The sequence below is a fragment of the Halorubrum rarum genome, assembly GCF_048380895.1.
In the GTDB taxonomy this organism is placed as follows: domain Archaea; phylum Halobacteriota; class Halobacteria; order Halobacteriales; family Haloferacaceae; genus Halorubrum.
In genome coordinates this window covers 1-56,357 of the sequence record NZ_JBLWMN010000001.1, presented here as the reverse complement: position 1 = coordinate 56,357, position 56,357 = coordinate 1, and the positions used below count along the sequence as shown (strand labels likewise).

Genomic DNA, 56,357 nt, shown 5'->3' with positions numbered 1-56,357 from the left:
GTCCCGGAGGTCCTTTTTATCGTACTTCCGCGTCGTCGTCTTCGGGATCTCCGCGACGAACTGGAATCGGTCGGGGAGCCACCACTTTGGGAACGTCGCGTGCAAGTGCTCGCGGAGGGACGCCTCGTCGGCGACCGAATCGTCGCGGACGACGAACGCGACCGGTCGCTCACGCCACGTCTCGTGAGGAACGCTCACGACCGCGGCCTCCAGCACGCCGTCGGCCTCGATCAGCGTGTTCTCGAGTTCGACGGAGGAGATCCATTCGCCGCCGCTTTTGATAGCGTCGTCGAGGCGGTCGACGACGTCGAGGTAGCCGTACTCGTCGATCGTGCCGATGTCACCGGTCTTGAACCAGCCGTCGTCGGTGAACGACTCCTCGTTGGCCTCGGGGCGCTTGAAGTAGCCGTCGGTGAGCCACGGGGACCGAGCGTGTATCTCCCCGGGGGATTCACCGTCGTGCGGCACCGGGTCGCCCGACTCGTCACGCAGGCGGATCCGGACGCCCGGCGCGGGGATCCCGGCCTTTCGCTTGAGTTCGTACTGCGTCTCCTCGGGGAGGTCACGCATCTCCGCCGTCTCGAACGTGTTCGCGAGGTGTGGCGACGCCTCCGTCATCCCGTACCCCTGATAGATCGGTGCCTCGTACTCGTTCTCGAACTTCCGCATCAGTGACGCCGGCGGCGCGCTCCCCCCGGTGAGCACTCGGTCCATGCTGTCGAGCGGCGCTCCGTCGCACGTTTCGAGGTAGTCGTCCATCTCGATCCACACGGTCGGCACCGCCGCAGCCACCGTGACGTCCTCGGCGTCGATCAGGTCCGCGACCGCGTTGGGGTCCGTGTGCTGACCCGGGAGCACGAGCTTCGATCCGAAGAACGTCGCCGAGTACGGGAACCCCCACCCGTTGACGTGGAACATCGGCACGACCGGCATCACGGTGTCGCCCTCGCTGACGCCGAACACGTCCGCCGAGCCGTGGACCAGCGTGTGCAGAAACATCCGCCGGTGTCGGTACTGAACCCCCTTCGGAAGCCCCGTCGTTCCGGAGGTGTAACACAGCGCGAACTCGGTCTCCTCGTCGATATCGGGCCAGTCGTACGTCGAGTCGTAGCCGTCGATGAACGACTCGTAATCGACGACGGGGTCGAGTTCCGTCTCCGGGACCGCGTCGTCGAGGATCACGTACTGCTCGACCGTTTCGAGTCCCTCGGCGACCGCCTCCACGGTGTCGAGGAACGCGGGGTCGACGAACAGGAGCCTGTCTTCGGCCTCGTTGATGATCTCCGTGAGGTGGTGTTCGGGCAGCCGATGGTTCGTCGTGTGGATACTTCGACCGCTACAGGAGGGACCGAAGTACAGCTCGTAGTGCCGGTAGTGATTGACCGCCATCACCGAGACGCGGTCGCCGCGATCGAGTCCGTAGTCGTCCAACGCGTTCGCGAGCCGGCAGATCCGGTCGTACGCGTCGGCGTACGTGTATCTGTGCGTCGATCCGTCGGGGCGTTTGGTGACTATCTCCTTGTGGCCGAACGACTCCACCGCGCGCTGTAAGAACGTCGTTATCGTCAGTTCGTAGTCTCTCATTCGAGGTCACCCCGCTTCGATCCGCCGGTGTCGCTCACGCCCGCCACGTTCTTCGTCCCGTTGGGGTCGCGGGACGGGTCGTCCGCCCGTGGCCGGAACCGGTAGAACACCCTGTCGTGATCGACCGGTCCGTCGATCTCGACGACTTCGAGTTCGACCGGGTCGCCGATCGACAGGTCCTCGTACTCCGCGCCGTCGATCCGCGTCGAGAGGCGGACATCGCCCAGATCGACGATTCCGGTGACGAACGGCACCGCTTGCTCCATTCCGATCGGTGCGCCCGCACGCACCGTCGAGAACGCGAACAGTTCCCCCTCGTGCGGGAGGGCAACGTACTCGAGATCGTCGCTCTGACAGGCCGGACAGACGATCCGGGGCGGGAACTGCAGATCGCCGCAGTCCCCACACTTGGTCGTCGTCAATCGTCCGTTACGGAGGTTCTCGTAGAACTCGTGGATGCCCGTGTGTTCCTCCGTCTGTAGCTCGTAGAAGTCGAGCAGTCGGGGGAGTTCAACGGAGTCCGGGAGCTCGACGGTTCGCCTGTTCGCCGTCCCCCCCTCGGCGTCGCTCTGGCCGTTCGCCGTCTCCTCGTCGTCGGGTCCGCTCATGGTCGCCCCCGCGAGAGCGTCATCACGCTATGGACCGACGCGCTCCCGCTCAGGTTGTGTATCAGTCCGGTCTCCGGGTCGGGGACCCGACGAGCGTCCGGGACGCGGCCGTGGAACTGGTCGTATATCTCGAGCGCCTGCGAGACGCCGGTCGCGCCCAACGGATGGCCGCACCCGAGCAGCCCCCCTCGCGGGTTCACCCCGATATCGCCGTCGAGGGCGCTCCGACCGTCCGCGACGAACTGTCCGCCCGCTCCCTTCTCGACCCAGCCGAGGTCCTCGTACTCGAGGATCTCGCTGATCGAGAAACAGTCGTGGATCTCGGCGACGTCGAGCTCCGCGAGCGGGTCGTCGATGCCGGCGTCGTCGTAGGCGGACTCGGCCGCCCGCGTCGCCTGCGGCCACGCCGACATCGACGGGAGGTTGTTGACGGAGTTTCCTCCGAAGCAGGACTGCCCGCTCCCGGTGATCCACGCGATCTCGTCGGTGGTTTCGCGGGCCTTCTCCTCGCTCATCAACACGAGTCCCGCCGCGCCGTCGGTGACGCCGCTGCAGTCGTACAGACACAGCGGCGGCGACAGCTCGAAGGAGTCGACGACGTCGTCGACGGACACCTCCTCTTGGAAGTGTGCGAACTCGTTGTGTGCGGCGTGGCTCTTGTTCTTCGCGCTGACCTGTGCGAGCTGCTCGCGGGTCGTGCCGTACTCGTGCATGTGTCGCTGGGCGACCATCGCGAAGTACGGCGGCGCGTTCAGCCCGTTGACGCCGTCGAACTCCCGGTCCATCACGTTCGTCATGCTGGCCTGCGTCTCTCCCATCCGCTCGCGCGGGAGGTTCATCTTCTCGACCCCGAGCACGAGCGCCGTGTCGATCTCGCCGGCTGCGATAGCGAGCCAGGCGTACCGAAGCGCCGCCTGTCCGCTCGCGCAGGCGAGTTCGGTCCGGGCGATCATGCCGTCCACGTCGACGCCGAGCAGTTCGGAGACCATCGGCGCGACGTGCGTCTGGAACGCGAACCGTTCGGGCTGGACGGAGCCGACGAACAGGCCCTCCACGTCGTCGGGGGTCACGTTCGGGACGTCCTCGAACGTCGCCTTCCCGGCCTCCTGTATCAGGTCCTTGTAGCTCGCCTCGCGAACGCCCCACCGCGAGTGGCCGCCCCCGACGATCCCGACGTTTCGCGTCGCGTCAGTCATCGCCGAACTCCGGCTCGCGGTCCGCGTTGAACGCCGCGACGCCTTCGAGCATGTCGTCCGTGGTCGTCAGGAGACCGAAGCCCTGACTCTCCAACGCGAGGCCGGTGTCGAGACTCGCGTCTCGCCCGTCGGAGATGACCCGCTTTGCGACCTTCAGTGCGGTTTGGGGCCCGTCAGCGAGGTCGCCGATCGCGTCGTCGACGGCGTCCGCGAACTCCGCTTCGGGCACCGCCCGGTTGAGTATCCCCCACTCCGCGGCTCGCTCCGCGGACACGTGGAGTCCGCGATAGACGAGCTCCTTCGTTCGCGGCTCCCCGATGAGCCGAACGAGCCGCTGGGTCCCGCCGCCACCGGGGATCAGCCCGAGTTCGATCTCGGGGCTGCCGAGCGTCGAACCCTCGGTGGCGTACCGGAGGTCACACGCGAGCGCGATCTCCAGTCCGGCACCCAGACAGAAGCCGTCGATCTTCGCGACGGTGGGACGAGGGAACTCCGCGATGGCCTGGATGGACTCGTCGACGTCCATCAGATCGGTCGGATCGGCCGTGGTGAATCCAGTGATATCGGCACCGGCGCTGAACGCCCGATCGCCCGCACCCTCGAAGACGACGCAGGAGACCGCCTCGTCGTCGACGGTCTCGAGGAGGCGCTGGACCTCGGCGAACATGTCCGTCGAGAAGGCGTTGAGGCGTTCCTCCCGGTCGAACGTCACCTCCAGCACCCCGTCGTCGGTCAGGTCGTGGCTCACGTAGTGGTACGGGCCGCCGTCGCGGTAGTCGTAAAATCCCCGTCCGGCGTCCTCACCGGTGTGTCCGGCCTCGACCAGTTCGACGAGGTAGTCGGCCGGCTCGTACCGTTCGGCACCGGTCTCGGCATGGAGCTCACGGAGCTTCGCCGCCACCGCATCGAGACCGAGTTTGTCTCCGGTCCGGCAGGTCCCTTCGGGGAGACCGCCGCCGAGCCGCATCGCGAGGTCGATGTCCGCCGGCTCGGCGACGTCCTCGCCCACGAGGCGCGCCGCCTCGTTTATCATCCGCGCTTCGATACGCAGGGTGTCAACGCCCCCGCCCTGGGTCGGTTCGTATTCGACGCCGTCTCCGCCGTCGTACTCGTAGAACCCCGCGCCGGTCTTTCGGCCGAGGTCCTCCGCGTCGACGCGCGACCGGATCGATTCGGGGACGGGGTCGTCCCACTGATCGCGAGTGTGTGCGAAGACGTCGATCCCGCCGAAGTCGTTGAGCTCGAACGGTCCCATCGGATACCCTCGTCGGAACACCATGGCCGCGTCGACTGCAGGAACGTTCACGTCGCCCTCGTCGAGCATCCACGCCGCCTCGCCCATGTACGGTGTCAACACGTTGTTGACGATGAACTGCGGGACGTCCTTTCGGACGAGCACGGGCGTCTTGTCGATCGACTCGACGAACTCGGTCGCGGCGTCGATCGTCGATTCGGCGGTCCCCTCGCCGGAGACGACCTCGACGAGGTCCATCTTCACCGGCGGGTTGAAGAAGTGGAGCCCACAGCAGTCCTCCGGTCGCTCCGTCGCGGTCGCGATGTCCCCGACGCGAAGGCTCGACGTGTTCGTCGCGATGATCGTTCCGTCGGCGGTCGCGTCGTCGACGTCGGCGAATATCTCTCGCTTGAGTTCGAGGATCTCCGGTGCCGCCTCGATCACGAGGTCAGCGTCGGCGACGGCGGCGGCCAGATCGACCGCCGTGTCGATCCGATCGAGCACGTCGTCGGGATCCTCCTCGATCCGCCCCTTCTCGGCGAGCTTGCCGAGGCTCCACTCGATGCGTTCGTAGCCGTCCTCGACGAGGTCCTCCTCGATGTCGCGCATCACGACGTCGTAGCCGGCGATGGCAGCCACCTCGGTGATGCCGTGGCCCATGCTTCCGGCTCCGAGAACTGCGAGGCTCTCAATGTCGGTCTCCATCGATTCGATCTTGGAACACGGGCACATATATCTACCGCCGTCCCGCTGGTCGGCGTCACGACGAACCCGGCACTCGTTGGCACCGCCGATCGACGACCGTGGGTCGACGGGACGGTTTTAAGCCCCTGTCGCGTTGGTCGTCGTATGGACGGCAACTCCGAACTATCGACGGTCGAACGGGCGCTGGAGGTCCTCGAACTCCTCTGGGACCTGAACGGTGCCGGCCCGACGGAGGTCGCGGAGCGACTCGACGTCCCGAAGGGGACCGTCCACGGATACCTTCGGACCCTGACGAACGCGGGCTACACGGTCAACGAGGGCGGGACGTACCGCGTGAGCTACCGGTTTCTGACCATGGGTGGGCGTCTCAAACACCGGAGCCGCCTGTTCCACGTCGCGAAACCCGAGGTCGAGCGTCTCGCGGACGAGACGGGAGAGATCGTCGACGTGAGCATCGAGGAGAACGGTCACTCGGTGACGCTCCATCACGCGATGGGCGATCAGTCCCTCCGACTCGGGCTGTATCCGGGGATGACGACGCCGATCCACGCGCATGCAGCCGGGAAGGCCGTCCTCGCGTACCTGCCGGCCGACCGCCGCGACGAGATACTCGCCGGCGACCTCGAAGCGATGACCGAGCGAACGATCACCGACCCCGAGGACCTGCGTGAAGAACTGGCGACGGTCCGGGACCGGACGTACGCGTACGATTGGGACCAACAGGTCACGGGGATGGGCGTCGTCGCCGCGCCGATCCTCGTCGACGACGAGGTGCTCGGCAGCATCGCGATCATCGCGCCGACCGATCGACTCCAGAATCACTCGTACAGGGAGGAACTGATCCGATACGTCCGCGAGGCCTCGAACACCGTCGAGGTCAGCTACCAGTACAGCAACTGAGCGCTCCGCGCTCACGGGAGCGCGGTCCCCTCTCACGAGACGCACTCCGCTTTACAGCCCACGAGACGCACCCTGCCTCACAGGTCGTAGTCGTTCGGATCGAACCCGTCCAGCGGCTCCGAGACGAACGCCTCCTCCAGGTGGAACTCGCCGTCGGCATGGTGGTCCGGCGCGCCGGTCTCGAAGGAGCTGAGAACCTGCCGTTTCCCCTGTAGTTCGCCCCACTCCGTGTACTGTACCGGCTCGGCGAACAACGACTCCAGTTCCGCCCCGCGGATCGCCTCGGAGACGGCGACGGGGTCGGCCTCGCCCGCGTCCTCGATGGCCGTGGCGATCAGCTCGGCTGCGACGTACCCGAGGGAAGCGAGGATCCCGAAGTAATCGCCCGTCTCCTCGGAGAACTCCTCGGCGACCGTTCGGTACTCCGAGGAGTACGGATACGGCTGGTGAACGCTGAGCCAGCCCTCCGTGACGTCCTCGCCGAGAACGTTCCAGACCGGGTTCGCCTCGGAGTTTCCGAGCACGTACTCCGGGTCGACGTCGAGCTCCCGCTGCTGTCGGAAGATGCTCATCGCCCCCGCGGGGTGTGACGTCGCGATCAACACGTCGAGGTCGTCGGGCATGTCGCGCAGATACGGGACGAAGTCGTCCTCCCCGAACGGAGCGACGACCGTGTCCATGTCGATGTCGTCCGGGAACTCCGATTCGATCGCCGTCTCGAACGCTCGCCCGTACGCGTAATCCGCGATGATCGCTCGGACGGTGTCGAACTCGTTCGCCTCGATGAACTGCGCCTGTGCGGCGGCAGTCGTCGGGGCCGGTAACAGTCCCAGCCGGTACGAGAACCGTGACTCACGGTCTATCGCGGCGTGACTTCCGACCTGATTGAACACGACCGGAACCTCCTGTTCCTCGGCGAGGTTGGCGATCTGGATCCCGACGTCGCTGGAGATCGGACCCGTTAGCGCGACGGCACCGTCGCGTTCGATCATCTGTGTCCCGATGGACACCGCCTCCCCCGAACTCGTTTCGGTATCGACCCCGTCGAACACCAACTCCCGCCCGAGAACGCCCCCGTCCGCGTTGATCCCCGAGAGCGCGAACTCGAACCCGTTCTCGAACTCCTGGGCGACCTCGGAGAACGGCCCCGTGTACGGCTGGAGTCCGCCAACGAGTATCTCGTCTTCCTCGTCATCGCCGCCGAGACAACCGGCGAGCGCCGCCGCACCGACGCTTCCGCCGGTCAGCTCGAGGAATCGACGACGGTCCACTGTCGGGACAGCACTATTGGTATGCGTCCGCATGGTAGATGCGATAGCGGACGTACTACTTATAACTTTTGCTGGTTCGCGCTGTGAGTCGGACGTCGCGCGGCCACGGACCGATGAGAGACGCCGTTCGCTTCGACGTTTATCGATGAGAGGTTCCGTTCGCTTCGGACGTTTCCGGTCGGATATATCGAACGCGGCCGTATAATACATGATCGTTCATCGTAGAACGGGCAATCTTCTCACATCCGTAATAGTGTAATGCTACTCCAGCGAGCCACTCGATGTTCGAGATATCCGACCGGGCTCGTGCGTTCACGGGTCCCGATCCCCGCTTCGGTGCGAGAATCGTTTCCACTACGCGAACGCATCTCGCGTTCGATCGATTCGATCCGACGGCTGTCGACGCCGGGTCGGGATCCATGGATCGCCGATAGCGGTCTCTCACCCGCTCCGATCAGCCGGTATGTCCCGGTATCTCCGGATCCGTTTACACGTGTACCGTCGTAACACGCGAGCGAATACGTCACGATCGATCAGTATCTGTTCTCCATCGAGAAACACGAGGGCGCGATCGAGCGACCGCCGTCGCCGGCCCTCATCGGCCCTCGTCGAATCCGCACCGGGCCCATACCGTGTCCGGTACGACGCCACACGGCGGGCCGTCAGTGATCGTCCGCGAACCGACGTCCGAGCTCCACGTAGTGTTCCCTCACACGGTCGATCTCGGCGATCTGATCGTCGGTCAGCGGTCGGGTCTCCGCGGGAGTCCCGTACGCCAAGTGTCCCTCGGGGATCGTCTGTTCTCCCAGTACGACGGCGTTGGCGGCGACGATACAGCCGGATTCGACGGTCGCACCCCGGAGGACCGATGACTGCATGCCGATCAGACAGTCGTCCTCGACGGTCGCGAAATCGACGACGGCCCCGTGGCCGACGGACACGCGATCGCCGAGCGAGGCTCCGTGGACGGTCGTGAACTCCTGGACGTTCGTTTCTTCGCCGATGGATACCGGTCCGTGGTCGCCGCGGAGACACACGAACGGCCAGACGCTCGCACCGCGCTCGACGCTCACGTCCCCTGCGAGATAGGTCAGATCGGCAACGTACGCTTCCGCCGAGACGTCCGGGGTGTTCCCATCGAACGACTTGAACATGACTCGCACGTCGCATTCGCCATGTAAAGCGTTACCTCCTATCGCGTCCGCAGCGGACGAACTCACCTACTTATACGTCAGGTTCAGCTCGAGGTCGTTGACCGCCGTGAGCAGGCGATCCGCGTACTCGTCGTGACAGCGCTGCTCGGTCAGACGGGTCGCCGCGCCCGCTATCGACAGCGCGCCCTGCACCTCGTTCCGGTGGACGATCGGTGCGCCGATCGCGTGGATCCCCTTCAGGTCCTCCTCCAGATTGAGCGCGTATCCGCGTTCACGAGTCCGCTCCAGTTCCGCGAGCAGGTCGTCGACGTCGGTGATCGTCTCGGAAGTTCGCTTCGGGAGTCCGTAGTCGTCCACGATCGCTCGGACGCGTTCCTCCGGAAGCTCCGAGAGGATCGCCTTGCCGCCGGAGTTGAGATGGAGGTGCGTCCACGTGCCGACCAACGAGTCGACGTTGATGTCGAGCGAGCCGCCATCCCCGAACAGGTACATCGCCATCCCGTTCTCCTCGACTATCAGCCACACCATCTCGCCGGTCTCCTCGGCGAGTTCGCGCACGCGCGGTTTCGCCTTGTGAAACACGTCGTACTGGTCTCGGACGTACGAGCCGTACTGGAACAGCTCCAGCCCGAGCCGGTACTCGCCATCGTCTTTCACGACGCACCGCTGGTTGACCAGCGTCGCGAGGTGCTTGTGGACCGAGCTCTTCGAGAGCCCGAGCTCCGTCGCGATCTCCGTTACACCCGCGCCATCGCGCCGCTGTAGAACGTCGATGACCGCGAACGTCGTTTCGACCGCCTGTACCGTTTGGGGGTCCGATTCGTTCATGCGCGAGTACTGGATAGCGACGATTAAAAAATCTCGTGTTCGCTGTTCGTGAACACGATCCACGGATCGGTTCCGGATCGGAGCGCGGATCCCCGCTCAGAACGGATACTCGCGCGGCTCGTGTTGGATCGAGATCCACTTCGTCTCGGTCACTTCACGCAGGAACTCGTCGGTGTTGTAGCCGCCGACGCCGGACGCACCGGTACCGCTGAACGGGACGTGCGCCTCGTCGTTGATGGGCTGGTCGCCGATGTGGACCATGCCCGTCTCCATCCGATCGGCGATCGACTTCGCGGTCCCGAGATCGCCCGCGTGAACGGACCCGGAGAGACCGAACTCGGTGTCGTTCGCGATCGCGACCGCCTCGTCGACGTCCGCGAACGGAATGACCGGCGCGATCGGACCGAAGTGCTCGTTGCAGGCGGCCGCCATCTCGTTGGTGACTCCGGAGAGCACGGTCGGTTCGACGACCAGTGAATCGTCGACGCCGTCGAGGTCGACGATCCCGCCGCCGGTTTCGAGCGTCGCGCCGGCCGCGACGGTCTCCTCGACGTATCCGAGCATCTGATCGCGTTGGGACTCGTCGATGATCGGTCCGAGGTGCACCTCGTCGTGTGCGCTGCCGGCGACGAGCGACTCCGCGCGGTCGACGAGCCGCGAAACGTACTCGTCGTACACGTCCTCGTGGACGACGTGGCGGTTGATCGAGATGCACACCTGGCCCTGGTGGATGAACGATCCGAACACCGCGCCGTCGATCGCGCGGTCGAGATCCGCATCGGCGGTGACGATGTGGGCGTTGTTGCCGCCGAGTTCCATCGCGGGCGTCGCGAGGTTGCGCCCCGCGGCGGCGGCCACGTCCCGACCGACCTCTGTCGAGCCGGTGAACGCGACCACGTCGCTTTTGGGATGGCTCGCGACGCGGTCACCGATCTCCGAGCCGCGTCCGGTGACGACGTTCAACACGCCCGGCGGGAGGTCGGTCTCCTCGAACAGCTTCGCGAAGAGGAGGCCGCCCGTGATCGGCGTGTTCGTCGCGGGTTTGAGCACGACGGAGTTCCCGGCGGCGATCGCCGGCAGGACCGCTCGTGCGGAGAGGTTCAGCGGGAAGTTCCACGGCGAGATGACGGTGACGACGCCCTTCGGCTCCCGCTGGACGACGTGCTCTTTCCCGGGGATGTTCGACGTCGCGTGTTCGCCCTTCATCCGTCGCGGGAGGGTCGCGGCCTCCGCCGCCTGATCGGAGGCGAGGTGGTGAGCCGTATGTCCGTAGCCGGCGGTGCCGCCGGCCTCGTGGCTCATGACCTCGATCAGTTCCGCCTCGTGTTCGGCGAGCGCGTGCTGGAACTGCTCGACGACCTCCTGTCGCGCGGCGGGCGGTGCGGCTCCCCACTCCTCGCTCGCGGCGGCGGCCGCCTCGTAGGCCGCGTCGACGTCCGACTCGGTTCCCGCGGGGACCGACGCGAACACCTCCCGCGTCGAGGGGTCCTCGACGTCGATTGCGCTCCCGTTCGACGTGGGGACCCATTCGCCGTCGATGTACATCGATTCCCAGTTCGCCGTCGGTGAGATTGATTCCGGCATACCGTCTGAATGATGTCGTTTCTCGCATATAGTAGTGTGGTAACGACTGTGTCACCAGCGGATCCGTCAACTGGCTCCGACCGACGGTCGGAACCGACATGGGATGGATTTACATGGGTTCGGATCGCACGGCGTTGTATGGTGTTGCAGACGGACCTCGAAGACGCGGCGGAGTCGCACGACGAACTCCCGAGCGCGGAGGACGTGTACGACGAGTCGGAATCGATCCCGCTCGCGGACGTGTTCGACGACGCGTTCGTGAGCGAGCACACGGCGTTCGCGACGTTCGACGAGCTGGTGGCCGCGAGCCCCTCGGACGCCGCCGACGGTGACGAGTTAGGGTACGTGGGCCACGGCGACTGGGACGAGTTCGTCGCCGAATCGACCGACTTCGACGACGAGGAGGCGTTCGTGATGGCCGGCCGGGACCACTGGGTCGCCAAGCGGCTCGACCTCGCGTAACCGCCGCGCCGGATACGGCGACGTGCGAACGAGGTCGGACGAGGCACCGATCCGGGACGACGGGAGCGGATCGCTCACGAACGCGCGATGAGGAGTTTATAAGCACTCAGTCGTTCGCGCATGACTGGCTGATCAGTGAATCGCTCCCGCGTCGCGGGTATCGACCGCCTGCAGAGCCCCTCCCCACCGCACGGCACTGGAGCCTCGCGCCTCCCCAGCCTCGTCAGGGGCGGCCGCCGGAACCGCTCGGCGGCCGCCCCTGACTCCCTCGCGCGCGAGGAACGCGCGCGCGCCACCGCACACGAACCGGTCTGCAGACACGGCCGGGGTCACGGTGTATATCGCGGTCGATTTATAAGCGATCGTCACCCGGTTCCCGTGGCCGTTCCGCGTTCGGGATCGGAGCGGACGGTCACGGAGCGATCCCGTACGTGGGACCGTCGTTCAGTAGTTGCCGGTCGAGACGATCGGCGGCGCGTCGTGGGGACCGTACGGCGCGTCGTCGAGGTACTCGCCGGCGACCTCGAAGTTGTCCGCGAGCTCGGCGGCGACTTCCTTGCGAAGGACGGTGACCGGATCGTCACCCTGCAGGTACTCGAGCGCTTGCCCGGCCGCATTCAGGTTGTACTCCGCGGCCGTCTCCCGGCGTGCCGCGAACAGTTCGATCTCGTCGCGGGCGACGGCCTCGTGTTTCGCGTCGAGCGCGACCGCGATCGCGGAGGCGGCCTCGTCCGCGTCGGCGACCCCGGAGTTCATCCCGCGCGCACCGAACGGCGCGAGCAGGTGGGCGGACTCCCCGGCGAGCAGTACCCGCCGGTCGTCGTCGACGAACGTGTCCGCCATCACTTGGAGGAACTGGTACGTCGAGACCCATTTCACGCGGTCCGCGTAGCGGTCGCCCATCACGTCCGCGGCGATCTCGCTCATCCGCTCGTCGGAGGCGAGCTCCTCGACGTCGTCGTCCTCGAAACACTGAATGTCGAGCCGCCACCCGCCAGTGAACGGAACGAGCATGACGTTGCGGCCGTCCACCTCGGGCGCGTCGTAGTGGAACAGTCGCTCACAGGGGAGGGGGTCGTCGTCGTCGGCCTCGACGTCGGCAATGATGAAGTGGTTCTTCGACTGTGACCCCTCGAACTCCGCGCCGATCTCCTTGCGGACCGTCGACCCGCCGCCGTCGGCTCCCACGAGGTACTCCGCCTCCCACTCCCGACCGTCCGCGGTCTCGACGTACACGCCGTCGGCGTCGCTCTCGACGTGCTCGACGCCCGTCTCCCAGTGGATATCGATACCTACCTCGTCGAGCGCGTCGTGCATGTACTCCTCGGTCCACTCCTGTGGAACGCTGGTGAAATGCGGGATGTCGCCGGTGCCGCCGAGCGATTCGTACGTCCGACGGAACACCTGCTTCCCGCGCCAGCGCGTGTGCCGCGTCGGCCACACGAGCCCGTTGTCGACCATCCGCGTTCCGAGCCCCGGATGGACCCGTTCGAGCGTCCGAAGCGTCGATCCGTGTATGTAGATCGCCCGGCTCCCGGACCGGTCCCTGTCCTCCGGGTCGCGTTCCAGGATCGTCGATTCCACCCCGCGGGCGTGCAGTGCAAGCGCCGTCGTCATCCCCACCGGACCGGCACCGGCGATAAGCACCGGTGCGTCCGTACTGTTGTCGCTCATGACGTCTGGGTTCGCATTGTCATACCATACCCAAAGCGTTTGCGGTCGGGCGGCCCGTACCGACCCTCGCGGTCGTCGGCGAGCACGGCTCAGTACAGCAGCGTGAACCACGCGAGCTGAAGCGGCAACAGGACGAGGACCGTCGCGAGCGAGCAGGCGGCGGTCGTCCGTATCAGCTCGCCGGTCTCGACGTCGCCCTCCGCGAGCATCGCGATCAGCACGGCCGACTGATACGGGAAGAAGTACGTACTGAGTCCGAGCGCCTCGATCATCAACACCGGAGTGAGCGGCAGTCCGGCGGTCTCCGCGTACGTGATCACGACGGGCGTGAGCACGCTCGCGACGGCCAGTCCCTCCATCGAGAACGCCAACAGGACGGTCGTCGCGAACACCAAGAGGAGCGAGACGGCGAGGGGTACGTCCGCGGGGACCGTCCCGAGCAGCCCGGTCGCGGCGCGTTCCGAGAGCCCGGTCGCGGCGAGTCCGTCGCCGAGCGCCAGGACGGCCGCGATGAAGAACAGCACGGAGACGTCGAGCTCGCGTCCGACGACGTCGAACTCGACGACACCGACCCCCGGAAGGAACGCGAGGGCGACGACGACGACCGCGCCGACGACCGGGTCGAGCCCGTGGAGGAAGTCCGTCACCCAGATCCCCCCGCCGACGAGCAGGAACGCGAGCATTCGACGCGCGGATCCGTCGTCTCCGCTTCCGTCGACGTCGCACCCGGTGTCGGTCCCGATCGCGACGCCATCGATCGCCACGCTCGTGTTCGGCTCCGGCCGGAACAGCGCGTACACGACGGCGACGACGAGCAGCACTCTCGTGAGCCCCATCACCGGGTACATATGAACGAGCCACTCGGTCCACGAGATCGGGTGGTCGGCGACGGACGCGCCGAGTCCCGAGATGATGATGTTCGGGAGGTCCGCGGTCAACACCCCGGCCGAACCGTAAAACGTCGCGAACAGCGGGCCGAGATACAGACCGATGCGCGCGCGCCGCGACTCGAACCGCGCTCCGATCTCGACGAGGACCGGAGCCAGCAGCAGCACGCGAACGAGCGACGACGGCACGAGCAACGCGAGCGCGTGAGCGGCGAGTGCCAGCGCGAGCAGCAGTCGACGGTAGACGCGGCGCGTGTCGTCGCTCGCGGACCGGGGAACGCTTCGAGCGGTGATGCGGCGTCCGGCGAGCTCCGCGAGGCCGCTCATCCGCGTCGCGATCCCCATGAGCAGTCCGAACCCGACGAGCCACGTCGCCGACGACTGGAACCCCGACAGCGCGAGCGTCGGCGAGAACACGGCCGCGAGCGCACCGATCGCAAGGATTCCCGTGTAGGCGGGCGGAACCGGAGTGAGCACCCAGAGCAGGATACACGCCGCGGTGATCCCCGCCATCGCGCCGGCGTCGCCTCCGAGGAGTGCGACCGTCGCGATGGCGGTCGCGATCGCAAGCGGAAACGCTACCCACGGTCGGCTCACACCGTCGGAGAGGGTTTCGAACACGTCGGATCGGGCCCCACCGAGTTATCTCCCGCGGTGTGATCGCCGCGCCGACACGGTCATTCGGTCAACGCCTCCCGGAGGGGGTCCGGAACCGGCGTCGGGTCGCCCCCGTCGACGTCGACGCAGACCCGGCGCTCGTGGCCGGTGAAGTGGACCGCGCCGTCGACGCGTCCCGTGTACTCAAACCGAACGCTCGTCGTCCCCACCGACGTCGACAGCTCGAACCCGACGACGTCGCCGCTTTCGAGGGGGCGCTCGAACGTCGCGGTCACCTCGCCGACGGGAAGTCCGACGCCGAACTCGGTCTGGATCCCCCAGAACGGATGCCCCGTCGACTCCATGTACATGTCCGCGGTCTCCTGGAACGCGTCGACGATCCGCGGATAGTGGGCGATCCCGAACGAGTCCGTATCGGAGAAGCGAACGGTCCACTCGCGCGTGTACATCACGCACCCCCCTCGCCCGCCGGCGCGTCGGTTCCGCCCACGACAGCGTCGTCCAACACGACGAGGCCGTCGAGCGCTATGGCCCCGTCCGGCGAAACCAACACCGGATTGACGTCGATCTCGGTGATCGCGGGACGCTCGACGAGGAGGTCACCGACCGCACGGACCGCGTCGACGAGCGCGTCCACGTCGCCTTCCGGTCGTCCCCGATATCCCGACAGCAGGGGGGCCGCCGTGAGTGAGTCGACCGCCGCGCGCGCCTCGCGCTCGGAGACGGGGGCGACGCGATGGGCGACGTCCTCGTACACCTCCGCGAACACGCCGCCGAGGCCGACGAGCGTCACGGGACCGAAGGAGGGATCGTTCGTCCCGCCGACGATGACCTCCGTCCCGTCGTCGAGGTCGACCGCGGGCTCGATCAGCACCTCGGCGTCGATCCCCCGTGTCGCTGCCGCATCGAGCATCGCCGTCGCCGCGTCGGCGACGGCCTCCGGTCCCTCGAGTCCGAGTGCGACGCCCGCCCCGTCGGCCCAGTCGCTTTTGTGCGTGACGGCCGGTGACGACACCTTCGCGACGACCGGGAACCCGATCCGTTCCGCGGCGGCGACCGCCTCGTCGGGAGTCGCGACGACCGCGAACGACGTCGTCTCCACGCCCGCGTCCGCGAGCAGTCGCTTCGATTCCGCCTCCGTGAGCGTCGTCCGACCGTCCGCCGTCGCCGCGGCGATCGGGTCCGCGCCCGGATCGCCGGCCGCACCCGCGTCGATGCCGTGCTCAGACATCGGCGATCACCTCCGACCCATCGGCGGCGTTCTCCCGCAGCGCGCCGTACCTCGCGAGAACGCTTACGGCGTCGGCGGCCCGCTCGGGCGAGTGGAACACGGGGACCCCGAGTTCCTCCAGTGCGGCCACGTCGTCGGCGACGTCGTCCGGCGGTCCGCCGGTCGCGAACAGTATCGGCTTGTCGACGGCGTCGACGAGCGACGCCATCCGGTCGACCGGGAGACCGATCGCGGCCTCGAACAGCTCGTACACCAGGACGACGTCGACGGCGTCGTCCGCCGCGACGGCGGCGACCACGTCGCCGAACGCCGGCATCGGTCGGCCCGTGTCGACCGGATTGCCGGCGTAGGTGATCCCCGGAAGCAGCTCGTCGAGGTCCTCACGCGTCGTCTCGTCCAGCTCCGGAAGCCGACCGCCCGACCGCTGGATCCTGTCGGCGATGATGATACCGGGGCCCGCCTGCGCCGTGACGACGCCCACGTTCGGTCCGGACGGATGGGGTTGCCCGGCGAGGATCGACGCACCGTCGAGCAGCTCCGTCGTGGAGCGCACGGTGGGGACCCCGTACTGCTCGAAGCCGGCCACGTACAGCTCGTGGTCGCCGGTGAGCGCGCCGGTGTGCGACTCCGCGAACTCGCCGACGTCTGACTCGCCGACCTTGTACGCAAGCACGGGTGTGTCGACCTCGCGGGAGACCTCGAGGAGCTCGCGTGCGCGATCGGTTCCCTCGACGTGGAGGACGATCGCCTCGGTGTCGTCGTGGGCGTCGAAATATCGGATCGCCTCGGGAAACCCGACGGTCGCGCGGTTTCCGAGCCCCACCATCGCGGAGAGGCCGCGCCCCTCGCGCAGCGCTTGGAACGCCAGCGAGTGGGCGACTCCGCCGCTCTGTGCGATCACGCAGGTGCCGCCCGGCGGGACCTCGTCGACGCCGCTCGCGAACGACCCGAGCAGACCGTCTCCGGGGACGACGAACCCGCTCGTGTTCGGGCCGAGCACCGCCATGTCGTGCTCGGTTGCGGTCGCGACGATGCGGTCCTGTCTCGCCTCTCCCTCGGGTCCCGCCTCCGCGAACCCGCCGGCGTAGATGACCGCGGCGTCGACCCCCGCGTCCGCGCACTCGTCGATCACGTCCGGAACGACCGGTGCGGGAACCGCGAGCAGCGCGAGGTCGACGTCGGCGTCGATCGCGGAGACGGACTCGACGAACGGCTCGCCGAACAGTTCGCCGTCAGCCGACGGGTTGACGGGATAGACGCGACCGTCGAATCCGTCGAGGTTCGCCATCACCTCGTGACCGATCTTCTCCCGGGAGTTCGACGCGCCGACGACGGCGATCGACTCCGGATGAAACAGGCTACCAACGTTCATACGGGCCATACAGACACCGGCGGGATATCGTTTTCGACCACGTGCGAGGTTGCCGGTTCGACCGCGAACGGGCGTCGACGCGTCCCATCGAACGCGTCTCGCGGATCGCTTACGGTCTCCCGTCGAACGCGACGAACCGATCCAGTTTCTCGCTCGCGGCCTCGAGCACGCTCTCGCCGTGGAACACGAGCCCGACGTCGAACTCGTAGTCGACCAGCCGTTCGAGGCTGGCGTCCGCCTCGTTCAGGTCGGCGGAGTAGAAGCCGGTCGGCAGCACGAAGTACCCCGCGGGGAGTCCGCGCGCGTCGGCACCGAACACCGCGTCGCCGAGCACAGCGAGCGAAGCCTCCTCGTCCACGAGCGCGTGGCTGTCGGCGGTGTGACCGGGGACGTGGACCGCTTCGAACCGTCCCACGTCGTCGCCGTCCCCGTACCGGTGATCGGGATCGGCCCCGAGGTCCGCGTCGCAGTTGGCCGGGACCCACGTCTCCACGTCGAACGCCTCGGCGAGCCCCGAAAAGCCACCGACGTGGTCCCCGTCACCGTGAGTGACGACCAGTCGCTCCGGCTCGACACCGATCTCGGCGGCGGCGTCGACGACCGTTCCGACGGTGTCCTCGAAGCCGGCGTCGACGAGCGTCGGCGTCTCGCCGTCGAGCAGGAACACGCGATACCGACCGCCGTTTGACTCGGTCACCGTCACGTCGTACACGTCCGGGTGGATCTCGGAGATCATCGTTCCGCGATCCGGACGGGTCCGAGTTCAACCTTCCCCCTGAATGCGTCGTCATAGATCCCGGGTGCGCCGCCCGTAGACCCCGGGTGCGCCGCCCGTAGACCCCGGGTGCGCCGCCCGTAGACCCCGGGTGTACCGGCTCCTCGAGCGCTCACGGGGACGATACCCTTTTGCGACTGCCGCCATAACGGCGAGGTATGGCGGAGTTCACGAACCCGTACGCCGAGGAGAACCCGTTCGTCGAAGCGCATTTCGACTGTCTCGACTGCGGCGGCAAGCTCTGGGAGTACGCCATCCAGCGGCAGATGGTGTGCGAGGAGTGCCGCGGCGTGTTTCACAGCGAGGACGTCTTCGACGAACAGGTCGCCGGCGCGTGATCGAAGCGGCGGCATCGAGGATCGGAGAGGCGGTCGCCGCGAGCCCGACCGAATCGCGACGGTGAGGTCGTCCGGCTCAGCCGAATCGCGACGGTGAGGTCGTCCGGCTCAGCCGAATCGCGACGGTGAGGTCGTCCGGCTCAGCCGAATCGCGAGGACGATCGCACCGACCGAGAGCGTGTCCACTCTCGATCGTGGAATCCGGTACAACGGCGTTCTCGTCCCCGAAACCGTCCAGTACACTTAAGTTGATTCTGTGCTAACATGCCTCTATGGCGCAACAAGAGCCCGAGGAGCTCCTAGAGTTGAGTTCCGAGACACGGACGATCCTGGACGACCAGGGACTCCGCCCGCTGTGGGAAGTCGAGGACGACTTCGGGAACGTACAAAACGATCTCGAACCCGGCATCTGGAAGTGGGAGGAGATGCGGACGGCGATCGACCACATCGAGGACGACGTGCCGATCGCGGACCTCCCGCCGGGATTCCAGCGGCGGGTGACCGTGCCGATCAACGCCGCGATCGGGAACGCGATCTCGAACACGATCTACGTCGGCGTCCAGACCGTCTCGCCCGGCGAGACCGCGCCCTCGCACCGGCACGGCGCGAACGCGCTCCGGTTCACCATCGACGGCGACGAGGAGATGAAGACGGTCGTCGCAGGCGAGGAGTTCCCGATGAAGGACAACGACATGATCACCACTCCGCAGTGGGAGTGGCACGACCACGTCAACGACTCCGACGAGACGGCGGCGTGGCTCGACGTCCTCGATCTCCCCTTGGTGCTCGACTCGCTGAACGCGTCGAACGTCTTCGAGAACCACGAACTCGAACGCCAGCCCGTCACGAAGACGCAGGGGTACTGGGACTCCCAGTACGGGCGAGCGCGCCCCGCTGACGAGCCGAAGAGCGGCGGGATACCCGGTCCGTTCGAGGGGATCCGCGAGCCGACGCCGCCGTATCGGTTCGGGTGGAACGAGATGCTCGAAACGCTCCACCAGCGCGCCGACAACGACGAACCCGACCCGCACGACGGCTACAGCCTCGAGTACGTCAACCCGGCCGCGGCCGAGCCGCCGCTGTTCCCGACGATGTCGTTCCGGGCACAGTTGCTCAACGACGGCGCGACCGACCCACACTTCCACAACGCGACGGAGGTGTACTTCGTCATCGAGGGCGAGGGTGCGACCCACGTCGACGACGAGGCGCTGGAGTGGAGCCAGTGGGACATCTTCGTCGTCCCGCCGGACGCGACCCACCACCACGAGGCGGACGACGAGGCGATCCTGCTCGGGATGACCGATCGACCCGTGTACGAGGCGTTCAACTTCTACGCCGAGGCGGAGCCGTCGTCGTAGCGCTCCCGACCCGACCCCGATTTCTTGCGCTCGACCCCGCTGCTCGACGGCGAGATCACGAGACCACGTCCTCGAGCGTGGGGGTTAAAGTGGACGTCCCGTGAACGATCGGCGATGGAATCCGGACCCCCACCGACCGACCCGCGAGCGCCGAGCGGTCGCGACGTCGGTTCGGATCGCGGGATCGCGATCGCCCTGATCGCGTTGATCCAGCCGACGTTCCTCGGTCCCGCGGTCGCGATGGCGCTCGTCGGCGGCGCGCTCGCGCCGACGCTCGACCCGTGGGTCCTCGGACTCCACGCCGGCGCGGTCGGACTCGCGGTGTACGTTGCACACCTGCGCGACGCGTTCGTCGACCGATTCGTCCGTCGGGAGGAGCCCGCGGGCGGTACGACGCCGGACACGCTCCGAACCGCGCTCCTCGTCGTCTCCATCGCCTTCCTCGCGGTCGTGTCCGCGCTGTGGACGGCGACCGGACCGATCGCTGCGGTCGTCACCGTCCCCCTCTGGGTCCTCGCGATCGCTCACGCGCCGTATTTCGACACCGGTCCCGTCGGCGTCACCGTCGATTACGCCGTCGGCGTGGCGATCGCCCTCCTCGGTGCGTACGTCCTCCAAACCGGGCGTCTCTCCGCAGGGATCGTCGGCACGGCGGTCGTGTACCTGATCGTCCTCTCCGCGGTGAAAGTCTCCGTCGACGGTCTCGACCACGCGTTCGATCGGTCGATCGGGAAACGGACCGTCCCCGTCGCGATCGGTCCAGCGAACGCCGACCGGTTCGCCGCCGTCTCGTTCGCTCTCGCGGGTGTCGTGACGGTCGTCCTCGCGGCCGGCGGCGCGCTCCCGATCCGGTCGGCGATCGCGTCGGTCGTCCTTGGACTCGCGGCGGCGGCAGTGTTCGTCCGACCACGACGACGAGCCGTCCGACTCCAGATCGCATGCGTGTATCCGTTCAGCGCGCTGTTTCTCGGGAGCCTCTGTGTGGACGCGAACGCGGTCTGTGGCACGGGCATCGCGTGGCTCCTGCCGTCGCTCGTGTGAGCCTCGCGGGGAGGGTCCCGTCGAGTAACCATGTTGTGCCATACCAAATGTTATATAGGGACTCGTGCAAAGCGTTGGATCATGCTTCAGGCCACAGGCGTCACCAAGTCGTTCGGCGGACTCGTCGCCGTCGACGACGTGAGCTTCGAGGTCGACGACGAGGAGATGGTCGGTCTGATCGGTCCGAACGGAGCCGGTAAGACGACCCTGTTTAACACGATCACGGGCGTGCACCCGCCGAGCGACGGTTCGATCACGCTCGATGGGACGGAACTCACCGGCCGCAAGCCGTTCGAGATAGCTCAGCGAGGCGTCGTCCGGACGTTCCAGACCGCGCGGACGTTCAACGAGTCGACCGTCCTCGAAAACGTCGAGGTCGGGGCGGTGTTCGGCAACGGAGACGATCAGGACGTCGCCGAGGAGCGCGCACACGAGTGTCTGGAGTTCGTCGGGCTGGACGACCAGTCGGACGCGGAGGTCTCGGGGCTCAACCTCGCGGACCGGAAGCTCCTCGAGCTCGCCCGTGGACTCGCGACCGACCCAAACTTCATGCTCGTCGACGAGATCGGTAGCGGTCTCACGCCCGCGGAGCTGAACACCCTCACCGACACGCTCGAGCGCACCTGCCACGAACGGGGCATCTCCGTGTTCTGGATCGAACACATCATGGACGCGATCATGGGATCGACCGATCGGATCATCGTCCTCAACCAGGGTCAGAAGATCGCGGACGGGACGCCCGAGGAGGTTCAGAACAACGATCGAGTCACCGAGGCGTACCTCGGAGGTGGTGATGAATGACGATGCTCGACGTGACCGATCTCGACGTCGGATACGGCGACCTTCAGGTGCTGTGGAACGTCTCGATGACGATCGAGGACGACGACGACGTCGTCGCTCTGGTCGGCCCGAACGGGACCGGAAAGACCACGCTAATGAAGACGCTATCCGGCATCCTCGAACCAACCAACGGCTCGATAGAGCTGTTCGGTGAGGACGCCGCCGAGTACTCCGCCAACGAGCGCGTCGAGCTCGGATTCGTGCAGGTGTCCGAGGGACGGAACCTGTTCGGCGAGATGAGCGTCTATGAGAACCTCCGGATGGGGTCGTACATGCACCGGGACCAGTTCGAGGAGACCCGAGAGGAGGTGTACGAGATGTTCCCCGTCTTAGAGGAGCGGCGCGATCAGAAAGCCGGCACGTTAAGCGGGGGCGAACAGCAGATGCTCGCGATCGGTCGCGGGCTGATGGCACAGCCGAAACTGCTCGCGCTCGACGAGCCGTCCGGCGCACTCGCCCCGCAACTGGCCGAGCGCGTCTTCGAGAAGATCGAAGAGATAAGCGAGGACGTGACGGTGCTTCTGGTCGAACAACACGTCGACCGCGCGCTCGAACTCGCCGACAGGGCGTACCTGCTGGAGAACGGACGGATCACGCAAGCGGGCGAAGGCAACGAGCTGCTCGAAAGCGATCACGTTCGCGACGCGTACCTCAGCGGCTAATATGCCGATCCGGCCTCGGACGCGGTCGGACGGGTTCAGTCGTACTCTTCACCCTTCCGTCCGGTCGCCTCCGCCACTCTGAGTTCGACCCGCTTCGACCCCGTGATCGGTTCGGTGGGCGGGAATATCGTCGGGAACCACGCGTTGTCCTCCATGACTTCCTCCATGTGTTCGACGTCCTCGTCGTCGACGTCGTGCAAGCTCCCCGAGACGATGACGCTTCGCCAGTCGAACTTCGAGTCCATCTCGTAGGCCGTCAGGGAGGCCGTGTTCGTGTCGTCGACGAACGCCAACTTCTTGCTGTCGTCCCCGAACCGAAGCAGGTACAGAAAGACTCGGTCCCCGTCGTACCCGAACGAGACGGGGACGCCGTACGCGTCGCCCGCTTGCGCGAGCGACAGCGTTCCGTGTCCGAGTTCCTCCAACGTCCGATCAACCTGTGTGTCGTCCATCTCGACCCCCTGTACGCGGGAGACATCATCTGCGGTCATCGTGTCACCACTGGCACGGTACGACCGACTGTGTAATAATTCCCCATGCCGATCCGACGTGATCCGCGGGAAACCGGTGTGACGTGACCCGCGAACGTTCGGTTCGACGGTGTCGGCGGGACGGAGTCGAGGTGATCGGTTACGCGAAGTCCTCCGGGTCAGTTGCGTCGAGCGTATCGGTGCGGAACTCCTCGACGAGGTCGAAGTCGTTCTCCGGGTAGTAGTCCGGCGCGTCCAGCTCGAATCCGCTCCAGATCAGCTGGAATTGATCGAGTTCGCCCCACTCGGTGTACTGGATCGGCTCCGCGTAGATCGTGTCGAACTCGATGTCACGCATCGCGTCGCTGAGCCCGTCGCGGCTGATCTCGTCGGCCTCACGGAGTCCCTCGGCGATGAGGTGACCGGTCACGTAGCCGGCCGCCTGCGTCGGACCGAAGTACTCGCCCGTGTCCTCGGAGAACTGCTCGGCGATCTCTTGGTACTCCTCGGAGTAGACGTCCGGGAGGTGTCCGAACGTGAACCCGTTCGCCACGTCGTCGCCGATCGCACCGTAGCTCGCCTCCGGCGGCGAGACGGCGGCGGTGAACAGCTCCGGTTCGAGGTCGATCTCGAGCATCTGCCTGAACATGTCGTTCAGTCCGGGCGGATGACCGGAGCCGACGAGGATGTCGAGATCGTCGGGCATGTCGCGCAGGTACGGGACGAAGTCGCTTTCGCCCGCCGGAGCCATCGCGGACGTCAGATCGAGATCGTCGGGGAACACGCGATCGATCGCCGTCTCCGCGGAGATCCCCCACGCGTAGTCGCCGTTGATCGCGCCGACCGTGTCGAACCCCTTGCTGTCGATGATGTCCGCGACGGCCTGAATGAACGCGGGTGCCGGTGGGAGCGCAGTCCGGAAGGTGTACCGAGAGTCCTTGTCGAGTATATCCAGGTTCCCGGCGGCGTGCAGATACAGCGGGACCCCGAGATCCTCCGCGGTCTGTGACGCCGTGACGCCGACGTCGCTCGACACGGGGCCGACGGCCGCGATGGCGTCCTCGGACTCGACCTGGTTCGTGAGGATCGTCGCCGCCTCGCCGGGCGCTGACTCCGTATCGATAGCGTCGTGTTCGAGCGGTCGACCGTCGATGCCGCCGTTCGCGTTGATCTCTTCGATCGCGTACTCGATACCTTCCGTGTGGGTGTCGCCGTATAGTGCGAACGGCCCCGAGTAGGGTTGAAGCCCGGCGATCGTGATCGGCTCGGCGTCGTCGTCCCCTCCGTCGCCGTTCCCGCCGGTAGCGTCGTCGCCGCCACCGGTGTCGCCATCGTCGTCATCGTCGCCGACGAGACAGCCCGCCAGCGTGGCGATCCCCGCTCCCGCACCCGTCGTTTTCAGAAACCGTCTCCTGCTGGACGCTGATGTGATATCTCTTGTCATGCGGCCTCCGGGCATGTATGTGTTCCTCCCCATCTTTAATCTTCTTAAATAATCAAATTCAGTCGACAGCTGAAAAAAGGAGTCGCGGTCGTTTCGTCGATGATTCCGAACCGGAGTGGGAGCCGATGCAAACCGGAGTGGGAGGCGATGCAAACCGGAGTGGCGCTGCTACTCCGGCAGAGCCGACTTGATACGTCGTTTGAGACCGAGCCGATCGTTAAGCACGCGATCGGCGAACGGGACGATCCCCTGTCGGAAGTAGAGGAACAACACGATCAACAGGAGTCCGAACAGGACGGTCCGCCACTGGCCGGCGGCCTGGAGCTCCTCGTTGATGTATATCATCACTGCCGCGCCGACGATCGGCCCGAGCAGGGTCCGCATGCCGCCGATAACGAGGATGATCAACACGAGCACGTCGATGACGTTGAACGCGAACATCCCCGGCAACACGAGCGACTCCAGTTGCGCGTACATCGGCCCCACGAGTCCGATGATGAACGCGCTGATGAACCCGGCTATCGTTTTGTATCGGACGACGTTGACGCCGATCGCCTCGGCGGCGATCTCGTCCTGTCTGATCGCGTCGAACGCCATCCCGTATTTCGAGTTACGGAGATAGTGGTACAGGAGGAGAACGCCCGTCAAAAGCGCCAGCATCAGGTAGTACAGGACGACGTGTTCGTGGAGTCCAAGTGCGTTCTGAACCGACACGAGCCCGAGTCCCGAAAACGAGAAGCCCGTGCTCCCGCCGGTGATGTCTCGAGCGCCGACGAACGCCTCGATGATCGCCAACTGCAACGCAAGCGTGAGGATCGCGATGAGGATAACCGTGAACCGTCTACGCGCGGCGACGTAACAGACCGCCGTTCCGAGGGCACCGGCGAGGAGCGCTCCGACGAGGAGCGTGGCCCACGGAGAGATCCCGAGCGCGTCAGCGGTCAGTGCCGTTCCGTATGCACCGATCCCGGTCAGCGCCCCGACGAAGAGGAAGAGTTGGTCCGTGTGTCCGAACACGATGTTCAGCGCCATCGCCAGCGTCGCGAACACCAGCATGAGGATGAACAGTCGTGAGATGTACGTGAGGCTTGGATCGAAGAACAGCAGCGGGACCATCGCCAGCACGGCGACGACGGTCGGAATACGGAGGCTGTCCCACGTCAGGTCGGCGAGTGAGTTCGTGAATGAGTTCGTGAGTGACATGTTACTTGATCTGCTCCGGACGGGCGATTAGCACGGCGATGGCGACCATGAACAGAACGATCTCCGAGACGTACGCGCCGATAAACGCGCTCGTGAACGTCACGACGATCCCGAGCAACAGGCCGGCGACGACCGCACCGACGATACTCGTTACGCCGCCCACGATGGAGACGATGATCGCGTATATCGTCAGCTCGAACGCGGTCGCAACGGTCACCTCGAACGTGAAGCTGTAGAGGATGCCGGCCAACCCGGCGACGACCGTGCTCAAGAGGAACACGAGCGTTCGCATCCGGCGCGGACTGATCCCACAGAGAATCGCTCCCGTCTCGTCCTGAAGGACCGTTCGGGTCGCTCCGCCGAGATACGTGCGGCTGAAGAAGTAGTACAGCGCGAGGAACGCCACGACGGAGATCGCGATCACCGCCAGCGACGAGCCACGGATCTGGACGCCGCCGAGCGTCATCGACGAGAGACCGGCGCTCAGCGAGTAACTCGACGGGTACGTGATGAAGAGGAGTCCGTCGAGGAACGTCGCGAGCCCGATCGTGGTGAAGATCCCGAGCAGGATGCGTTCTTCGCCCTCGGACCGATAGACGAGCGACAGCAGCGATCTGTCGACACCGAGGCCGAGGAGCCCCACGGCGAGCAGCGCCGCCGGGATCGCGACGATCAGACTCCCGGTGAGACCGAACAGTTCCATCGCGACGATCACCGCGATCACCGAGAACACTCCCAGCGCGAGGTTCAATACGCCACCGAGACCGAACACGACGGTGATACCGACCCCGAGGAGTGCAAACACCAACCCTCGAGACACCCCATCGATCAGCAGTTCAAGTAGCCGAATTGGCGTCTCCATGTTCTATGATACCCCTTTCATGAAAGCTTTTAATTGTTATGTTTATTGATCGACGATACGCTCGCCATCGTGATTCCTCGACCGCTTCGGCCGACCATCGGGATCGTTCGACTCATCAGAAGAACTCCGTATGGACCGCTTCACGACGGATCTTCCCGGTGTCCGTCCGGGGGAGCGACTTCTCGACGATCGTGTACTCGCGGGGGCGCTTGAAGTCCGCCAGTTCGTCGTGGTCCGTACAGAACGTCTCGAGGTCCGCCTCGCAGAGGTCCGCCTCGTTCGTCCGGACGACCGCGGCAATGCGTTCGCCCCACACCTCGTCATCGAGCCCGATGACGGCTACCTCCGTAACGGCGTCGTGGGTCGCAAGCACCTCCTCTACCTCCTGCGGGTAGACGTTCTCACCACCGCTTATGATCATGTTGTCGACCCGGTCGACGATGTAGAGATGGCCGTCCTCGTCGACGCGTGCGACGTCGCCCGTCCGGAGCCAGCCGTCGACGAGGAGGTTGCGCGTCGCATCTGGCCGTCCGAGATAGCCCTCACACATCCCCGGGGACCGGCCGATCACCTCGCCGGTCTCACCGGCGTCGACCTCGGCGGTCGGATCGAACGATCCGGCGTGTGCGGCCGAATCGACGACCCGGAGCTCCCACATGAACGATTCCTTGCCGATCGTTCCGGGTTTTTCACGCTGGGTCTCCGGATCCGCGAACGTGAGGTTCGGTCCACCTTCCGTCAGGCCGTACGTGTTGTACAGTCCGTCACAGAGATGTTCGTTGACCAGTTCGGAGAGCCGTTCCGTGACGACGGAACCGCCGGTACGGATGTATGACAGCGCGTCCAGTTCGTAGTCGCCACGTTTCGTTTCGTCGACGAGCGCGTGGAGCTGGGTCGGGACCGCCAACAGCCCGGTTGCGTCGTGTTCGTCGAGGAGCCGAAGCGTCTCGGGCGGATCGAACGATTCCTGGATCACGATCGTCGCTCCGGCCTGTAGATGCGGCAGGATCCACGCGGCGGTCGTCACCATGTGATACCAGGGCGTCGTCAACAGGGCGACGTCGCCGTGGTCGATGTTCATCTCCATTATCACCTGCGTGCCGCCGTACCACAGCTGGTCCTGATCGAACGGGACCGCCTTCGACGCGCTCGTCGTGCCGCTCGTAAACAGGATCCCGTGTTCGTTGGCGTGAGACTCCGGGCGACCGGCGGGAGCGTCGTCGAGCAGTTCGTCGTAGGCGTACACCGCCTCGCGATTGGTCTCGGCTCCGTCGATGCTCACCGCCATCGACAGATCGCTTCGATCGAAGACGTCGAGGGCTTTCTCGGCGTTCGCGTCGTCGAACACGAGCACGGACGCGTCGATCGGCTCCAGCATCCCCGCAAGCCCTGCCGGGCTCGACATGAAGGGGAGTTGCACGTTCCCAACCCCGCGTTTGTGGCTCGCGATCATCGTCTCGATCGCCTCGGGACCGTTGTGAGCGAGCGTCGCGATCCGTTCGCCGGACGCGAGCGATTCCAGCGCGTTCGCCAGCCGATCGGTCCGATCGTCCAGCTCCGCGTACGTGTAACGTCGACCGTCATCGGTCCGTACGGCGTCCGTCTCCGGGTAACACCGGACCGCTCGGTCGAAAGCATCGATGCAGTTCATATATGTCGTGACTACATCTCGCACGGTGATGATTCACATTAACTATTGTGGTATCCACGGGGACTGCCGATCGGATCGCGGCCGAGTCGATGTCGGCAAGGCATGATTTATATGCATCGCGGGGAACGAACGGATATGCGATTCGTCCAGTACGATGACGGCCGGCTCGGACTGTTGACCGACGACGGCGAGGGAATCGTCGATCTCACCGATCGCCTCGACCTCTCCTCGAACGATCCCCTACAGGAGTATATCCGCGGCGACTACGACGCGAGCGCGTACGCGGACGCTGATCCCGATCTCGCCGTTGCCGACGCACACGTCGGCTCGCCGATACGGCGTCCGGGAAAAGTCATCGCGGCACCGTTGAACTACGAGAACCACATCGCGGAGGCGATCGCGGACAAGGACATCACCACCGACGAGTGGTTCTCGATCGAGGACAAGGGGTACTTCCTGAAGGCACCCTCCAGCGTCGTCGGCCCCGACGACGGCGTCGAGCTTCCCTTCTCCGACCGTCGGTGCGACCACGAGGTCGAACTCGCGTTCGTGATGGGCGACGACGTCAAGGACGTCTCCACGGAGGAAGCGTGGGAGAACGTGTTCGGTTACACGATCCTCCTGGACATCTCCGTCCGTGGCGATCAGGACCGCTCCAACCGAAAGTCGTACGACACGTTCACCGTCATCGGGCCGTGTGTCGTGACGGCCGACGAGATCGACGATCCACAGAACCTCGATCTGGCACTGCAGCTCAACGGCGAGACGAAACAGGACGACAACACCTCGGACATGGTGTACTCCTGCGGCAACATCGTCCAGTACGCCTCGATCGGCACGACGATCGAGGCCGGTGACGTGATCACGACCGGGACGCCCGAGGGCGTGAGCGCGCTCTCGGACGGCGACACGATCGAGGCGACGATCGAGGACGTGGGCTCGATGACGGTCGACGTGACGGAACGCGATCTGGTGTTCGACGACGTCGACGTCGACAAGGACGGAAACGACTAACGACGTCGACAAGGACGGAAACGATCCGAGTCGCGACCGCCCCTCTCAAACCAACCGTGCGTCTCCGAAGTCGCATCGAGCGCCAGTCGCGACGCCCGTTCGTTCACGCTCCGGTCCTCCGATTCGAGATCCTCCGGTCCTCCGATTCGAAGTTTCTGTTCTCTGTCAGTGAACGCATGTGCGGGGGAGATGGGGGATCGAGAGCCGCGAACCGACGGAGATGTTACGTAGATACGACTGTAATCGGTACGATCGGGCGATGAAACGGTCTCGAACCGCCTGACGCACCGATCGTACGTGAGTCCGACCTCGATATCGAGTTCTCCATGAAGAAACGAACCGATCGACGGAACGCGTCGGACGGCCCGTCGTCCGATCCGTCACTCGGCGACGGTCGCCTCCTCGTATCCCAATCGGAACGCGAACCAGAGACCGCGTTTCGCCGGGACCATCGGAGCATGTCGGGTTCCGCCGGTGAGTCCCTCGTCGCCGAACGTCCACGGGGTTCCGTCGGCGTCGATCACTCTGCCCTCCCGGATCGCGGTCGCGGGTGGCGCGTCAGTCGGCCACTCGAACACGCCGACGTCGCCGACGTCGGTCTCGACTGCGACGTACTCGCGGCCGTCCAGCGACCCGACAATCGGTCCGGCGTCCGTGACACGATCGATCGGAAACGCGAGGGCGGCGTCTCCGCTTTCAACCCCGTACACGGCGGCCTTCTCGTCGAGTTCGCTCTCCGCCGTGGACACGCCGGGCTGGATCGCCGAGCCGTCCCAGTAGTGTCGGAAGATCCCGAGATCTCCCTTGTACCGACCGTAATCGTAGCCGTATCCGGTATCGGTCGTGGGAACGACCGTGTCCGGGTGTTCGTTCCGCCACTCCGCCCACGTCGTCTGTGACACGGGGACGACCGACAGCGATCGCTCGGAGCCGACGAGTGTGCCACCGATCGGGACGCCGCGGTGTTGGCTCCACAGCGTTCGCGTCTCCTCGTCGTACATCACCTTATTGCCTTCGAGCAGCATGCCGGAGTTCCCGAACGTCAGGACGTCATCACCGACCCGTCTGTCGTAACAGATCGGCGCGTTACACAGCGTGCAGAACGTGAGCGACAGCGGAACGCCGTCGACGGTGACGTTGAGCAGTTCGTGGGGGAACAACAGCCATCGCGGGACCGCGATCGGCACTCCCTGGACGCGGATCCCGAACACCGTGTCATCGTCGTCGAGCGTTGCGGTCGCCGATTCCGTCCCTCCGGCCCCCGTCGTCTCGTCGTCACCGCCGATCCGTTCGGGATCGACCAACGTCGGCTCGTTGAGCGCGGCGAGGAACGACGGGTCACAGTTGCCCCATCGGAGGTCTCGAAGGTCGAACGCGATCGGATCCGTGTCCAGCAGCGCGCCGACCGGCGGGAGATACGTGTTGTACAGCCGCCGTTTCCACTCGTCGTAGCCGTCGAGGGGCTCGAACTCCCGCTGAGAGTACCACGTCTCCCACTCCACCCACGCGTGGTCGGAGTCGAAGCGCTCGCCGGTCAGCGCTTCGAGCGCGTCGGTGACGCCGGGCCAGCGCACGTCGGGGAGTTCGAGGTAGCGGGGCGGATCGTGCGACCGCATCGTCTCCGGAAACCCGAACCGTTCCCAGTCGGTCGCGATCGCGTCGACGACGAGGACGTCGAGCAGATGGGGGACGACGCGGTCATCGCCCTCGCGTGCAAGTGTCTCCACGGCCTCCGCGTGCGCGTCGACATCGCGGACCAACAGTCCTTCCGTCGCGGCCCGTCGTGTATCCGTCGTCATACGATGCGGTGTTCCATCCCAGCATACATAAACGTCCGTGCGGCTCGCCCGAGATCCCGCTCCGTCCTGAATCGTTCTCGTTCCGCTCCGATCTCGACCTACGCCGATCGGTCGCGTTCCGCGGGGGGATTTCGGACGTCGCTCGCGATCCGGTCCGCAAGCGAGAGGACCATCTCGAGGTCCTCGTCGTGCGAAACGATCTCGAAGCCGAGCGACCGGTAGATCGCCACGGCCGCCCGGTTCTCCGGAGCGACGTGCAAGACGAGTTCGTCGTGGCCCGCGGCCGCCGCGTCAGCGATGACGTGTTTGCACAGTTCGGTTCCAACCCCCCTGTCGTGGACGTTCGGATGGACGAACACAGCGAGTTCCGGATCGGACCGGTTCTCGGGCGTGAACACGGCATGGCCGACGGCCCGACCGTCGGCTTCGACGACGACGTTGTGTCCCTTCGAGAGTAGCGTGTCGAGCCACACCCGTTGCTGGGGCTCCGTGACGGGCGGGACTCCCCGGGCGCGTTCGCCAGGACCGAACGCATCGTACATCTCGAGGAGGTCGTCGAGCGCGATCTCGTCGCCTCGGCGGACGGTTAACGCCGTCTCGTGTTTATCGAGGAATCGCGGACACCGCGGCGGACACAGCGGTGTCCCCTGACAGTCACCGCTGTCCCACCCCGTACAGGCCAGTTCGAGGTTGTCCACGTTCATACGTCACATACGATCGCATGACGTATTAATCCGATGCACGATTCCCGCCGAACGGTCGCTCACGAGAACGGTTCGGAACGCGAGAACGACTCGGATCGAAGGCGTTAGCCCAGATGCTCGATGTACGTGTACTCCTCGGACAGCGCAGCTGCGTCCTCCGGCAGGAGCGCCGCAACCAAGTGGTCCACGTGATCGCAGAAGTAGTCCACGACGCGTGCGATCCGGTCCGAGTCGATCGCTTCGAGAGAGTCGAGCACCACGAACGGAACGACCTCGTGGACGTCATGGACGAGGTACCCTGCGAGCGCGAACACGAGGCCGGTGACTTCTCGCTCGCTCTCCGACAGGTGGTCGACGGTGTCCTCGTATGCGCTTCCGTCGGCCCCGGATCTGACGATGTGGAGATCGAACCGCGTTCGAGTCACCTTTCGCCGACCCTCCCGAACCTCGGTTTCTCGCCGATCGATCCAGACTCTATCGAGGTTATCGTACTCGAGTATCTGGAGTACGGTCTCCATGTGATCGTTGAACGCCTCGACGGCGTCTTTCTCGATGCGATCGACGCGTGTTCGGAGTTCAGTCAGGCGATCCGCCAGCTCGTCGCGCTCCGACTGCAGCTCGTCGCGCTCCTCGACGGCCGCCTCCCGTTCGGCGATCTCATCGTTGATACGATCGAGTTCCGATTCGAGCTGTTCGATACGGAGCTCCTTCCCGTTGAGACGTCGGTGGAGGTCCAACACCTCGTCGTGGCCTTCGACGTCGATCTCCTCCGTTTTCGCCTCTAGCTCCGCGACGCGGTCCTCCGTCGCCTCGATATCCGATTCGATCCCGTCGATCCGGCTCTCCGTCGTCTCGATTTCCGCTTCGACCTCCGTGATCCGGCGCTCTGCACGTTCCTGCTCGTTCCGTTGTTTCCGGACCTCGGTTCGCTTGGTCGTCAGTTCGTCGATGGTCGATCTGACCTCCTTTCGCTCGTCGAGGATGTCGGTTCGAAGGTCTCGAAGCGACTGGATGGTTGCCTCGATCTGCGACTCCTCGACCTCCGAGCCGCAGGTCCAACACACGGTTTCCCCGCTCGCAGTGAGCTCTTCAGTCGGGTCCGAGTAGTCGGAATCGTTGATATCCAACCCGTCACCGTCCAACATCTCCTCGTTGAATCCGATCACGCTTCCGAGGTCGTTCGACCGCTCGTCCAGTGACCGCTTTCTGCCACGGAGCTCCTCGATCCGTCCGGCAAGCCACTCCGGGTCCTCCTCGGGATCGTCGGCGTCCGCGAGTGTCGCTTCGAGTTCGTCCCGCTCGCTCCGGAGTTCCGACAGCGTCGTCCGTTCGGTTTCCAGATCGAACTCGAGGTCCTCGAGTTCCGATCGCGCATCGCGGACGCGCTGGAACGCGTCTTCGAGTTCCTGTTTCCGACTGCGGCTCTCCTCGACACCGGAATCGAGCTCTGCCAGCTCCGATTCGATCGATTCGAGTTCATCGCGGGCCTCGGCCAGTTCGGACTCCTTCTCGGTTCGCTTCGTTTCCAGCTCCGGGAGGTCGCGTTCGAGCTCGTCGAGCCGCTCGATCTCCGACTCGAGCTCGCTTCGTCTTCGCTTGCACTGCTCGATCTCGGCATCGATCCGATCGGTATCGATCGGCTTCATGATGATCTCTCGTAGGTCGTCACCCCGGGAGACGGCCTGGCGTGCGTCGTTGTTCTCGAGGAGGAACGCGAACAGGTCCGCGAGTTCCGGGTCGCCGAGGTACGGGTCGCCCTCGTACGAGACCGTTCCGCCGGCCCGTCGGAGCGTTCGCGTATAGGTCTCGCCACCGACTTCGAGTGTGACAGACCCCTCCTCCGCGTTGCCCTTCAACGACGCCCGCTCGCTTCCGAGTCCGGCCATGATCGCTTGCAGAAACGACGTTCGGTTCGTCGCGTTTCGTCCCGTTAGTACTGAGACACCCGGCGGGAGCGTGACTTCCGCCTCGTCGATCCCGCCGATGTTACGTGCGTGAACTCGCACGGTTTGCTCCGACAACTGATTGGTCGACATAATTCATCTTCGGTTCGCCAGTTATTAAAACGTATGCTTTGCGGAACGTCGTACGCGGAGCAGGTGCTTGTATCGACACGCCACTGTGGCCCACAGCACATTACATAGATACTAGTGTAATTTTTTACGCATTGATCGGCCCCGAGGAGGAGAGAAGTACGGACGATGACTGTATGTTCTATATCGCAATATGTGGTTTATGAGATCCAGTTGGGACGTCACACACGCAGTTGTATATTACTGAAATTTATATACTCTCCTGAGATACCCACGTCTCACTCTTCGAGTAGTTAACAATGCCTCAGATCAACTGGTACACGTTCGCCTCGTACGTTTCACGTACTTGGTCTCCCCAGTTGTGCGTGTACGTATCGATCACGTCGTCGGCGACGTCGCCGCGAAGGTACTTGACGACGCCCCGATCACCCGTTCGATCCCGAAGGTGCGTCGTGAAGAAGTGCCGGAAGTAGTGCGGGGTGACGTTTTCGCTTGCTCCGCCACCGGTTCGGTACCATCCTTCCTCGCGCGCGTAGCGTTCGACGACATGCCGGACGGTCTGCGGCTCGATGCGTCGTCCCCAACCTTCCGTGGTTCCGACGAACAGTGGATTCGCAGCGGACCGATCGTCCGGCCGGATCGCGAGCCACGCTTTCAGCGTTCGCGCGAGCTCTGCGTCGATCGGTATCACCGTCTCCCGTTTACGCTTGTTCGATGCGGTCCGAACCTCTCCGTTCAGTTCCGTGCCCACGGTCGCGTCCGGCGATACGTACATCGAGTTCGGCCGGGTGTCGAGTGCCGGTCGCGTCCCGAGCTCGTACGTCTCACGTAGTTCATCGTCGTCGATCGACACGTCGCGCAGATCGAGGTTACACAGCTCTCCAACGCGGATCCCGGTCTTCAGGAGCGTCACGATCAGCGCCCGGTGGAGCGGATGACCGATATCGCCCACGAACGAGCGCATTCGTTCGATCGAGACGTCACGACGGGCGGGATCTTTGTCCACCGTTTCGTCCATCTCCTCCATTACGAGCGTCATCGGGTTCCCCTCGAACGCACCGACCTGTGTCATGTACCCGTAAAACCGGTGGAGGTAGGCGGCATACGTCGCAACGGTGCTCTCGCCGACGTCGCCACGCAACGAGTGAACGAACGCCATGCAGTCACGATGGGTGGCAGACGACGGCGACGTGTCCTCGTCGAGCGAGCGTTCGAATCGTCGAAGCACTCGCTCGTACGACTCCCGCGTTCGGTCGCTTTTGCCGTGGTACGTGAGATCTTCGATGAAGTACCCGACCGGGTCGTCCGGATCCGTCGGCGTCGATCGACTACCCATCGATCAGCGTGTACCCGCCTTCTCGTCCGTTGTACCGGACGCGGTTTCGATCCTGGAGCGACTCGAGTGCGTCCTCGATCCTGTCCTCGAGATCACCGGATATCTCCTCGAACAGCGCCTCCCATGGAAGCGTCTCCGCAGCGAGAACTGATTCGATCCGCCTTTCAAGCCCTTGACCCCCAGGGTCATCACCTGCAGAACGGTCCTGCGAACGGTTGGCTTCATCTCCTAGCGAGAACCCTCGTCTCCCGGCCTGTACCATCGTTCTCACGAACTCGCTTTGTGACATCCCCAACTCGTCGGCGTGTCGCTGCCACTCGGACTTCTGGTGTGCCGGCACGTAGGTCTTCACCGATCGTCGGTCGTCAGTCATCGATATCGGACCCATTCGGCCCACCCGCTTCAATCTTTCCCATATTTACGGATAAGTGACCTTATCCCAACTAGGAGGACCAATACTCGGCGGATATGTGGGGCTTAATTGCTAGATAAACACACATCATGGATAGAATCCGGGAATATACTGTTGGTAGGGTAGTCCTATAGTTATGGATCTGTATCGTACGGAGCGCTTCGGAATGGTACACAGATACGAGTCTCTCGTTCGTGAACCGTCGCTGCGTCGAGGTCACGACTCTCGCTCAACGTCTCGTCAGGGGAGTTGTCGGTCGAGGATCGTCGAAACGGATTTGCGGTTCCGAGTCGGCCGTGGTTCGGGACGCACCGATCGCCCTTGAGCGCGGATCCGCGGACCGGAGTGTTCCGTTTCGACTTATTTCGACTCATTTCGAGACCGGTCGCTGATGATCCTCCCCGGTTTCGGCCCCTTTTACCATCCCACGGCCTTCAGAGTACTCGATCGATCCCGGTGACGTGTAGACAGCGTCCAGAAGCGGCGTGAGGCCACCTGAGAGCCGTTTAGCTGAATTGAGAGTTTGGGGGAGGTGAACGGTGGAACGTGGCTTCCAAGCGCGTCGTGACTCCGAGTACGAGTCGGTTCACCCGAATCGGAGGTCGGTTGGTTGTATGGGATCGATCTTCGTCGGGGTGCCACCTGATCGATAGGAGATCGGGACGGTTCACCGTCGTACGGTTGATAGATGCGTTCGAGCGGATCGTCTCTCAATCTCCGAAGCGTACTCGACCCCGCGGCGGCCGGACTCGAATACTTCCCGAGAGACGACACACGAGTGGGATGTACACGAGTTCGAGGAGTTCCCCGTCATCGAGAACACCTCAAAAGGATCGGACGCGAAATCGGAACCGGTCTCATTGTCTCCGTAGCGCACCCCGAGCTCCGATCGCGACGTCACTTCGCCGCCGACATCGGCCCCCGATCGATGAAATATCAGCAGTAGTGAGAGACAGATCTCCGATCGGTTCGCGGCGATCCGGCTCAACGGGCTTGTCGCTCTTTACCATGTTAGAAATCATCTATCAAGCGAAACCCACGACGGTGTGTTCGAGACTAATAAATTGTATGATGCTATATACAGTATTTACCCCGATTCCAACGAAGTAGTTGATTATCGGTTGGATCGTCACCTACTCGTGGGAGGAGGTCACCTGATGAGTTCGGTTGGTTGATCGTCGACCATCAATGTGTCCCGAATGAGGGTGTCGATACCTCGTCGCAACCGTTCGGAAAGCGCCTGATGAGAGATGCCAAGGTCTCCCGCGATATCGACGAGATCGACATCGCGGGGGACCGTGTAGAACCCTTGCTTCCAAGCAGTCGTCAACGCCTCAAACTGCGCGTCAGTGAGTTCGTACCGGCCCGCCGGTTGGCCGTTCATCTCGCTGATCGCGATCATCTTCAGATCGATGTCGTGCTCCTTACAGTGGGCCATCGTTTCGCTCGCACCGTCATGAGTCGGGAACATGAGCCGTACGATCCAGCGCCCGTCGCTCGTCGTCGCCGTCAGGATCGTTGCCTGATTCGTCACGAGCGTCTCAAGCAGACCCTGGACGTTGTCGATCCATTTCATCCGATACAACAACCGATCGGCGTGCTCCGAGAGTAACTCGACCTCCTCTGTCGTCGGATCGTCCGAGAGGGCCGTATCGAGATGGTCGTGATCGGCGGCGCTCGCCCATATAAGAGGCATCACGCTTGTCTCGCACGTCTCAACCACCTCCTCGACCTCGAAGCTCGCGTTCGGGACCGACGACAGCGTTTCCGCAAGAACGAACTTCTCGTGGGGAAGAGCAGCTGACAGTAGCGTGACCATGGCTGTCGCTCACTTGTCTGACCTACATATTAAAGGTAGAGTATAGTTCACAATTAACTCTCGTTATTGGTGTATTAATTCGGCGGTACGAGTTCCGATACACCGCCCCGGATCTCGCCCCTCGAAGCTTTCGTGGATTAGTCGGCTACTACCATCCGAAACCAGCCGGAGTGGTGAGGACCACCAGCATACCGGTTATCCCGTTATGTCTCGAAATTCGACGGCGACGTCCGAGTTCATTGGCAAGCAACCGGCCGACCCCCTCGTCTTTTCGTACGGTCTCCGGCTCAACACGGATATACCCTGTCAGTCCTCTTTGACCGCGGCAATCGCCTCTTCCGGCGCGCCACACGCCGGACACGACTCCGGTATCCCGTCCTCGAGGTCGCCCATCTCGCCGCACTCCGAACAGCGCCACATCAGGTATCCCTCGCCGAACTCCTGTCCCGGGATGGTCTCCGCGTCGTCCCCGCCGGTTGAACCGCTCTCTGTCGTCGCGACCTCGAACCCGTCGGCGGTGTACCCGCTGACCTGCCCGAGGGCCCGTCCGTCCTCGTCGTACACCGTCTCGCCGGGAGCGATGGCCTTGTCGTCCGGGTCCGACCCCGCATCGTCGCTCATGCTCGATCCCTCCGTGGTAGCCGGCCGGTCCGGGGAACGCGGCGGATCATCGTTCAACCCCCATCCCGGAGCAGCGCATGCCCTGACCGATCAGTTCGGCACTCCCGATGACCAAACGTCGACCGCGCCGAACCCTCCGGAAGAGTCGGATGAAGACGGAGATGACCACGCCCAATCCCGGCATCCACTTCGATGCGATGGCCGCACCGAGTAAGAGGATCCCCATCCGGCTGTCCCGGCGGGCGAACGCCACAGCGGCGTCCAGCAGGGTCGATGCGATTCCCAGTCTCCGTAGCCTTCGTCCGCCGAGCATCGATCGTATCATGGGACCGCTACGGAGTCGACGTATAACTGATTCGGGCTTGCGTTCGCAAGTTCTCCGCCGAGGAGTCGTCCCGTGACGTCGACGGGATATCAACGGGTGTCGGAGCGATACCACCCCGACTCGCGGAACGGCTGTCGATCACCCGTCCGCGTCCCCCTCCTCGATCCGGTCGGCGCTCTCGAGGTCCAGACATCGGGAGTATCACCGCTCTTGATCCCGCGATCGTGAAGCGCGACCTCGAACCGCTGCCTGAACTGCTGGACCGCTCCCGACTCACCGACGACCCCAACGTCGACGTCCCTGACGTCGAACACGCGTTGGAACCGATCCGACGACACCGTCTCGCCGTCGACGATCTGGGTGTCCCCAGCGATCGCTACCCCTGTCGGTGTCTCGACCGCTACGACGGTACTCATCGTCGATGGGAGCTACCGCTGATTCATTCGAGCGGACCTTCGGCTCGCGCTGCTCCTTGAGGAAGGTGGCTTACCACCTGTGAGTGGTTAACTAAGTCACTGTGTGGCAGATGACCAAGGAGATGGATGTGACCGATCCGACGACGAACGAGGTAATCGACTCGTACGAGGAACACTCGCCGTCCGATGTCGACGAGATGCTCGAAGCCGCCACGACCGCGTTCGAGACGTGGAGACACCGCGCGCTCGCCGACCGGGAGCGGCTGCTCGCGGGTGCCGCGGATGTCCTCCGAGAGAACGCCCACGAGTACGCCGAGACGATGACGCGCGAGATGGGCAAGCCGATCACACAGGCCGAAGCCGAGGTTGAGAAGTGCGCGCGGGCCTGCGACCACTACGCCGAGCACGCGAGCGCATACCTCGAACCCGAGCACCACCCGAGCCCGCCGGGGACGACGGTCAAGACCGTTCACGAACCGCTCGGACCCGTGCTGGCGGTGATGCCGTGGAACTTCCCGTTCTGGCAGGTGTTCCGGTTCGCCGCACCGTACCTTACGGCGGGCAACGTCGGCCTGTTGAAACACGCATCGAACGTCCCCGAGTGTGCGCTCGCCATCGAGGAGGTGTTCCGGGAGGCGGGCTACCCGGAGGGGGCGTTCCAGTCGCTACTGATCCCGTCCGACCGCGTCACGGACGTGATCGCAGACGACCGCGTGACGGCCGCGACCCTCACCGGGAGTGAGACCGCAGGACGGGCCGTCGCTTCGACGGCCGGCGAGCATCTGAAAAAGACGGTGCTGGAACTCGGCGGGAGCGACCCGTACGTCGTCCTCGAGGACGCCGATCTGGAGGCTGCAGCGTCGACCGGCGCATGGGCGCGCAACCAGAACGGCGGACAGTCGTGTATCGCCGCGAAGCGGTTCGTCGTCGTCGACGCGGTGTACGACGAGTTCCTCGAACGGTTCGTGGAGGCAGTCGAGTCCCTCGCCGTCGGCGATCCGACGGATCCGGCGACGGACGTGGGACCACAAGCGCGCCACGACCTGCTCGAGGACGTTCACGAGCAGGTGCGGGACAGCGTCGAGGCGGGGGCGACGGTCGTCACCGGTGGCGAACCACTCGACCGCGAGGGGGCATACTACCCGCCGACGGTGCTCACGGAGGTTCCGAAGGGTTGTCCCGTGGACACGGAGGAGGTGTTCGGTCCCGTAGCGACGGTGTACCGCGTCGCCGACGAGACGACCGCCGTCGAGAAGGCGAACGACACCGCGTTCGGACTGGGTGCCAGCGTGTGGACGACCGACCGCGCCCGCGGCGAGCGGCTCGCCGGCGATATCGACGCCGGCTGTGTCTACGTGAACGAGCTCGTGAAGTCCGATCCGCGGATCCCCTTCGGCGGGGTCGGTATTTCGGGGTACGGCCGAGAACTCTCCGAGGACGGTATCAAGGAGTTCGTCAACCGCAAGACCGTCTGGCTCGCCGACGAACCGGGAGACGAAACGGTGGTCGAATGAAGGCCTCGGACCTGCTGGTCCGGTGTCTCGAAGCGGAGGGCGTCGATCACGTCTTCGGTCTGCCCGGCGAGGAACTCGAGGATCTGCTGTTCTCGCTGCAGGCGTCCGACATCGAGTTCATCCCCGTGCGCCACGAACAGGGAGCGGCGTTCATGGCCGACGTCCACGGGCGGCTGACCGGCGACGCCGGCGTCTGTCTGGCGACGCTCGGCCCCGGGGCGACTAACCTCATCACCGGCGTCGCCGACGCGCACCTCGACAAGTCGCCGCTGGTCGCGATCACGGGTCAAGGCGGGCGTGAGCGACTTCACAAGGAGAGCCATCAGGCGCTGGATATCGTTCAGATGTTCGATCCGGTGGTCAAGTGGAACAGCCAGATCGCCGAGGCCGAAACCATCCCCGAGTCGGTACGAAAGGCGTTCAAGCTGGCCCAGTACGAGAAGCCGGGTGCGACCCATCTCGAGTTTCCCGAAGACGTGGCTGCCGAGGCGGTCGAGGCAGCGCCGCTTTCGCCCCGTCAGCGGGTGCGTCGTTCAGATCCGGACCAGACCTCGTTGGACCGGGCGGCCGATCTGGTTTCGGCCGCGGAGGCACCGCTGGTACTCGCCGGCAACGGAGCCGTTCGGACTCCCACCGCCCGTCAACTCCGGGAGTTGATCGAGCGGGTCAGTATGCCGGTCGTCGCGACGTACATGGGAAAAGGGGCAATATCGGACCGACTCGACGCGTCGCTGATGACGCTGGACTCCGGACCGGACCGCGAGGCGGCCACCGCGATCGGACGGGCCGACTGCGTTCTTGCGGTCGGATACGACATCGCCGAACACGATCCGAAGTCGTGGAATCCCGACCGCGACAAGACGGTCGTCCACATCGACTACGAACCGGCAGAGGTGTACGAGCACTACGACCCCGACGTCGAGATCGTTGCGGATATCTCGGCAACGCTCCGTGACCTTCGTGAGCAGCTGGACGACGATACGGACGCGACGTGGTGTCGGGATCGACACGAGCGGATCGTCGCCGACGTCTCCCGCGAGCCCGACCCGGACGACCCGTTCTCGGTGAAGCGGACGCTCCCGTACCTCCGGGCAGCGATGGCCGACGAGGACGTCCTGATTTCTGACGTGGGAAGCCACAAAATGGCTATCGCACAGCACTTCCGCACCTACGAACCCAACACCTGCATCATCTCGAACGGACTTGCAAGCATGGGAATCGCCCTCCCCGGCGGAGTCGCGGCTGACCTCGCCGTCGACGCCAACGTGGTGGTGGCAACCGGCGACGGCGGGTTCCTGATGAACGCCGCGGAGATCGAAACCGCGACCCGACTCGGGCTGGGGTTTACCATCGTCGTCTTCAACGACAACGACTACGGGCTCATCTCTCAAAATCAGATCGAACACACGGGTGAACAGTTCGGGACCGAGCTGACGAACCCCGACTTTCAGCGGTTTGCAGAGAGCTTCGGGATCGACGGCTATCGTCCGGAGACGTGGGCCGATGTCGAGTCGACGCTTCGAGAGGTCGTCCCCGAAGACGAGATGGCGCTCGTCGAAATCGCCCTCTAATACGGTGAGGAACGTATCCGTCGCTTCGCCGAGCCGGTCCCAGTTCCCCCCGGTGGTAGTACGGTCGCGGCCCTCACTGTTGCAGCGAGAAAGGCCCCGCGCCGGCGGTCCGCTGGGCGACCGCCGAGAGCCGGAGCATGTACGCGGTCAACACGAGGAACGGAGCCAGCGAAATCGTGAACACGGTCGCGACGAAGCTCAGTAGTGGTGGGAGACCGAACACCCACGTGTCGGGCAGGATCTTGGCGTTGATCGCGAGGATGGCCGACGCGGTGACTAGGATCGACGGCAGCGAGATAACGAGGAGCGTCTGCGACAGCTGTGACACCTCTTGAGTGTAATAGATCGTTTTGAAGTACTCCTTGCCGACGGCGAACAGCTGGAACGCCTCGACGAGGTCGTCGAGTCCCTCGTCGAACGTCTCGGACAGTTCGCTCCCGTGAGAGCTCCGCAGCGCCCGCGAGCGGTCCATGAACGTCCCGTAGTCCGCCTCTAGACCGAGCCAGAGGATGCCGAATTCCGCGCCAGAGGCGCTGTCGCTCTGATGATCGAGCGGCTCAATCGTGTTGATGACCTCGTCGACGTACTCCTGGATGTCCGCAGTTAGCTCCCCGTCACTCCCCGCGGTGATCTCTTCGAGGGCGCTTGCGCGGTCGTGGATGACCGCCGCCATCAGACTGAGGAACGACGCCGGATCTGTGGGGCTCTCGCCGCTCTCGGTTAGCTCACCGATGTCCCGTCGGAACTCCATCACCCCCTGGATACGGTTCCCCTGCGCGTCCACGGAGGTGATGTCGTGGGATAAGACGATCGAGTTAATCGACACCACGATCGATACGAGCAGAATGATGCCACTCAACAGCGAACTCAGGATCGTTTGAACCGCGGGCGTCTCCGTGAGGACCTGTTGCATCTGGAAGGTCCAGATAGACCCGATGAGCATGAGCGCCGCGAACACAAACGTCAGCAACGCACCGGTGACCGCGAGCCGGTTGGCCTCCAGCAGGACCCACCGGATCACGTGGAACCGGCCGTTTCGCTGCGGGACCGGGAACCAGTCGCGAAAGCCCCAGTAGTGGTCGACGAGGCTCATGGGCTATTCACTGCGAACTCGACGACGAGCGCGTGCTGGACGTCAAGTCGCCATCCATCGGGACTAGTCCCGTCGGAGATGGCGAGGAGTCGTCGAATGGAAAGCTCACGTCTCCCGTTCGCGGGATCGGGTGTCACCGACCTACACACCGGGCACCCCAAGCGCCTCGAAGCCGATCAGTCCCACGACCGCCATCACGTAGAGGACGATGAGCGAGGCCACGGCGGCGATCAGCGCGATCCCGGCGGCCTTGACCCAGCCGCCCGGGTACTGCCAGTTCACGACCGCAAGGTACGCGATCAGCGCCAGAAGCGGACCAAGAAGTGGGATCCTACCGAAGAAGAACGCGACGATCGCCCAGACGACCGCGCCCACTAGGGCCGTTACCACCGCCTTTGGAAAGTCGTCGATGTTCGTCATCACGCGTGCCCCGACGTAGATTCCTGTCGCGCCGACGAGCAGGCTCACCAGGAACACGATCAGCGTGTCGACGATTGCCATGGGTACCACTCGACTCTGAGGCTGATACGATCGCTGCTTGCGGGTGCAACCCGGGGTCTCCGTGATCTCAGCTCCTTTCTCCAGTTCCCGTCCGGCTCGCCCCGGTTGAGGAGACGCAGCTGTGCTTCCGCCTCGTCGTTGGGGGGCGGTCGAGGCGACGGTCACGTTGCTCGGCGGCTTCGTTCACAGCGGAACAAGGAGGACGTCCACGGCTTCAGCCGTGGGAGGGATCCGACATATGCACCTAGCATAGGCAAGCAGAACGGTTAGCCTCGGAAACGTTGTTCATCGGATCACCATGCAAGACGGGATACCACTGACAGAGGGCGTCGAAGACACCGACCAGTTCGACACCTCTGGCGTCGAGACCGTCTCTGATAACGAGATCCGCCTGATCAGGTAACACCGCTCATCGGGCCTACCGCTATGTCTCCTGCTGGACCCTTCTTTTCAGTGCGGGACTTCGACGTGTTATCGTACAAACCTAAAAAAACATATGACAGTTAAACGATACCAAATCACATGAACGTTCGCCCTGCGGAGTCGGATGACCGAGAACAGATCAGAGCACTCACACGCGACTCGCTGCAATCATCGTACTCGCTCAGTCCAGAAGAGATCGAGATGATTCTCGAAGAGGAATTCAACGACGCATCGCTGGCCGACCTGCTCGACGATGCGGAGACGGCAGTGCTCGTCGTCGACGAGACGGTCGAGGGCACGGAAACCGTCCGCGGATTCGTCACCGTCGAGATCGGAACGGAAGCGACGATCCGGTGGCTCCACGTGGATCCAGCGGCACGGGGAGGGGGTGTTGCCACGGCGCTGCTCGATCACGTTCGCGAACGGTTTGCCGAAAAGCCGATCGCGGCGTGCATCCTTGACGACGCCGTGGAGGGCGGCGAGTTCCTCGAAGAGTTCGGCCTCAAGCAGGGTGATCACGACCAGATACTGGTCGGCGGGGAGGAGTTCGCAGTCACCATGTTCACGGAAGGCCAATCGACGGAGACGCCGAACGAACCAACCGTCACGGTCCCGGAGTCCGTCACCGTCGACGGGGTTGACCGACCCGTCGATCGCGACGATAGCGTTCCCGGCAGTGAGGCCCCGTTCTTCACCGTGTACAGTGCGGACGACGACGAGGAGGACGCGTACGGGTACTTCTGTTCACAGTGCGGCAGTACGAACGTCTCGATCGACGGACTCGATAGGCTCGAATGCGGGGACTGTGGCAACACTCACCTGGCCGACGAATGGGACGATGCGTATCTCTGACACGGGAACGGACGGGGGAGGTGTACGAGTGAGAGAGTGCCGGGATGGGCGGGCCGATCTCTCGGTCCTTCGGGCGGGATGCATGGCGGACGTCAAAGCTACCGGTGAACGTAGTCGTACCCAGTTCTCACGAGGTCGTCGACTCGTGAGTTGCGAACGTCTACCTCAACTGCTCCCTCCCGAATCGCGGCGACCACTGTTTCTGGCGTGAGTTCCGCAGCCTCGATCCGGGTTACCGTCCGCCCGACCTCGAAGGGATAGTGGGCGTCGCTCCCGCCGACGACCGGTATTCCACGCGATTTGGAGAGTGCTCGTACGCGATCGGCGTTGTCGGGGTGTTTCCCGTTTATCTCGACGGCGTCGAACTCTGCGTCACTCTCGCGAAGGCGACTCCGGCGATACGGATGCGCGATGATCGCGGCACAGCCCGTACTGTGTGCCTGCGACACGACCTCCTCCGGAGTTCGTTCACCGGGAACCGACCGACGTGGCGGATCCGGTCCGATGACCAAGAGGTGGCCGAGCGTCGTCGTGATTTCGATGCCCGGAATGAACTGTGGACCTCCCATCGCGCAGTCGAACGGGCTGTAGTAGTCGTGATTGGTCAGCGCGATGGCGTCGAGCCCGGAGCGTTGTCCCCACAGTGCTAACAGACGCGCGCCGATCGGGTCGAAGGCGGTCGGTTCCGCGTGGAATCCGTGAAAAAACCGAGTGTGAGCGTGGAGGTCTACTGTGAACATTGCGTCCTCGGATGATGATTCGTCGTCCCCCAGCCGTTCGCGGGAACCGGCAGCCTCATGTGTCCGTCGGGGTAGGGTCGTATCCCTCCCCGACTACGAGCCGCAGTGTGTTCGGTCGAACATCGAGCGTGAGGTCGCGTCGCTGGATGATCTCCCCGTCCAAGCTGAATCTGACGGGTTCCGACGAGTGGCTCATGATCTCCAGCGATGCGGCTTGGAACCGGTCGATGTGTGCCGAATCCTGTCCGAACAGGCGCTCAAGCACCGTATCACTCATCAGATCGATCGCGGGCACGTCCCTGACGATCACGACCTCGAAGAGACCGTCCTCCATGTTGGCCTGTGTGGTCCCGTCCGCCGCGAATTGACGGCCGTTCCCGACCATCACACAGAACGCTTCGCCGCTCCAGGCCGGAGTGCCTCCGTCACTCGCCTCGTTATCAATGGTAAGCTCCAGCGGTTCGAAGTCCGTCACGGTCCGGAGGGTCGTGAGCACGTACGCCAACCCACCGATTCGGGACTTCAACTCCCCGGACGTCTCGTCACTTGACGTGGCGGTTAATCCCCCGACACACGAGTTCACGAAGGGCCGATCGGTTGCCATCCCGAGATCGATAGTACGCTGGACGCCGTCATCGAGGGCAGTGTACGCGGTTTCGAGATCGGTGATTCCGATCTGTTTCGCGAAGTTGTTCCCCGTCCCGAGCGGGAGGATGCCGAGCGTGACGTCGTCGAACGCGTCGGCCCGGTCAATTCCCTGAACGACTTCGTTGACAGTACCGTCACCGCCGCCGGCCACGATCGTCGAGTATCCGGCCTCGACAGCCTCCCGTGTCAGTGTGAGCACGTCGCCGGCTCGTTCGGACCGTTCGATCGTGTACCCGGACAGATCCGCTCGGGACTCGACCTCGTCGGCATGGGAGCCGCTTCCACTCTGTGGGTTATAAATAATCACGGTGTCCGCCATACTAGACCCCGTTGGAGACGATGGAAGCACTGGAGGTGATGTCAGTTCGGGCTCCACCCTGTTCGATAGCCGATCGTGGGACCTGATGTTCCCGGATACTTCGGTCCGGAGCGGGGGATGTTCGAAACATTAGGTCCTGATCGCACTGCTGGTAGATTGTTAGGAGGTCCTCTCTTTTGTAGGCACAGATTATCGCTCCGTTGAGACACTCAACAGGTGACATGTTGTGACATTCCTGTGGTCAATGCAGATACGGCGGCGATCGAAAGCGGGAGTGAGTGTTGCAGTTCACCGGTAGCGAGACGATATGTGAACCGCACCTGAGCGCCAACCGCTCCGACTGGGCAGCCTGCACGGGCGCGTCCCGTCCACCCGGCAGGGGCCGGCACAGAGGGTAAGTGGCTTCGGCACGGCTCTACGGGAATGACGACCGATCAGAACGACGATAGCCGCGAGCAGGGTGTGGAGCTCGGTCCGCTCGCGGACGAGCTTGAAGACGAGGAGTACCCGATCGATCTGGAGACCTTACTGGAGCGGTACGGCGACTACGAACTGGGGTTGGGCGACGACACGACGACGCTCCAGACGGTGTTAGAATCACAGGACGGGGTCACCTACGAGTCCGCCGACGACGTACGTCAGAGCGTCATCGGGATGGTCAGTGACGAGGCGATCGGCCGGAAGAACTACTCGGATCGCGGCGGCAGCACGGAGGCCGAGGAGGACACCGAAGAGTCGATGTAGGCGGCTGGCCGGCCAGCCGCTTCGAAACGGGGTTCGCCCCATCCTCACTGTGCCGTCCGGTCGCGCGGTTCGCTCAGTCGCGCAGCCAGATCCCGTCGTGCGGGTGTAGGGGATTCATCGCGCTCTCGGCGCTCACCGCTAGTGACCGGAACAGGAGGGAGACGGTTTCTCGGGCTTGCGCTCGCATGCCGCCCGATTATGTTCGCCCGGCACTTCTCTCCGCTGAGTCATGATCAAACGCCTACTCACGCTCGCGTATTACGCGTCCAGCGTCATCACCACCCTCCACCTCCTCCACAAACTGGTCCGGGCGATCCGCGGTCGGTCCGGCTGAGCGACGAGCGACGTTCGGATCGAACCCTCTCGAACGGAAGAACGCTCCCCTCAAGCCGGAACGGACCGACGAACGAGACCAGCCGACGCCCGGGCTCCGAGGAACAGCAGCGCCGGCCCAACGTCACGCAGCCAAGCGGCCGGGTAGATCACCAAGAGGCAGATCACCAAGATGACCATAACGACATCGGTACCGCCCATTCCGATACCGCCGATCCCGACGGCAATAACGTTGACCGATAGGAATCCGACACGGATGGCTACGGACCCGCTTTTCGCGGCTGTCGACCGCCGGATAACCGAACGCGACAGTCGAGACGGACTTGGGCTGGCGGACGTTGCTGACGCTCGCTGGCAACACCGGTGCGACAGCCGCCACGTACCGGGTTCGTGTCGTACCGACTGGAACAGATCGCTCTCGCTACGAGGAGAGAGATACTGATTCGGCGCGCTTGTCTACTATGGATCCGGAAATTCGAACTGAGAGTTCCGTATACGAGAAAACCACCCGGGAACGCGTGGCCGCGTGGGTGCTCATCGAGGGGGATCGGCGTGTCGTCGCGAGTGGTATCTCCGTCAGTATCGTCGGGATCGTTGGAGCGCTAATCTGGGGTGATATACTCGCTGTGGGACCGGACAGCGCCACCGGTACGCTCTTTTCGAGTGGTCTTACTGCCGGTGTCATAACGCTAATTACGATCTCGCTTTCGATAAATCAACTCGTTATGTCACGTGTGTTCGGGACTATTGACTCGTTGACAAACCGTCTCAATAGCGCGCGTGAACTTCATGAGGACATCGCAACCCTCGCCGGACGGCCGTCGAGTCCAAACGATCCGGCCGCGTTTCTCTCACTCATCGGCCGGACGCTGAGTGACCGGGTCCTGACCCTCCATGCGATGGACGAATCCGGCGATTGGGACCCACCAAGTGAGGTGACGAGCGCACTTCGTGACATCGGAGAGTACGGAGAAAACATCGACGCACGGCTTGAAAACAACACGCCGGTTGATCACGTGCTCACCGTCCTCTTGGGAACCGAATACGCCGTGAATCTAACGTCGATCCAACATCTGCAAAACGGATACGCCGAGTCGGTCCCGGACGCCGTTCAGGTGGAGCTCCATGCGGTCGAGAGGCTTCTCGAGTCGATCGCCGTCGTGCGTCAGTTCTACAAGACGATAGCCCTCCAACAGGATTTCGCAGAACTCTCGCGTATGATCGTCTACACCGGGTTGATAGCGTTCGTCACGACGATCGCAGTGACACTCATCTACCGGACGAATACCGTGACGGTTCCACTCTCAACGCTTCCCATCGTTGTCAGTCTCGGTATTGGCGTCGTCACCATGCCACTCGCGCTTTTCGTGTCGTATATCCTCCGGGCAGCAACGATCGCCCGGCAAACCGTCTCGGTCGGTCCGTTTATCCCCCCGTAATGACGTCCCCTAACGCCCCTTCGTATCACCTGTGGGGATGGACCATCCCAGCGGCCCTAGTGGTTGTTCAAGCGACGACACCGGCACCGGAGGTCGGTCCTGGAGAGCTCATCGAGTACTGGCCGGTCGTCATCCGCATCGGCTGGTTCCTCGCCGGCCTCCTCGCTGTCGTGATACTCAATCGACTCTTCATCCAGCCCGTCTTCGCGCGGATACTCCGCCGGCGAAACCACAACAATCCCACGCTTCAAAACGCCTTGCTCAGGTATTTTCAGGTAGTCGTCATTGTCATAGCCGTCTTCGTCGGTGCAAGCATCGCCGGATACGGTCCTGCACTCGGTGACTCCGCACTCCTCATCAGTGCCATCGCGCTGGCGATCGGCGTCGCGGCCCAGGAGGTGATCGGATCGCTGGTTAGCGGCATCGCCCTCGTACTCGATCCGGACTTCAACGTCGGTGATTACATCCAGTGGCCAAACGGCGAGGGGGTCGTCCAGTCGATCGCCCTTCGAACCACGCGCGTCGAAACGAAGGACGGCGAACTCGTGACGATCCCAAACACGATCCTAACGAGCAACGAGATATCTCGTCCGTTCGGCCGGGGGAATCATCGGATCGTCCAGCAGTTTGGAATCGCCTACGAGAACGAGATCGACGACGCGATAGGACATTTCGAGGACGTCGCAGCCTCGATCGACGCAGTTCTCGCAGATCCGGTCCCGGTCGTGTATGTGGACGAACTCGGGGACGAGGTCACAGTTCGCATCCATTACTGGATAGAAGATCCCGGCCGGCAAGACGTCCTCGCCACCCGGTCGGAGTATGCTCGCCGAATCAAGCACCGGTTCGAGAACGAGGGAATCACTATCAGTCCCATATCGGAGCTAGAGATCACTGGACGGATCGGTATCGACGACTCGGGACGGCCTCGATGAACCGTCCCGGGCGCGACTGGCCGAGGTCTAATCGGTATCACACGGTGAGCGCTGAATCCGCTTCGGGAGCGACCAGCCGATCCCGAGCGCGGTCAACGGCGTCCGATCGCTCGGCGTCGTTCCCCATGAGGACCGTCTCGCTGGGGAACAGGTGCTCGCCGAGTACCAGTCCGTGCTCACGTGCGGTCGATCCGGAGACCGTGAGGTAGACGCCGAGTCCGGTGTCGGCGATGGCGGCCTCCTCCTCTTGGGCCTCGCGGGTCGGATACGCGAACTCGACGTCGTCGAGGACGTCGGTTCCGAGCACGGCGGTGACCAGCCGCTCGTAGCGCGGCGAGATACAGAGCTTTCCGTCGTACTCTCTGACGAACTCGCGGTCGAGCTCCGCTCCTCCGGGAAGGATCTCCGGACGGGCCATGAGCGTGTGATAGACAGTGTCACCGAGTCCGCTCACGACCCGAACGTCGGTGTCGAGCGGATCGATGCGTTCGTTCACGTCGGCGAGTCCCTCCAGTCCCGCGGGCCGGATCCCGACGACCTCCTCTAACACGAGATCGGCGGAGTCGAACCCGAGCGCGAACTCGTGGGTCCGTAACGCCCGAAACGGTTCCTCGCGACCGACGAGCTTCAGTTCGACGCCGCCGAGATCGACGGTCGCGGCGTCGAACACGATCCGTCGTGGTTTCCCGTCGCGGTCGTCGCGCAGCAGCGTGAACTCGGGCTCGGTCGGCTCGCCCGGATCGGAGTAGTCGGCCAGCCGTTCGTACGGACCGGCGTCGGCCTCGACGCTGCCTTTCGTCACCGCCTTCTCGTACCGAAGCGTGTTGCTCACCCGGTCCGCGAGGTCGTCGAGTGCCTCGTGATGGCCCACGTTGGCGACGCGCTCAAGAACGGCTTCAAGCGGACGGCCCTTCCGTGGGACGGCGACCGGGACGGGTTCGCTCATTGGTGCCGATCGGGGACCGCCGCTAAAACGGGTTGCGCTTTCGACCGGCTTACGGTCCGAACGCCTCGTTGAGGCGCTTCCGGAACGCTTCGAGCTCCTCGAGGTGATCGTTGATGCCCGCGAGCTCCGCCTCGATGTCGTCGACGTCGTCGCCGAGGCTCTCCTCGAGCGTGGTCAAGCGGCCGTCGACCTCCGCGAGATCGTCCCAGACGTCGTCGAACTCGGCGTCGAACCGACCGAGACGGTCCTCGACGTCGTCGACCCGCGCGTCGGCGTCCTCGAGCGCCGCGGCGGTGTCGTCGGTCACCTCGTACAGCGTCTCGACGTCGTCGCCGATATCATCGACCGCGTCGTCGAGTCCGGACAGGTCCGAGGCGACGGACGAGACCTCGTCTTCGACGTCACCGATCGCCTGCTCCGCATCGGACACGTCGGCGATAACCGCGGAGACGCTCTCGTCGAGCTCGGAGACGGAGCGTTCGACGCGGGCGACCGTCTCCTCGACTCCGATCACGGAGCCCTCGACGCCCTCGATATCGCTCGCGAGCTGTGCGCGCTCCTCGTCGGCCGAGTCGACGCGGTCGTCGATCGCGGTGACGTCGGATTCCATCGCATCGACGCGCGACTGGAGCCCGTCGAGGACCTCTTGAGCGGTCCCGTTCTCGTCGATGAACTCTGCGAGCGCGTCCGCGTACGCCTCGATATCGGCGACGCTCGACTGGAGTCGGCTGATCCGAACGTCGACGCTGCGCGGCAGGCCGCCGTCGAGCTCAGACCGGAGGAGTTCGAGATCGTCGTCGTCGACGTCACCGGAGCGGATCTCCTCGGCGAGCGTCGCGGCGAGACCCGCTTCGGCGAACGGGGCGGGGTCCGAACCGGACTCCGGCTCCGAGCCGTCGTCGGGTTCGACGTCCGACTCCGTCGGGGCCGTCTCGTCTTCCTGGCCCTCGTCCGACACCTCGTGCGGTTCCCCCACGGCCTCCTCGTCGGATTCCTGACGTGGAGTGACTGCGGCCGCCGTCTCCGCGTCGGTGGGGCGCGGTTCGATGTCGCCGTCCGCGCCATCGCCGGCGTCGGCGGCATCGGCGTCGTCGGCGGAGTCGAAGTCCGTCTCGTCGTCCGCGACCGAGCCGTCTTCGAGCGGGTCGTCTTCGAGGAGGTCCTCCTCGAGCGGGTCCGCCACCGACGAGTCGTCGGTCGCGTCTTCCTCGCGTTCCATCCCGGGGAGCGTGGCCCGATCGCCGGAGAGGACCTCTCGAACCGCGTCCGTCTCTCCGGTGCCGAGGACGTCCTCGATCTCCTCGCCGACCGGGACGTGTTCGATCACGGGAGCGCCGAGGAAGCCGTCGATGTCGGGATCGTCGGAACGGATCCCGAACACGGTCTCGACGGACTCGCCCGGTTCGAGCACGCGTTCGAACTCGACGCGGTGGTCCTTGTACGCGGTCCAGTTGTCGCTTTCGTACTCCGGATGGAACCCCACGCGGTCCATCGGGAACGACTCCGGGATGGTATCGACGATACGTACGCGAGCCGACTCCGTTCGGTTCGAGGCGAGATCGTACGTTACCGCTGGTACGGGAAACTCGTCGTCTGTAAAGGACTTCTCGACGCTGATCCCGTCCTCCTCGACGGTCATCGCCGATTCTGCCGTCCGTTCGGTCATAAACGAATGCTTCGCAAGGAGGGGCTTAAATTCCACGGGCCGTGTTTCGTCCGTGATAACCCGACGTCGTCCGGAGGGGTGTCGACGCGCTCACTCCTCGTCGGGCATCGTGTACTCTCCGAAATCGTCCACGGTCCCGACCGGTGGTGCACCGAACATGAGCCACGTTTGGGCGTCGTCGCTCTCGTTTCGGACGCTTCGGACCGATTCCGGACTGATTCGGACGACGCCGCCGGATGACACCTCGTGGTCCGAACCGTCGATCCGGACGTGACCGCCGTCGAGCGCGACGTATATCTCCTCCTGTCGTTCGTGTGCGTGCGGAGCGGTCGCTTCGCCGGGGGCGAGAGTGATCGCGTTCACTCGCATCTCGCTGCTCCCGAGCGAGTCGGTGAGCTTTCGATGGAGGAGGCCCGATTCCGGGAACGGTTCCTGATCGACGTCGTCGAGATCGAGGACGCTGAACTCGCTCGTCATCGTGTCGTGGCTACCACACGCAGTTATAAATCGACTCGGTCGCCGATCTCGACGATGTCCAGGCGGTTCGGGTGTTCGAAGCTTCGTGCGTGCGAATGCAGGACGGTGGGGTCAGCCGTCAGTCCCTTCCACATGTCCCAGTGGGTCGGAACCAATCGATCGAGTTCGAGCGCGCTCGCCGCCTCGATTATCTCGTTTTCGTCGCTGTACCACTTCGTTCGGACGGGCTCGCGCGTCTCCTTGTCCGGAACGGTGCCGACCGATCCGAACGCGAGGATCCCGAGGTCGATATCGTATCGCTCGGCGAGGTCGGAAAACGTCGACGAGGGCTTGCTGTCTCCGGCGTGGAACACGGTTCCGGTCTCGTGTTCGATCACGTAGCCGACCGGATGGGTCGCATCGGGGTCGGACACCTCGACGACGTGGACGGTGAACTCGCCGATCCGCAGTTCGTCGCCCTCGGTCACCTCGAGGAACTGCTCCTCGTCGACGTCCCACTCGTCGGTCCACGACTCCTCGTCGCGCGCGACCGCGAGCGAGTCGTCCGGAGCGACGAAGTCGGCGTCCGTGTTCGCGAGGATCGGCGCTTGTGAGGGGCCATGGACGTGATCGGTGTGTTCGTGCGTCGCGAGCACGGCGTCCGCGACCGCGACGTCGGCGGGATCGAACGGGACGGGAATCATCCGGATCGTCCGCGGCGGGTCGCCGAGCCCGACGTACGGGTCGATCCAGAGGACCGTCCCCTCGGCCCCCCTGATCGCGAAGCCGTTACAGCCGAGATACCACAGCGCGACGGTGTCGGGGTCGGCGTTCGCGACCGCTCGCGGCAGCCAGTCGCCCCAGTCTGACGTCGTCATACCCCTCCCTGCGTTGGCGTGGTCCCTAATCGTTCCGGAGCGAGTCCGGGACGGGGTGGGTATCGAGGGATCGAGGACGGAACCCACCGAGAGCTGAAACGAATCCAGTGCCCCCGGTCGCGACCCATCGTGTCGGATCCATCATACGCCTGAAACGTATATACCAGGCCTACGAACGGCGTGATGGAGGGTCAGCTCACCGCGCCTTCCGTTACGAATGGCACAACGAACCGATCCGCCGTCGTCAGTGTTCGACGGCACGAACTCGTCGTATCGCTCCGATCTCGTCCGACTCACCGTGCGGACGAAACGTTTCGGAAACACGCTCGTGTACAGCTCCGCGTTCATGGCGTTCGTCGCCGCCGTGGAGGTGGGCATCGCGACCGCCCTGCTCGGTCTCCCGGTGACGCCCGCGCCGCTCGTCGTCGGCCTCGTCGCGTTCGCGGTGTACACCATCGACAGCGTCGCCGACGCCGACACGGACGTGCGTTCCAATCCCGACCGCGCGAACTACGCCAGGCGGTACGCGGATCAACTGATGATCGCCGCCGCCGTCGCATACGGGGTGGCCGTCGCGCTCGCGCTCGTCGGCGGTCCGGCGGCGCTCGCGCTTACGCTCCTGCCGGGGGCGTTCTGGGTGTTGTACGCCTCCGACTGGCTCCCGTCACTCGGGCGGGCGACAGGTCGATTCCTGGGGAGTGTCCCCCGACTGAAGGACGTGCTCCTCGTGAACTCCGTGTTAGTCGCGCTCGGCTGGGCGGTCGCAGTAACGTTCCTTCCGCTCGCGTTCGCGGGCGTCGCGATCACGCCGGCGGTCGGCGTGGTCTTCGGATACTTCTTCCTGCGCTCGTTCGTCGACGCCGAGCTACCGAACGTCCGTGACGTCGACGCGGACGCCGCGATCGGCGTCGCGACGCTGCCCATCGTGGTCGGCGTCGAATGGACTCGTCGAGCGCTGTACGCCGTCGATCTCGCGACCGCGACGCTCGTCGCCGCCGCGGTGTCGATGGGGCTGTTCGCGTGGCCGCTCGCCGCCGCACTGCTCGTCGGCGTCGCGATATCGGTCGGCGTGACCGCGCTCGCGGGACGAACGTCGAAACCCGACCTGCTCGGCATCGCACCCGACTGCTCGTACATCGTCGTCGGCGTGGTGATCGTCGGCGTGTGGCTGCTCGGCTGAGTCGGGCACCCCGTTCGCCGGTCCCCACACTATCCCGTGCATCAGTTCCGTTGAAACACCCAGTATTTGACACACGTGAGTCCGATCGCGGTCAGTACAGGTTAATCACGTACCGATATTTAACGCCAATCTCTCCACAATATGTCAGTAGCGGCGTGCGAGATATGGATGTTGTATGAACCAGAAGCTATATTGGATACCTCACTTTTTGTGTGCTAATGAGACTGTTCGGAGGGGGAGATGAAAATAAAAGAGCGGAGCGTTTAGCGAATAACGCAAAAGGAGAAAGCGTTACACTGGAGCGCCTTACTACAATAGAACGCGGGTTTGGAAAGGGCAGAGATTACCTAGCAAACAGCTCAGTATTAGATTGGCTTAAGGATTCGGAGCAGCCCCATTTCATTTTCCCAAGTCGTGTAAATAACCGCATCAAAAGACAAGCTGGCAGCGACTTAGAACCAAACGGTGAGTATCGAGTTGTTCTCGTGGTTACCAGTGAGAGAGTACTCTTTTTGATTGGTGACAAGAGCGATGATCGATCGCTTACTATCGAATACGGAGATATTTCCGGAATAGGATTTGTCAAACAAGAGTCATCCGGGATGTTGGAGCCTTCAGTAGCCACTCTCAAAGTTGAGACCAAAGATGAGACGTATTTTTTCCAACTTTCCGGGGAGGATGAGGGCATGGAGACCGCTTCTGAGTATATTTTAGAGGCATCTGAGGTCAATGAAGATATTCAAGCGGATTTCGAAACCCCAAAAACGGTCGGACAAGAGGCCCGCGAACGGTCTGATAGGCGGTTGGAGCAAGCAACTAACAACCCGAATGATCAGGGCCCGCAGCCCATTTATTCAGGGAAAGGTGGCAAGGTTAGGATTGAAGGAAATACGAAGCAAAGAGAAAATTGTGGTGGCGTTGAAGTTTATGAAGGAAAAATAAAAGTAGAAAAGAAAGGCATGATAAATAGAAGTTGGATTACGATTCCAATAAGTGAGATACGAAGCGTCGACTCTACCGTATTTGGCAAAGTCTCGATCGTCACCGATGCCAATGATTATACGATCAGTGGATGCTCTATTGCGACGCAATTGGTAGACTTTGTTAATAAATGGGAAGACGAATCGAACAGAGGAAATCAGGGAGACGCCATCAGTGCTGCCGAAGGAATTGAAAGATTTGCTGAGCTCAACGAAAAAGGAATTATCTCAGATGAAGAATTTGAGAAAAAGAAAGAGGAGTTGTTATAGCCAGCTGTTTTAGCTGAATTGAGATAGGACCCATCCTGTTTGGTGAGGTTTTAACGGTCAATGGGGTGATTTCCGATGGTTTGTCACTCCTTTGTTCTTGGAACACCTCCCCTTTTGCACAGCAAAAGCGAATCTAGTACAACATTCGCGCCCTGCATCTCGCACGGCTATCAGAACACCTCCCTAAGCTGGTAGAGATTCAACGGCCAATTCAGATACAGCGGTGATCGATAGCGGGAGTGAGTGTTGCAGGTCGTCGGTCGCGATACGGTATTTAAACGACCGTGATCGACGGCGACTGCCACTTATAAACGAACTGTGCGGTGGCGTCGCCGGCGCGACGCGCCGGCTGCAAGCGAGAGCCTCGCTCTCGCCCTGTGCGCCCGTGAGCGGCCGTCAGGCCGCGAACGGCCTCGCGCGAGGGAGTCAGGGGCGGTC

The 56,357-nt window shown here is 63.9% G+C and carries 52 protein-coding genes (1 of these 52 running past the window's edge); 16 read left to right on the top strand and 36 right to left on the bottom strand.

Going from position 1 to position 56,357, the window contains the following annotated elements; genetic code table 11:
- The 4 genes in view from ACNSN7_RS00260 to ACNSN7_RS00245 are tightly spaced (each overlapping or abutting the next) and all read right to left on the bottom strand, a layout consistent with a single transcriptional unit that may run on beyond the window.
- A protein-coding gene (locus ACNSN7_RS00260) for a long-chain fatty acid--CoA ligase (protein WP_418279845.1) crosses the window boundary here: on the bottom strand, window positions 1-1,584 show its 5' portion. The gene continues 42 nt to the left of window position 1, outside the view; 1,584 of the gene's 1,626 nt are visible here — the first part of the coding sequence; it begins with the start codon at window positions 1,582-1,584; its stop codon lies off the left edge, out of view.
- The gene (locus tag ACNSN7_RS00255) at window positions 1,581-2,192 is read right to left on the bottom strand and encodes a Zn-ribbon domain-containing OB-fold protein (RefSeq protein WP_418279844.1); all 612 of its coding nucleotides are present in this window, start codon (window positions 2,190-2,192) and stop codon (window positions 1,581-1,583) included. Before ACNSN7_RS00255 ends, ACNSN7_RS00260 begins: the two co-directional genes overlap by 4 nt.
- Window positions 2,189-3,388: a thiolase C-terminal domain-containing protein gene (locus ACNSN7_RS00250; RefSeq protein WP_418279843.1), complete on the bottom strand. Its 1,200-nt coding sequence runs from the start codon at window positions 3,386-3,388 to the stop codon at window positions 2,189-2,191. Before ACNSN7_RS00250 ends, ACNSN7_RS00255 begins: the two co-directional genes overlap by 4 nt.
- Entirely contained in the window at window positions 3,381-5,327 is a 1,947-nt protein-coding gene (locus ACNSN7_RS00245) for a 3-hydroxyacyl-CoA dehydrogenase/enoyl-CoA hydratase family protein (RefSeq protein WP_418279842.1), read from the bottom strand. Before ACNSN7_RS00245 ends, ACNSN7_RS00250 begins: the two co-directional genes overlap by 8 nt.
- Before the next feature lie 144 nt (window positions 5,328-5,471).
- On the opposite strand from ACNSN7_RS00245, the gene ACNSN7_RS00240 reads away from it, so the two are divergent.
- Window positions 5,472-6,227 (top strand): IclR family transcriptional regulator, encoded by a 756-nt coding sequence (locus ACNSN7_RS00240; protein WP_418279841.1) that lies wholly within the window; start codon window positions 5,472-5,474, stop codon window positions 6,225-6,227.
- A 77-nt stretch (window positions 6,228-6,304) separates the two neighbouring features.
- On the opposite strand, the gene ACNSN7_RS00235 is transcribed toward ACNSN7_RS00240, so the two are convergent.
- The 4 genes from ACNSN7_RS00235 to ACNSN7_RS00220 form a co-directional block, all read right to left on the bottom strand.
- The gene (locus ACNSN7_RS00235; protein WP_418279840.1) at window positions 6,305-7,531 is read right to left on the bottom strand and encodes an ABC transporter substrate-binding protein; all 1,227 of its coding nucleotides are present in this window, start codon (window positions 7,529-7,531) and stop codon (window positions 6,305-6,307) included.
- Window positions 7,532-8,160: 629 nt separating this feature from the next.
- Complete coding sequence (locus tag ACNSN7_RS00230) at window positions 8,161-8,652, bottom strand: gamma carbonic anhydrase family protein (RefSeq protein ID WP_418279839.1); 492 nt, start codon at window positions 8,650-8,652, stop codon at window positions 8,161-8,163.
- 66 nt (window positions 8,653-8,718) lie between these two features.
- Complete coding sequence (locus ACNSN7_RS00225; protein ID WP_418279838.1) at window positions 8,719-9,480, bottom strand: IclR family transcriptional regulator; 762 nt, start codon at window positions 9,478-9,480, stop codon at window positions 8,719-8,721.
- A 96-nt stretch (window positions 9,481-9,576) separates the two neighbouring features.
- Window positions 9,577-11,064, bottom strand: a complete 1,488-nt coding sequence (locus ACNSN7_RS00220) for an aldehyde dehydrogenase family protein (RefSeq protein ID WP_418279837.1) — start codon at window positions 11,062-11,064, stop codon at window positions 9,577-9,579.
- A 138-nt stretch (window positions 11,065-11,202) separates the two neighbouring features.
- Between ACNSN7_RS00220 and ACNSN7_RS00215 the strand changes: the two genes are divergently transcribed.
- On the top strand, window positions 11,203-11,526 hold the full coding sequence (locus ACNSN7_RS00215; RefSeq protein WP_418279836.1) for a hypothetical protein: 324 nt from the start codon (window positions 11,203-11,205) through the stop codon (window positions 11,524-11,526).
- Between the two features lie 444 nt (window positions 11,527-11,970).
- Here the strand turns inward: ACNSN7_RS00215 and ACNSN7_RS00210 are convergent, their stop codons facing one another.
- The 6 genes from ACNSN7_RS00210 to ACNSN7_RS00185 all read right to left on the bottom strand — a co-directional run bounded on the left by ACNSN7_RS00210 (window position 11,971) and on the right by ACNSN7_RS00185 (window position 18,044).
- On the bottom strand, window positions 11,971-13,200 hold the full coding sequence (locus tag ACNSN7_RS00210; protein WP_418279835.1) for an FAD-dependent monooxygenase: 1,230 nt from the start codon (window positions 13,198-13,200) through the stop codon (window positions 11,971-11,973).
- 89 nt (window positions 13,201-13,289) lie between these two features.
- Complete coding sequence (locus ACNSN7_RS00205; protein WP_418279834.1) at window positions 13,290-14,708, bottom strand: SLC13 family permease; 1,419 nt, start codon at window positions 14,706-14,708, stop codon at window positions 13,290-13,292.
- Between the two features lie 56 nt (window positions 14,709-14,764).
- Window positions 14,765-15,154, bottom strand: coding sequence for an acyl-CoA thioesterase (locus ACNSN7_RS00200; protein ID WP_418279833.1), 390 nt, complete (start codon window positions 15,152-15,154; stop codon window positions 14,765-14,767).
- On the bottom strand, window positions 15,154-15,936 hold the full coding sequence (locus ACNSN7_RS00195; RefSeq protein WP_418279832.1) for an acetate--CoA ligase family protein: 783 nt from the start codon (window positions 15,934-15,936) through the stop codon (window positions 15,154-15,156). Before ACNSN7_RS00195 ends, ACNSN7_RS00200 begins: the two co-directional genes overlap by 1 nt.
- A complete protein-coding gene (locus ACNSN7_RS00190; protein ID WP_418279831.1) occupies window positions 15,929-17,308 on the bottom strand; it encodes a CoA-binding protein in 1,380 nt (459 codons plus the stop codon). The genes ACNSN7_RS00195 and ACNSN7_RS00190 overlap by 8 nt, the downstream gene beginning before the upstream one ends.
- A gap of 109 nt (window positions 17,309-17,417) precedes the next feature.
- A complete protein-coding gene (locus tag ACNSN7_RS00185; protein ID WP_418279830.1) occupies window positions 17,418-18,044 on the bottom strand; it encodes an MBL fold metallo-hydrolase in 627 nt (208 codons plus the stop codon).
- Window positions 18,045-18,241: 197 nt separating this feature from the next.
- Between ACNSN7_RS00185 and ACNSN7_RS00180 the strand changes: the two genes are divergently transcribed.
- The 5 genes from ACNSN7_RS00180 (at window position 18,242) to ACNSN7_RS00160 (ending at window position 22,322) form a co-directional block, all read left to right on the top strand.
- On the top strand, window positions 18,242-18,421 hold the full coding sequence (locus ACNSN7_RS00180) for a hypothetical protein (RefSeq protein ID WP_418279829.1): 180 nt from the start codon (window positions 18,242-18,244) through the stop codon (window positions 18,419-18,421).
- Window positions 18,422-18,693: 272 nt separating this feature from the next.
- Entirely contained in the window at window positions 18,694-19,779 is a 1,086-nt protein-coding gene (locus ACNSN7_RS00175) for a cupin domain-containing protein (protein ID WP_418279828.1), read from the top strand.
- A gap of 114 nt (window positions 19,780-19,893) precedes the next feature.
- Window positions 19,894-20,820, top strand: coding sequence for a UbiA prenyltransferase family protein (locus tag ACNSN7_RS00170; protein ID WP_418279827.1), 927 nt, complete (start codon window positions 19,894-19,896; stop codon window positions 20,818-20,820).
- Window positions 20,821-20,901: 81 nt separating this feature from the next.
- Complete coding sequence (locus tag ACNSN7_RS00165) at window positions 20,902-21,621, top strand: ABC transporter ATP-binding protein (protein WP_418279826.1); 720 nt, start codon at window positions 20,902-20,904, stop codon at window positions 21,619-21,621.
- Window positions 21,618-22,322 carry an ABC transporter ATP-binding protein gene (locus ACNSN7_RS00160; RefSeq protein ID WP_418279825.1) on the top strand — a complete coding sequence of 235 codons (705 nt, stop codon included), beginning with the start codon at window positions 21,618-21,620 and terminating at the stop codon, window positions 22,320-22,322. Before ACNSN7_RS00165 ends, ACNSN7_RS00160 begins: the two co-directional genes overlap by 4 nt.
- A 35-nt stretch (window positions 22,323-22,357) precedes the next feature.
- On the opposite strand, the gene ACNSN7_RS00155 is transcribed toward ACNSN7_RS00160, so the two are convergent.
- The 5 genes from ACNSN7_RS00155 to ACNSN7_RS00135 form a co-directional block, all read right to left on the bottom strand.
- Window positions 22,358-22,813 carry a pyridoxamine 5'-phosphate oxidase family protein gene (locus tag ACNSN7_RS00155; protein ID WP_418279824.1) on the bottom strand — a complete coding sequence of 152 codons (456 nt, stop codon included), beginning with the start codon at window positions 22,811-22,813 and terminating at the stop codon, window positions 22,358-22,360.
- A 139-nt stretch (window positions 22,814-22,952) separates the two neighbouring features.
- On the bottom strand, window positions 22,953-24,236 hold the full coding sequence (locus ACNSN7_RS00150; protein ID WP_418279823.1) for an ABC transporter substrate-binding protein: 1,284 nt from the start codon (window positions 24,234-24,236) through the stop codon (window positions 22,953-22,955).
- Window positions 24,237-24,404: 168 nt separating this feature from the next.
- Window positions 24,405-25,439 carry a branched-chain amino acid ABC transporter permease gene (locus ACNSN7_RS00145; RefSeq protein WP_418279822.1) on the bottom strand — a complete coding sequence of 345 codons (1,035 nt, stop codon included), beginning with the start codon at window positions 25,437-25,439 and terminating at the stop codon, window positions 24,405-24,407.
- A gap of 1 nt (window position 25,440) precedes the next feature.
- Window positions 25,441-26,301: a branched-chain amino acid ABC transporter permease gene (locus ACNSN7_RS00140; protein WP_418279821.1), complete on the bottom strand. Its 861-nt coding sequence runs from the start codon at window positions 26,299-26,301 to the stop codon at window positions 25,441-25,443.
- A 115-nt stretch (window positions 26,302-26,416) separates the two neighbouring features.
- Window positions 26,417-27,952, bottom strand: coding sequence for a class I adenylate-forming enzyme family protein (locus ACNSN7_RS00135; RefSeq protein WP_418279820.1), 1,536 nt, complete (start codon window positions 27,950-27,952; stop codon window positions 26,417-26,419).
- 135 nt (window positions 27,953-28,087) lie between these two features.
- On the opposite strand from ACNSN7_RS00135, the gene ACNSN7_RS00130 reads away from it, so the two are divergent.
- Window positions 28,088-28,966: a fumarylacetoacetate hydrolase family protein gene (locus ACNSN7_RS00130; RefSeq protein WP_418279819.1), complete on the top strand. Its 879-nt coding sequence runs from the start codon at window positions 28,088-28,090 to the stop codon at window positions 28,964-28,966.
- 380 nt (window positions 28,967-29,346) lie between these two features.
- Here ACNSN7_RS00130 and ACNSN7_RS00125 read toward each other — a convergent pair whose 3' ends face one another.
- The 9 genes from ACNSN7_RS00125 to ACNSN7_RS00085 form a co-directional block, all read right to left on the bottom strand.
- Window positions 29,347-30,765 carry a DUF3179 domain-containing (seleno)protein gene (locus tag ACNSN7_RS00125; protein ID WP_418279818.1) on the bottom strand — a complete coding sequence of 473 codons (1,419 nt, stop codon included), beginning with the start codon at window positions 30,763-30,765 and terminating at the stop codon, window positions 29,347-29,349.
- Between the two features lie 98 nt (window positions 30,766-30,863).
- Entirely contained in the window at window positions 30,864-31,469 is a 606-nt protein-coding gene (locus ACNSN7_RS00120) for a GNAT family N-acetyltransferase (protein WP_418279817.1), read from the bottom strand.
- 104 nt (window positions 31,470-31,573) lie between these two features.
- Window positions 31,574-33,505: an archaea-specific SMC-related protein gene (locus ACNSN7_RS00115; protein WP_418279816.1), complete on the bottom strand. Its 1,932-nt coding sequence runs from the start codon at window positions 33,503-33,505 to the stop codon at window positions 31,574-31,576.
- A 301-nt stretch (window positions 33,506-33,806) separates the two neighbouring features.
- Window positions 33,807-34,838: a tyrosine-type recombinase/integrase gene (locus tag ACNSN7_RS00110; RefSeq protein ID WP_418279815.1), complete on the bottom strand. Its 1,032-nt coding sequence runs from the start codon at window positions 34,836-34,838 to the stop codon at window positions 33,807-33,809.
- On the bottom strand, window positions 34,831-35,211 hold the full coding sequence (locus ACNSN7_RS00105; RefSeq protein WP_418279814.1) for a DUF5805 domain-containing protein: 381 nt from the start codon (window positions 35,209-35,211) through the stop codon (window positions 34,831-34,833). Before ACNSN7_RS00105 ends, ACNSN7_RS00110 begins: the two co-directional genes overlap by 8 nt.
- A 1,189-nt stretch (window positions 35,212-36,400) precedes the next feature.
- Window positions 36,401-37,069, bottom strand: coding sequence for a helix-turn-helix domain-containing protein (locus ACNSN7_RS00100; RefSeq protein WP_418279813.1), 669 nt, complete (start codon window positions 37,067-37,069; stop codon window positions 36,401-36,403).
- 306 nt (window positions 37,070-37,375) lie between these two features.
- Entirely contained in the window at window positions 37,376-37,690 is a 315-nt protein-coding gene (locus ACNSN7_RS00095; protein ID WP_418279812.1) for a DUF7130 family rubredoxin-like protein, read from the bottom strand.
- A 46-nt stretch (window positions 37,691-37,736) separates the two neighbouring features.
- Window positions 37,737-38,015 (bottom strand): hypothetical protein, encoded by a 279-nt coding sequence (locus ACNSN7_RS00090; protein WP_418279811.1) that lies wholly within the window; start codon window positions 38,013-38,015, stop codon window positions 37,737-37,739.
- An 89-nt stretch (window positions 38,016-38,104) separates the two neighbouring features.
- Complete coding sequence (locus tag ACNSN7_RS00085) at window positions 38,105-38,431, bottom strand: hypothetical protein (RefSeq protein WP_418279810.1); 327 nt, start codon at window positions 38,429-38,431, stop codon at window positions 38,105-38,107.
- 122 nt (window positions 38,432-38,553) lie between these two features.
- Between ACNSN7_RS00085 and ACNSN7_RS00080 the strand changes: the two genes are divergently transcribed.
- Both ACNSN7_RS00080 and ACNSN7_RS00075 read left to right on the top strand, forming a co-directional pair.
- Window positions 38,554-39,945 carry an NAD-dependent succinate-semialdehyde dehydrogenase gene (locus tag ACNSN7_RS00080; RefSeq protein WP_418280184.1) on the top strand — a complete coding sequence of 464 codons (1,392 nt, stop codon included), beginning with the start codon at window positions 38,554-38,556 and terminating at the stop codon, window positions 39,943-39,945.
- Window positions 39,942-41,516, top strand: coding sequence for an acetolactate synthase large subunit (locus ACNSN7_RS00075; protein ID WP_418279809.1), 1,575 nt, complete (start codon window positions 39,942-39,944; stop codon window positions 41,514-41,516). Before ACNSN7_RS00080 ends, ACNSN7_RS00075 begins: the two co-directional genes overlap by 4 nt.
- A 73-nt stretch (window positions 41,517-41,589) precedes the next feature.
- Here ACNSN7_RS00075 and ACNSN7_RS00070 read toward each other — a convergent pair whose 3' ends face one another.
- Window positions 41,590-42,609 (bottom strand): DUF7972 family membrane protein, encoded by a 1,020-nt coding sequence (locus tag ACNSN7_RS00070; protein WP_418279808.1) that lies wholly within the window; start codon window positions 42,607-42,609, stop codon window positions 41,590-41,592.
- 141 nt (window positions 42,610-42,750) lie between these two features.
- Window positions 42,751-43,104 carry a hypothetical protein gene (locus ACNSN7_RS00065; protein ID WP_418280183.1) on the bottom strand — a complete coding sequence of 118 codons (354 nt, stop codon included), beginning with the start codon at window positions 43,102-43,104 and terminating at the stop codon, window positions 42,751-42,753.
- 528 nt (window positions 43,105-43,632) lie between these two features.
- On the opposite strand from ACNSN7_RS00065, the gene ACNSN7_RS00060 reads away from it, so the two are divergent.
- Window positions 43,633-44,385, top strand: a complete 753-nt coding sequence (locus tag ACNSN7_RS00060) for a GNAT family N-acetyltransferase (RefSeq protein ID WP_418279807.1) — start codon at window positions 43,633-43,635, stop codon at window positions 44,383-44,385.
- Between the two features lie 98 nt (window positions 44,386-44,483).
- Here ACNSN7_RS00060 and ACNSN7_RS00055 read toward each other — a convergent pair whose 3' ends face one another.
- Entirely contained in the window at window positions 44,484-45,125 is a 642-nt protein-coding gene (locus tag ACNSN7_RS00055) for a PHP-associated domain-containing protein (RefSeq protein ID WP_418279806.1), read from the bottom strand.
- A 55-nt stretch (window positions 45,126-45,180) separates the two neighbouring features.
- On the bottom strand, window positions 45,181-46,092 hold the full coding sequence (locus ACNSN7_RS00050) for a diacylglycerol/lipid kinase family protein (RefSeq protein ID WP_418279805.1): 912 nt from the start codon (window positions 46,090-46,092) through the stop codon (window positions 45,181-45,183).
- Between the two features lie 423 nt (window positions 46,093-46,515).
- On the opposite strand from ACNSN7_RS00050, the gene ACNSN7_RS00045 reads away from it, so the two are divergent.
- The 3 genes from ACNSN7_RS00045 (at window position 46,516) to ACNSN7_RS00035 (ending at window position 49,543) form a co-directional block, all read left to right on the top strand.
- On the top strand, window positions 46,516-46,836 hold the full coding sequence (locus ACNSN7_RS00045; RefSeq protein WP_418279804.1) for a DUF5789 family protein: 321 nt from the start codon (window positions 46,516-46,518) through the stop codon (window positions 46,834-46,836).
- Window positions 46,837-47,630: 794 nt separating this feature from the next.
- Window positions 47,631-48,608 carry a DUF7972 family membrane protein gene (locus ACNSN7_RS00040; RefSeq protein ID WP_418279803.1) on the top strand — a complete coding sequence of 326 codons (978 nt, stop codon included), beginning with the start codon at window positions 47,631-47,633 and terminating at the stop codon, window positions 48,606-48,608.
- On the top strand, window positions 48,608-49,543 hold the full coding sequence (locus tag ACNSN7_RS00035) for a mechanosensitive ion channel family protein (protein ID WP_418279802.1): 936 nt from the start codon (window positions 48,608-48,610) through the stop codon (window positions 49,541-49,543). The genes ACNSN7_RS00040 and ACNSN7_RS00035 overlap by 1 nt, the downstream gene beginning before the upstream one ends.
- Window positions 49,544-49,580: 37 nt before the next feature.
- Here the strand turns inward: ACNSN7_RS00035 and ACNSN7_RS00030 are convergent, their stop codons facing one another.
- From ACNSN7_RS00030 to ACNSN7_RS00015, 4 genes are all read right to left on the bottom strand, one after another.
- The gene (locus ACNSN7_RS00030) at window positions 49,581-50,489 is read right to left on the bottom strand and encodes a phosphoribosyltransferase HisG-related protein (protein WP_418279801.1); all 909 of its coding nucleotides are present in this window, start codon (window positions 50,487-50,489) and stop codon (window positions 49,581-49,583) included.
- Window positions 50,490-50,538: 49 nt separating this feature from the next.
- The gene (locus ACNSN7_RS00025; RefSeq protein WP_418279800.1) at window positions 50,539-52,155 is read right to left on the bottom strand and encodes a hypothetical protein; all 1,617 of its coding nucleotides are present in this window, start codon (window positions 52,153-52,155) and stop codon (window positions 50,539-50,541) included.
- A gap of 90 nt (window positions 52,156-52,245) precedes the next feature.
- Window positions 52,246-52,632: a cupin domain-containing protein gene (locus tag ACNSN7_RS00020; protein ID WP_418279799.1), complete on the bottom strand. Its 387-nt coding sequence runs from the start codon at window positions 52,630-52,632 to the stop codon at window positions 52,246-52,248.
- Between the two features lie 23 nt (window positions 52,633-52,655).
- Window positions 52,656-53,489, bottom strand: coding sequence for an MBL fold metallo-hydrolase (locus ACNSN7_RS00015; protein WP_418279798.1), 834 nt, complete (start codon window positions 53,487-53,489; stop codon window positions 52,656-52,658).
- Between the two features lie 217 nt (window positions 53,490-53,706).
- Here ACNSN7_RS00015 and ACNSN7_RS00010 point away from each other — a divergent pair, with 217 nt between their 5' ends.
- Window positions 53,707-54,669 carry a UbiA family prenyltransferase gene (locus ACNSN7_RS00010; protein ID WP_418279797.1) on the top strand — a complete coding sequence of 321 codons (963 nt, stop codon included), beginning with the start codon at window positions 53,707-53,709 and terminating at the stop codon, window positions 54,667-54,669.
- A gap of 218 nt (window positions 54,670-54,887) precedes the next feature.
- The gene (locus tag ACNSN7_RS00005) at window positions 54,888-55,919 is read left to right on the top strand and encodes a hypothetical protein (protein WP_418279796.1); all 1,032 of its coding nucleotides are present in this window, start codon (window positions 54,888-54,890) and stop codon (window positions 55,917-55,919) included.
- Window positions 55,920-56,357 lie beyond the last annotated feature (438 nt).

Excerpts from the sequence above, each read along its gene's own strand:
- ACNSN7_RS00255 (WP_418279844.1), bottom strand. The coding sequence starts at position 2,192 with ATGAGCGGACCCGACGACGAGGAGACGGCGAACGGCCAGAGCGACGCC.
- ACNSN7_RS00250 (WP_418279843.1), bottom strand. The coding sequence starts at position 3,388 with ATGACTGACGCGACGCGAAACGTCGGGATCGTCGGGGGCGGCCACTCG.
- ACNSN7_RS00245 (WP_418279842.1), bottom strand. The coding sequence starts at position 5,327 with ATGGAGACCGACATTGAGAGCCTCGCAGTTCTCGGAGCCGGAAGCATG.
- ACNSN7_RS00240 (WP_418279841.1), top strand. The coding sequence starts at position 5,472 with ATGGACGGCAACTCCGAACTATCGACGGTCGAACGGGCGCTGGAGGTC.
- ACNSN7_RS00235 (WP_418279840.1), bottom strand. The coding sequence starts at position 7,531 with ATGCGGACGCATACCAATAGTGCTGTCCCGACAGTGGACCGTCGTCGA.
- ACNSN7_RS00230 (WP_418279839.1), bottom strand. The coding sequence starts at position 8,652 with ATGTTCAAGTCGTTCGATGGGAACACCCCGGACGTCTCGGCGGAAGCG.
- ACNSN7_RS00225 (WP_418279838.1), bottom strand. The coding sequence starts at position 9,480 with ATGAACGAATCGGACCCCCAAACGGTACAGGCGGTCGAAACGACGTTC.
- ACNSN7_RS00220 (WP_418279837.1), bottom strand. The coding sequence starts at position 11,064 with ATGCCGGAATCAATCTCACCGACGGCGAACTGGGAATCGATGTACATC.
- ACNSN7_RS00215 (WP_418279836.1), top strand. The coding sequence starts at position 11,203 with ATGGTGTTGCAGACGGACCTCGAAGACGCGGCGGAGTCGCACGACGAA.
- ACNSN7_RS00210 (WP_418279835.1), bottom strand. The coding sequence starts at position 13,200 with ATGAGCGACAACAGTACGGACGCACCGGTGCTTATCGCCGGTGCCGGT.
- ACNSN7_RS00200 (WP_418279833.1), bottom strand. The coding sequence starts at position 15,154 with ATGTACACGCGCGAGTGGACCGTTCGCTTCTCCGATACGGACTCGTTC.
- ACNSN7_RS00195 (WP_418279832.1), bottom strand. The coding sequence starts at position 15,936 with ATGTCTGAGCACGGCATCGACGCGGGTGCGGCCGGCGATCCGGGCGCG.
- ACNSN7_RS00190 (WP_418279831.1), bottom strand. The coding sequence starts at position 17,308 with ATGAACGTTGGTAGCCTGTTTCATCCGGAGTCGATCGCCGTCGTCGGC.
- ACNSN7_RS00185 (WP_418279830.1), bottom strand. The coding sequence starts at position 18,044 with ATGATCTCCGAGATCCACCCGGACGTGTACGACGTGACGGTGACCGAG.
- ACNSN7_RS00180 (WP_418279829.1), top strand. The coding sequence starts at position 18,242 with ATGGCGGAGTTCACGAACCCGTACGCCGAGGAGAACCCGTTCGTCGAA.
- ACNSN7_RS00175 (WP_418279828.1), top strand. The coding sequence starts at position 18,694 with ATGGCGCAACAAGAGCCCGAGGAGCTCCTAGAGTTGAGTTCCGAGACA.
- ACNSN7_RS00170 (WP_418279827.1), top strand. The coding sequence starts at position 19,894 with ATGGAATCCGGACCCCCACCGACCGACCCGCGAGCGCCGAGCGGTCGC.
- ACNSN7_RS00165 (WP_418279826.1), top strand. The coding sequence starts at position 20,902 with ATGCTTCAGGCCACAGGCGTCACCAAGTCGTTCGGCGGACTCGTCGCC.
- ACNSN7_RS00160 (WP_418279825.1), top strand. The coding sequence starts at position 21,618 with ATGACGATGCTCGACGTGACCGATCTCGACGTCGGATACGGCGACCTT.
- ACNSN7_RS00155 (WP_418279824.1), bottom strand. The coding sequence starts at position 22,813 with ATGACCGCAGATGATGTCTCCCGCGTACAGGGGGTCGAGATGGACGAC.
- ACNSN7_RS00150 (WP_418279823.1), bottom strand. The coding sequence starts at position 24,236 with ATGACAAGAGATATCACATCAGCGTCCAGCAGGAGACGGTTTCTGAAA.
- ACNSN7_RS00145 (WP_418279822.1), bottom strand. The coding sequence starts at position 25,439 with ATGTCACTCACGAACTCATTCACGAACTCACTCGCCGACCTGACGTGG.
- ACNSN7_RS00140 (WP_418279821.1), bottom strand. The coding sequence starts at position 26,301 with ATGGAGACGCCAATTCGGCTACTTGAACTGCTGATCGATGGGGTGTCT.
- ACNSN7_RS00135 (WP_418279820.1), bottom strand. The coding sequence starts at position 27,952 with ATGAACTGCATCGATGCTTTCGACCGAGCGGTCCGGTGTTACCCGGAG.
- ACNSN7_RS00130 (WP_418279819.1), top strand. The coding sequence starts at position 28,088 with ATGCGATTCGTCCAGTACGATGACGGCCGGCTCGGACTGTTGACCGAC.
- ACNSN7_RS00125 (WP_418279818.1), bottom strand. The coding sequence starts at position 30,765 with ATGACGACGGATACACGACGGGCCGCGACGGAAGGACTGTTGGTCCGC.
- ACNSN7_RS00120 (WP_418279817.1), bottom strand. The coding sequence starts at position 31,469 with ATGAACGTGGACAACCTCGAACTGGCCTGTACGGGGTGGGACAGCGGT.
- ACNSN7_RS00115 (WP_418279816.1), bottom strand. The coding sequence starts at position 33,505 with ATGTCGACCAATCAGTTGTCGGAGCAAACCGTGCGAGTTCACGCACGT.
- ACNSN7_RS00110 (WP_418279815.1), bottom strand. The coding sequence starts at position 34,838 with ATGGGTAGTCGATCGACGCCGACGGATCCGGACGACCCGGTCGGGTAC.
- ACNSN7_RS00105 (WP_418279814.1), bottom strand. The coding sequence starts at position 35,211 with ATGACTGACGACCGACGATCGGTGAAGACCTACGTGCCGGCACACCAG.
- ACNSN7_RS00100 (WP_418279813.1), bottom strand. The coding sequence starts at position 37,069 with ATGGTCACGCTACTGTCAGCTGCTCTTCCCCACGAGAAGTTCGTTCTT.
- ACNSN7_RS00095 (WP_418279812.1), bottom strand. The coding sequence starts at position 37,690 with ATGAGCGACGATGCGGGGTCGGACCCGGACGACAAGGCCATCGCTCCC.
- ACNSN7_RS00090 (WP_418279811.1), bottom strand. The coding sequence starts at position 38,015 with ATGATACGATCGATGCTCGGCGGACGAAGGCTACGGAGACTGGGAATC.
- ACNSN7_RS00085 (WP_418279810.1), bottom strand. The coding sequence starts at position 38,431 with ATGAGTACCGTCGTAGCGGTCGAGACACCGACAGGGGTAGCGATCGCT.
- ACNSN7_RS00080 (WP_418280184.1), top strand. The coding sequence starts at position 38,554 with ATGGATGTGACCGATCCGACGACGAACGAGGTAATCGACTCGTACGAG.
- ACNSN7_RS00075 (WP_418279809.1), top strand. The coding sequence starts at position 39,942 with ATGAAGGCCTCGGACCTGCTGGTCCGGTGTCTCGAAGCGGAGGGCGTC.
- ACNSN7_RS00070 (WP_418279808.1), bottom strand. The coding sequence starts at position 42,609 with ATGAGCCTCGTCGACCACTACTGGGGCTTTCGCGACTGGTTCCCGGTC.
- ACNSN7_RS00060 (WP_418279807.1), top strand. The coding sequence starts at position 43,633 with ATGAACGTTCGCCCTGCGGAGTCGGATGACCGAGAACAGATCAGAGCA.
- ACNSN7_RS00055 (WP_418279806.1), bottom strand. The coding sequence starts at position 45,125 with ATGTTCACAGTAGACCTCCACGCTCACACTCGGTTTTTTCACGGATTC.
- ACNSN7_RS00050 (WP_418279805.1), bottom strand. The coding sequence starts at position 46,092 with ATGGCGGACACCGTGATTATTTATAACCCACAGAGTGGAAGCGGCTCC.
- ACNSN7_RS00045 (WP_418279804.1), top strand. The coding sequence starts at position 46,516 with ATGACGACCGATCAGAACGACGATAGCCGCGAGCAGGGTGTGGAGCTC.
- ACNSN7_RS00040 (WP_418279803.1), top strand. The coding sequence starts at position 47,631 with ATGGATCCGGAAATTCGAACTGAGAGTTCCGTATACGAGAAAACCACC.
- ACNSN7_RS00035 (WP_418279802.1), top strand. The coding sequence starts at position 48,608 with ATGACGTCCCCTAACGCCCCTTCGTATCACCTGTGGGGATGGACCATC.
- ACNSN7_RS00030 (WP_418279801.1), bottom strand. The coding sequence starts at position 50,489 with ATGAGCGAACCCGTCCCGGTCGCCGTCCCACGGAAGGGCCGTCCGCTT.
- ACNSN7_RS00025 (WP_418279800.1), bottom strand. The coding sequence starts at position 52,155 with ATGACCGAACGGACGGCAGAATCGGCGATGACCGTCGAGGAGGACGGG.
- ACNSN7_RS00020 (WP_418279799.1), bottom strand. The coding sequence starts at position 52,632 with ATGACGAGCGAGTTCAGCGTCCTCGATCTCGACGACGTCGATCAGGAA.
- ACNSN7_RS00015 (WP_418279798.1), bottom strand. The coding sequence starts at position 53,489 with ATGACGACGTCAGACTGGGGCGACTGGCTGCCGCGAGCGGTCGCGAAC.
- ACNSN7_RS00010 (WP_418279797.1), top strand. The coding sequence starts at position 53,707 with ATGGCACAACGAACCGATCCGCCGTCGTCAGTGTTCGACGGCACGAAC.
- ACNSN7_RS00005 (WP_418279796.1), top strand. The coding sequence starts at position 54,888 with ATGAGACTGTTCGGAGGGGGAGATGAAAATAAAAGAGCGGAGCGTTTA.